52 protein-coding genes, 1 tRNA gene and 2 pseudogenes are annotated in these 52,640 nt (G+C 40.6%); 33 read left to right on the top strand and 22 right to left on the bottom strand.

Annotated elements, in window-relative coordinates:
• Both Q8865_02010 and Q8865_02015 read left to right on the top strand, forming a co-directional pair.
• On the top strand, positions 1-440 hold a 440-nt coding region (locus tag Q8865_02010), incomplete at its 5' end, for a hypothetical protein (protein ID MDP4152204.1).
• A gap of 160 nt (positions 441-600) precedes the next feature.
• Positions 601-684, top strand: a tRNA-Leu gene (locus tag Q8865_02015).
• Between the two features lie 70 nt (positions 685-754).
• Here Q8865_02015 and Q8865_02020 read toward each other — a convergent pair.
• Positions 755-1,216 (bottom strand): DUF4368 domain-containing protein, encoded by a 462-nt coding sequence (locus Q8865_02020; GenBank protein ID MDP4152205.1) that lies wholly within the window; start codon positions 1,214-1,216, stop codon positions 755-757.
• Positions 1,217-1,610: 394 nt separating this feature from the next.
• Between Q8865_02020 and Q8865_02025 the strand changes: the two genes are divergently transcribed.
• Entirely contained in the window at positions 1,611-1,802 is a 192-nt protein-coding gene (locus Q8865_02025; protein ID MDP4152206.1) for a helix-turn-helix transcriptional regulator, read from the top strand.
• The gene (locus Q8865_02030; protein ID MDP4152207.1) at positions 1,711-3,015 is read left to right on the top strand and encodes a phospholipase D family protein; all 1,305 of its coding nucleotides are present in this window, start codon (positions 1,711-1,713) and stop codon (positions 3,013-3,015) included. Before Q8865_02025 ends, Q8865_02030 begins: the two co-directional genes overlap by 92 nt.
• 37 nt (positions 3,016-3,052) lie before the next feature.
• On the opposite strand, the gene Q8865_02035 is transcribed toward Q8865_02030, so the two are convergent.
• Entirely contained in the window at positions 3,053-5,875 is a 2,823-nt protein-coding gene (locus Q8865_02035; GenBank protein MDP4152208.1) for a DNA methyltransferase, read from the bottom strand.
• 490 nt (positions 5,876-6,365) lie between these two features.
• On the opposite strand from Q8865_02035, the gene Q8865_02040 reads away from it, so the two are divergent.
• Both Q8865_02040 and Q8865_02045 read left to right on the top strand, forming a co-directional pair.
• Positions 6,366-6,695, top strand: a complete 330-nt coding sequence (locus Q8865_02040; protein MDP4152209.1) for a hypothetical protein — start codon at positions 6,366-6,368, stop codon at positions 6,693-6,695.
• A gap of 382 nt (positions 6,696-7,077) precedes the next feature.
• Positions 7,078-7,743 carry a CPBP family intramembrane metalloprotease gene (locus Q8865_02045; GenBank protein MDP4152210.1) on the top strand — a complete coding sequence of 222 codons (666 nt, stop codon included), beginning with the start codon at positions 7,078-7,080 and terminating at the stop codon, positions 7,741-7,743.
• Between the two features lie 382 nt (positions 7,744-8,125).
• On the opposite strand, the gene Q8865_02050 is transcribed toward Q8865_02045, so the two are convergent.
• Positions 8,126-8,470: a YsnF/AvaK domain-containing protein gene (locus Q8865_02050; protein MDP4152211.1), complete on the bottom strand. Its 345-nt coding sequence runs from the start codon at positions 8,468-8,470 to the stop codon at positions 8,126-8,128.
• A 51-nt stretch (positions 8,471-8,521) separates the two neighbouring features.
• Positions 8,522-8,986 (bottom strand): YsnF/AvaK domain-containing protein, encoded by a 465-nt coding sequence (locus Q8865_02055; protein MDP4152212.1) that lies wholly within the window; start codon positions 8,984-8,986, stop codon positions 8,522-8,524.
• Positions 8,987-9,730: 744 nt separating this feature from the next.
• Between Q8865_02055 and Q8865_02060 the strand changes: the two genes are divergently transcribed.
• On the top strand, positions 9,731-10,546 hold the full coding sequence (locus Q8865_02060; protein ID MDP4152213.1) for an MBL fold metallo-hydrolase: 816 nt from the start codon (positions 9,731-9,733) through the stop codon (positions 10,544-10,546).
• A 334-nt stretch (positions 10,547-10,880) separates the two neighbouring features.
• On the opposite strand, the gene Q8865_02065 is transcribed toward Q8865_02060, so the two are convergent.
• Positions 10,881-11,339, bottom strand: coding sequence for a MarR family transcriptional regulator (locus tag Q8865_02065; protein MDP4152214.1), 459 nt, complete (start codon positions 11,337-11,339; stop codon positions 10,881-10,883).
• Between the two features lie 209 nt (positions 11,340-11,548).
• Here Q8865_02065 and Q8865_02070 point away from each other — a divergent pair, with 209 nt between their 5' ends.
• The 3 genes from Q8865_02070 to Q8865_02080 are packed head-to-tail and all read left to right on the top strand — an operon-like array spanning position 11,549 to position 14,203.
• Entirely contained in the window at positions 11,549-12,055 is a 507-nt protein-coding gene (locus Q8865_02070) for an L-2-amino-thiazoline-4-carboxylic acid hydrolase (protein MDP4152215.1), read from the top strand.
• Complete coding sequence (locus Q8865_02075) at positions 12,042-13,868, top strand: FAD-binding protein (protein MDP4152216.1); 1,827 nt, start codon at positions 12,042-12,044, stop codon at positions 13,866-13,868. Before Q8865_02070 ends, Q8865_02075 begins: the two co-directional genes overlap by 14 nt.
• 20 nt (positions 13,869-13,888) lie before the next feature.
• Positions 13,889-14,203, top strand: a complete 315-nt coding sequence (locus Q8865_02080; protein ID MDP4152217.1) for a 2Fe-2S iron-sulfur cluster-binding protein — start codon at positions 13,889-13,891, stop codon at positions 14,201-14,203.
• 175 nt (positions 14,204-14,378) lie between these two features.
• On the opposite strand, the gene Q8865_02085 is transcribed toward Q8865_02080, so the two are convergent.
• Positions 14,379-15,953, bottom strand: a complete 1,575-nt coding sequence (locus Q8865_02085; protein ID MDP4152218.1) for an MDR family MFS transporter — start codon at positions 15,951-15,953, stop codon at positions 14,379-14,381.
• Between the two features lie 121 nt (positions 15,954-16,074).
• Positions 16,075-16,611: a PadR family transcriptional regulator gene (locus tag Q8865_02090; protein ID MDP4152219.1), complete on the bottom strand. Its 537-nt coding sequence runs from the start codon at positions 16,609-16,611 to the stop codon at positions 16,075-16,077.
• 354 nt (positions 16,612-16,965) lie between these two features.
• Between Q8865_02090 and Q8865_02095 the strand changes: the two are divergent.
• The 7 genes and pseudogenes from Q8865_02095 to Q8865_02125 all read left to right on the top strand — a co-directional run bounded on the left by Q8865_02095 (position 16,966) and on the right by Q8865_02125 (position 22,151).
• A pseudogene (locus Q8865_02095) lies at positions 16,966-17,798 on the top strand (restriction endonuclease).
• Between the two features lie 202 nt (positions 17,799-18,000).
• Positions 18,001-18,354, top strand: a complete 354-nt coding sequence (locus tag Q8865_02100) for a VOC family protein (GenBank protein ID MDP4152220.1) — start codon at positions 18,001-18,003, stop codon at positions 18,352-18,354.
• Positions 18,355-18,421: 67 nt separating this feature from the next.
• On the top strand, positions 18,422-19,153 hold the full coding sequence (locus Q8865_02105) for a GNAT family N-acetyltransferase (protein ID MDP4152221.1): 732 nt from the start codon (positions 18,422-18,424) through the stop codon (positions 19,151-19,153).
• 100 nt (positions 19,154-19,253) lie between these two features.
• Positions 19,254-20,060, top strand: a complete 807-nt coding sequence (locus Q8865_02110; protein MDP4152222.1) for an amidohydrolase family protein — start codon at positions 19,254-19,256, stop codon at positions 20,058-20,060.
• 22 nt (positions 20,061-20,082) lie between these two features.
• Positions 20,083-20,535, top strand: a complete 453-nt coding sequence (locus Q8865_02115) for an 8-oxo-dGTP diphosphatase (GenBank protein ID MDP4152223.1) — start codon at positions 20,083-20,085, stop codon at positions 20,533-20,535.
• Between the two features lie 224 nt (positions 20,536-20,759).
• A complete protein-coding gene (locus Q8865_02120; protein MDP4152224.1) occupies positions 20,760-21,734 on the top strand; it encodes a serine hydrolase in 975 nt (324 codons plus the stop codon).
• A gap of 39 nt (positions 21,735-21,773) precedes the next feature.
• The gene (locus Q8865_02125) at positions 21,774-22,151 is read left to right on the top strand and encodes a hypothetical protein (GenBank protein MDP4152225.1); all 378 of its coding nucleotides are present in this window, start codon (positions 21,774-21,776) and stop codon (positions 22,149-22,151) included.
• A 207-nt stretch (positions 22,152-22,358) separates the two neighbouring features.
• Here Q8865_02125 and Q8865_02130 read toward each other — a convergent pair whose 3' ends face one another.
• From Q8865_02130 to Q8865_02140, 3 genes are read right to left on the bottom strand one after another with little or no spacing between them, the layout of a single operon-like run.
• A complete protein-coding gene (locus tag Q8865_02130; GenBank protein ID MDP4152226.1) occupies positions 22,359-22,568 on the bottom strand; it encodes a hypothetical protein in 210 nt (69 codons plus the stop codon).
• 57 nt (positions 22,569-22,625) lie between these two features.
• The gene (locus Q8865_02135; protein MDP4152227.1) at positions 22,626-23,186 is read right to left on the bottom strand and encodes a hypothetical protein; all 561 of its coding nucleotides are present in this window, start codon (positions 23,184-23,186) and stop codon (positions 22,626-22,628) included.
• A complete protein-coding gene (locus Q8865_02140) occupies positions 23,183-23,383 on the bottom strand; it encodes a helix-turn-helix transcriptional regulator (protein ID MDP4152228.1) in 201 nt (66 codons plus the stop codon). Before Q8865_02140 ends, Q8865_02135 begins: the two co-directional genes overlap by 4 nt.
• A 125-nt stretch (positions 23,384-23,508) precedes the next feature.
• Between Q8865_02140 and Q8865_02145 the strand changes: the two genes are divergently transcribed.
• Complete coding sequence (locus tag Q8865_02145) at positions 23,509-23,733, top strand: TetR family transcriptional regulator (protein ID MDP4152229.1); 225 nt, start codon at positions 23,509-23,511, stop codon at positions 23,731-23,733.
• A gap of 41 nt (positions 23,734-23,774) precedes the next feature.
• On the opposite strand, the gene Q8865_02150 is transcribed toward Q8865_02145, so the two are convergent.
• Both Q8865_02150 and Q8865_02155 read right to left on the bottom strand, forming a co-directional pair.
• Positions 23,775-26,819 (bottom strand): FtsX-like permease family protein, encoded by a 3,045-nt coding sequence (locus Q8865_02150; GenBank protein ID MDP4152230.1) that lies wholly within the window; start codon positions 26,817-26,819, stop codon positions 23,775-23,777.
• 5 nt (positions 26,820-26,824) lie between these two features.
• Positions 26,825-27,526 (bottom strand): annotated as a pseudogene (locus Q8865_02155) (ABC transporter ATP-binding protein).
• Between the two features lie 169 nt (positions 27,527-27,695).
• Here Q8865_02155 and Q8865_02160 point away from each other — a divergent pair.
• The gene (locus tag Q8865_02160) at positions 27,696-28,256 is read left to right on the top strand and encodes a TetR-like C-terminal domain-containing protein (GenBank protein ID MDP4152231.1); all 561 of its coding nucleotides are present in this window, start codon (positions 27,696-27,698) and stop codon (positions 28,254-28,256) included.
• Positions 28,257-28,407: 151 nt separating this feature from the next.
• Here Q8865_02160 and Q8865_02165 read toward each other — a convergent pair whose 3' ends face one another.
• The 3 genes from Q8865_02165 to Q8865_02175 all read right to left on the bottom strand — a co-directional run bounded on the left by Q8865_02165 (position 28,408) and on the right by Q8865_02175 (position 30,349).
• The gene (locus Q8865_02165; GenBank protein MDP4152232.1) at positions 28,408-28,893 is read right to left on the bottom strand and encodes a hypothetical protein; all 486 of its coding nucleotides are present in this window, start codon (positions 28,891-28,893) and stop codon (positions 28,408-28,410) included.
• A 98-nt stretch (positions 28,894-28,991) separates the two neighbouring features.
• Positions 28,992-29,699 (bottom strand): flavodoxin family protein, encoded by a 708-nt coding sequence (locus tag Q8865_02170; protein MDP4152233.1) that lies wholly within the window; start codon positions 29,697-29,699, stop codon positions 28,992-28,994.
• Positions 29,696-30,349, bottom strand: a complete 654-nt coding sequence (locus Q8865_02175; protein ID MDP4152234.1) for a TetR/AcrR family transcriptional regulator — start codon at positions 30,347-30,349, stop codon at positions 29,696-29,698. Before Q8865_02175 ends, Q8865_02170 begins: the two co-directional genes overlap by 4 nt.
• Positions 30,350-30,505: 156 nt before the next feature.
• Here Q8865_02175 and Q8865_02180 point away from each other — a divergent pair, with 156 nt between their 5' ends.
• The 9 genes from Q8865_02180 (at position 30,506) to Q8865_02220 (ending at position 35,999) form a co-directional block, all read left to right on the top strand.
• The gene (locus Q8865_02180) at positions 30,506-31,087 is read left to right on the top strand and encodes a TetR/AcrR family transcriptional regulator (GenBank protein MDP4152235.1); all 582 of its coding nucleotides are present in this window, start codon (positions 30,506-30,508) and stop codon (positions 31,085-31,087) included.
• The gene (locus Q8865_02185) at positions 31,084-31,587 is read left to right on the top strand and encodes a flavodoxin family protein (GenBank protein MDP4152236.1); all 504 of its coding nucleotides are present in this window, start codon (positions 31,084-31,086) and stop codon (positions 31,585-31,587) included. The genes Q8865_02180 and Q8865_02185 overlap by 4 nt, the downstream gene beginning before the upstream one ends.
• Positions 31,584-32,222 (top strand): hypothetical protein, encoded by a 639-nt coding sequence (locus tag Q8865_02190; protein ID MDP4152237.1) that lies wholly within the window; start codon positions 31,584-31,586, stop codon positions 32,220-32,222. Before Q8865_02185 ends, Q8865_02190 begins: the two co-directional genes overlap by 4 nt.
• Before the next feature lie 18 nt (positions 32,223-32,240).
• A complete protein-coding gene (locus Q8865_02195; protein ID MDP4152238.1) occupies positions 32,241-32,690 on the top strand; it encodes a GNAT family N-acetyltransferase in 450 nt (149 codons plus the stop codon).
• An 85-nt stretch (positions 32,691-32,775) separates the two neighbouring features.
• Positions 32,776-33,630, top strand: coding sequence for a type II CAAX endopeptidase family protein (locus Q8865_02200; GenBank protein MDP4152239.1), 855 nt, complete (start codon positions 32,776-32,778; stop codon positions 33,628-33,630).
• 94 nt (positions 33,631-33,724) lie between these two features.
• A complete protein-coding gene (locus Q8865_02205; GenBank protein ID MDP4152240.1) occupies positions 33,725-33,889 on the top strand; it encodes a hypothetical protein in 165 nt (54 codons plus the stop codon).
• A gap of 82 nt (positions 33,890-33,971) precedes the next feature.
• Positions 33,972-34,766, top strand: coding sequence for a nitroreductase family protein (locus tag Q8865_02210; GenBank protein ID MDP4152241.1), 795 nt, complete (start codon positions 33,972-33,974; stop codon positions 34,764-34,766).
• Between the two features lie 76 nt (positions 34,767-34,842).
• Positions 34,843-35,322, top strand: a complete 480-nt coding sequence (locus Q8865_02215; GenBank protein ID MDP4152242.1) for an NUDIX domain-containing protein — start codon at positions 34,843-34,845, stop codon at positions 35,320-35,322.
• A gap of 26 nt (positions 35,323-35,348) precedes the next feature.
• Entirely contained in the window at positions 35,349-35,999 is a 651-nt protein-coding gene (locus Q8865_02220; GenBank protein ID MDP4152243.1) for a class I SAM-dependent methyltransferase, read from the top strand.
• Between the two features lie 31 nt (positions 36,000-36,030).
• On the opposite strand, the gene Q8865_02225 is transcribed toward Q8865_02220, so the two are convergent.
• A complete protein-coding gene (locus tag Q8865_02225) occupies positions 36,031-36,879 on the bottom strand; it encodes a serine hydrolase (protein ID MDP4152244.1) in 849 nt (282 codons plus the stop codon).
• A 126-nt stretch (positions 36,880-37,005) separates the two neighbouring features.
• Here Q8865_02225 and Q8865_02230 point away from each other — a divergent pair, with 126 nt between their 5' ends.
• Complete coding sequence (locus tag Q8865_02230) at positions 37,006-37,893, top strand: DMT family transporter (GenBank protein ID MDP4152245.1); 888 nt, start codon at positions 37,006-37,008, stop codon at positions 37,891-37,893.
• A gap of 186 nt (positions 37,894-38,079) precedes the next feature.
• Complete coding sequence (locus Q8865_02235; protein MDP4152246.1) at positions 38,080-40,101, top strand: GH25 family lysozyme; 2,022 nt, start codon at positions 38,080-38,082, stop codon at positions 40,099-40,101.
• A 46-nt stretch (positions 40,102-40,147) separates the two neighbouring features.
• Here the strand turns inward: Q8865_02235 and Q8865_02240 are convergent, their stop codons facing one another.
• From Q8865_02240 to Q8865_02260, 5 genes are all read right to left on the bottom strand, one after another.
• Entirely contained in the window at positions 40,148-40,726 is a 579-nt protein-coding gene (locus tag Q8865_02240) for a C39 family peptidase (GenBank protein ID MDP4152247.1), read from the bottom strand.
• 90 nt (positions 40,727-40,816) lie between these two features.
• On the bottom strand, positions 40,817-42,673 hold the full coding sequence (locus Q8865_02245; protein ID MDP4152248.1) for an EAL domain-containing protein: 1,857 nt from the start codon (positions 42,671-42,673) through the stop codon (positions 40,817-40,819).
• A gap of 122 nt (positions 42,674-42,795) precedes the next feature.
• Complete coding sequence (locus tag Q8865_02250; protein MDP4152249.1) at positions 42,796-43,428, bottom strand: L-2-amino-thiazoline-4-carboxylic acid hydrolase; 633 nt, start codon at positions 43,426-43,428, stop codon at positions 42,796-42,798.
• A gap of 27 nt (positions 43,429-43,455) precedes the next feature.
• Positions 43,456-43,938, bottom strand: coding sequence for a pyridoxamine 5'-phosphate oxidase family protein (locus tag Q8865_02255; protein MDP4152250.1), 483 nt, complete (start codon positions 43,936-43,938; stop codon positions 43,456-43,458).
• A 117-nt stretch (positions 43,939-44,055) separates the two neighbouring features.
• Positions 44,056-44,994 (bottom strand): type II CAAX endopeptidase family protein, encoded by a 939-nt coding sequence (locus tag Q8865_02260; protein ID MDP4152251.1) that lies wholly within the window; start codon positions 44,992-44,994, stop codon positions 44,056-44,058.
• Between the two features lie 268 nt (positions 44,995-45,262).
• On the opposite strand from Q8865_02260, the gene Q8865_02265 reads away from it, so the two are divergent.
• Positions 45,263-49,714, top strand: a complete 4,452-nt coding sequence (locus Q8865_02265; GenBank protein ID MDP4152252.1) for an S-layer homology domain-containing protein — start codon at positions 45,263-45,265, stop codon at positions 49,712-49,714.
• Positions 49,715-49,881: 167 nt separating this feature from the next.
• On the opposite strand, the gene Q8865_02270 is transcribed toward Q8865_02265, so the two are convergent.
• A complete protein-coding gene (locus Q8865_02270; protein MDP4152253.1) occupies positions 49,882-50,061 on the bottom strand; it encodes a hypothetical protein in 180 nt (59 codons plus the stop codon).
• 233 nt (positions 50,062-50,294) lie between these two features.
• On the opposite strand from Q8865_02270, the gene Q8865_02275 reads away from it, so the two are divergent.
• Together Q8865_02275 and Q8865_02280 are read left to right on the top strand one after the other, a co-directional pair.
• Positions 50,295-51,743, top strand: coding sequence for a GGDEF domain-containing protein (locus Q8865_02275; protein ID MDP4152254.1), 1,449 nt, complete (start codon positions 50,295-50,297; stop codon positions 51,741-51,743).
• Between the two features lie 175 nt (positions 51,744-51,918).
• The gene (locus tag Q8865_02280; GenBank protein ID MDP4152255.1) at positions 51,919-52,413 is read left to right on the top strand and encodes a hypothetical protein; all 495 of its coding nucleotides are present in this window, start codon (positions 51,919-51,921) and stop codon (positions 52,411-52,413) included.
• Positions 52,414-52,640 lie beyond the last annotated feature (227 nt).

Consider the following 52,640-nt stretch of genomic DNA (forward strand, 5'->3'; position numbering starts at 1 on the left):
CGAGCCTTTTTGTCAGAGAAGGCGTCAATCTTCCCTCTGTTTCAAACGCAAAGTTTGACAAAGCCGAATTGTATATTGCAAAAAGCAAAAATGATATAAAGAAATATTTCAACAGCGACCCTGCCGTGATCAGTGATTTTGTAAAGCTTAATCAAGAGGCTCACGCTAAAAAGGATGATTCCGGCACTTTATCTGCGAGCTTCAGCAGGTCAGGGACAGACTATGTTGTTCATCTTTACAGCAGTGAATTCCCCGAAATATATGTTTACGCCGGAACCATGTTCTACGCTGAAAACGGAGCAATGGGTATGCTCTGCCCCGACCTTTCAATCACCAAATTCGTTTTGATCCCTGTTCCGGACAATGTTACAAGTGATTTGACTTCTCTGCAAAACGGCACTCTTGTCGGGAAATGGACAAATTCAAGTTCTCAGCAATAAAATGCTTGCAATAATGAAAACATTTGTGTATAATATTAAAGCACGCTGCCGAGAAGACAGAAGTTCTGACCGACATATTCTTAAAATATGGCAGCATTGGTCAGACTAAAGACAATTTACAATCCACGCAAACTGTAATAAAATGCGGTTTGCGACATATGCGGGTGTGGCGGAATTGGCAGACGCGCTAGACTTAGGATCTAGTGGGCTCCCCGTGCAGGTTCAAGTCCTGTCACCCGCACCATGTCGAGTGTTCATAACGACACTGAACATTCCGTGAATAGGAGTAACCGAAAGGTTGCTCCTATTTTCGTCTATCCAGCTTTCCGTGTGATGTACTCAACCGCCACGCCCTGTCGAGTGTCCATGGTCACACTCTGCGGCAGCGCCATAACTTGCGGCATATCCAGAACGCCCACGAAGTTGTAGTAGATTTCAAGCTGTTGCGTCTTGTTTCTGCCGATGCCTTGCGCCTGATGAACGACAATCTTTTCAATCAACTCGTTCACAATGGTAGGGGTAAGTTCCTTAATTTCCGTGTATTTGCGCACTGTCCGCAAAAAGTTGGCCGCGCTACTCTTGTGCCGCTTTTCCGCGTCAATCTCCGCTTGCAGAGCGGAGATTTTCTTTTTGAGCGCAATCTGCTCGTCATCGTAGCGTTTGGTAATCATCATGAACCGCTCGTCCGAGAGCTTGCCGCTGGCGTTGTCCTCATATGTTTTGGTGAAAAGCGCGTCAAGCTCATGACAACGGCCATTTGCGTTTTCGCTTTTCATCCCCCTTCCCGCGCCTGTTTTCGTTGATTTTTTCAGTTGTCATGCGGTTTCCTCCTTTGTTCAGACATGAAAAAAGGGCCTGATTTTTCAATCAGACCCCCACAGGGAAATGTTTTCCCTCCCTTCGACTTCGGGCCAACTTGGCCCGAAGTGACCGTTACCATACAAAAACACCGCCTATAGTCTCACTAAGGCGGTGCTTTTGTCGTGCATAATTTAATATTGAAAATGTTCGCTATATCTAATGTAGTAGTCTACATGTTTACATTAGATATTGATTATACTTTAGCTATAGCATATCAAAGTGGAGGACAGTAGTGTGATTAAACTGAACGTACTAGAACTCTTAGCACAACAAGGAAACACAAAATATTGGCTTTATAAGCAGATGAATATGAGTTATCAAAATTTCGATCGAATGATCAATAATCAGACACGATCTATTCGTTATGAAAACATCGAGATTTTATGTCAACTATTGAAATGTACACCGAATGAATTATTTACTATTCAAACAGAACAAGGCACTATTAAAAACAATAGAGGTGAAAATACACATGGACATCAGAATACTGAATCCTGCTAGCCAACCTTCAGGTGAATTCCGGATACTTCAGTGGCTTGAGGACTGTTTTGCAAGTCAAAAGTATTCCCATTGTAAATTTGCTGTTGCTTTTGCCCATGCAATACCATTTTACAAACTTGGAATACAGATTTCAAATTGGAAATTGGCAGGTAAAACAATAGAAGCAATTTTTGGAATAGACTTGCATGGTACAAGTCGTCAAGCACTGGATTATGCACTTAGTACTTTTGACAGAACGTTTGTCGTTAACACCAGGGCTTCAACATTTCACCCCAAATTATACATATTTTACGGGGAATCCGAAGCCACGGTTTACTATGGTTCTAGTAATTTTACCGTTGGTGGATTAGAAACAAATTTTGAAGGCGGCATCATACTGCGCCTTGATTTGCCAGAAGATAAGTCGGTACTTGAACAAGCAGAAAATACATTCGCTGCCTTGTTGCCAGAAAAATTGTCATGCTCTGTTAAGTTAACACCCGAAATTCTTATTAAGTTGCAAAACAGCAAGGTATTATTAGATGAATCCTTACCTAAACGAGGAAAAGCGAATGAAGAAACAGTATGCAGAGCTCTAAAAAACGCGGGAGATAATGTTTTAGCAGATGTATTTGGAAGTTATAAGGTAAAGCCTGCTAAAACCATTCCCAAGGCTATGATGAATGCAAAAGATGAAACAAAAAAGGGTACAAAGGCACCCAACAAATCTCTAATTGCAAGAGCCCCAATTGTAAGTGGGCTTATCATGCAAATTGCACCACATAAAAACGGAGAAATACATTTAAGTAAAATTGCAGTTGACCAAAATCCGAACTTCTTTGGATTTCCTTTTTCCGGGAAAACCACGCCCAAAAAAGCATCAAATGCTGCATATCCTCAGAGAGTGCCTGATCCAGTTGTAAACATTGAAGTATATGATGATTCCGGAAAACTGGTTCATAGCGAATCGTTGTATAATCTTAATACTATTTACTACACGGCAAAATCAGAAATACGAATTACCATCACTCCAAGTATCTTATCAGGCCTTTCAATAGAATCAAGCGATGAATACCCGATTCTCGTGATGTCAGAATCCTTGGAAACCTCTTGCGATTATGATTTGACATTCTATGCACCTGGTAGCAAAGAATATATAACTTATGTAAGCATGTGTAATCAACAACTCCCATCTGGTGGTAAGTCTACACCAAGAAAGATGGGCTGGTTTTAATGGATGAAAGCCATTATTAATTACAGCAGTACTTCAATTATACTATTTTTTTAAAAATCAAAATATTGTTTTCTATAATAGAATTTCCAATGTGCTTGTAGTTCTCTCGTGTCACTGTAATTGGTATATCATAGACTAACTCCCATCCTAACGCTCTACCTGTTTCCCTTAGAATTTTAGTTGTAGAGATTATTACCAATCCTTCTCCTGTTGTTGTCTTAGTATCACCGATTACTATACAGATATAACCGTTTCGTTTTACTACCATATTTAGATTTGTAAAAACGCATGTCATGTCATTAAAGTACATGTATAGCAGTGCGGCCATATTTTTCCTTCTAAATCCAACTTCATTATTGCTATTTTCATTATGGACTTTTTGAATCAAAAGCCACGCACTTTCAGAAATAATGAAATTAAAATTTTGCTCTTCAATGAGTCTCTCATAATAGTCACGCGTACCTTTTTTAATCTCTCGCGTACCAGTCATTTCGGCCTCGATCGGAGTACGAAGAGAAGCCGTTAAGCCATCTAAAACCAATAAATTGAGACGATTGGTATCAATATAAGGAAGAGCTGTAGCATATGGGGGACTAGTAATTACAAGATCTACACTATTCGGTTTAATGGAATTAAACAAATCTTGGTTTTTAGAATTACCTTGCCAAGCTCGTGCTTCATAAAGTGTGCAAGGAGCCAAGTTGCGTATCCTTGCAAATTGCAAAACCCGCTCTTTCTGTGTTGCAATCCCTTGTAGCAACATGTCAAATACAGGCGCATCTTGGAGTGGAGTGGAACGCCGCCTAATACGAAGGTCGCTTGGCTCTTGTTGGGAAATATCTCTAATAATTGAGCTTAATATCACTCTAACGAATCGTTTAATTCTATCATCAGGAATATTCTCAACTTGCCGAACTATATAGCCCATTTTACTTACAACCGGAGCGGGAAACCAACTTTGAATTTCCGGGAGAGCCACAGACGAAAAAGCATTACTATAATCAATTGTTGCATTATATGTAGATAAACTTCCAACAAATGAAGATATCTGTCGTTCAAACTCATATGGTTCGGTAAAAATAATCTCGTTTTTTGTACGAGCGATTTCTACTGCAATAGGATTTATATCACAACCGTATGCTCTGTAACCATTTAATGCAGCCTCAAGGAGTATCGTACCACTACCGCAAAATGGATCAAACACCACACCTTCCAGGGGCGTACCTAATATACTCAATAGAGGTTTGACTAACTGTGGATAAAATTTTCCCTTGTATGGATGAATACCATGTGTTACATATTTGGGATCTTTATGTGTGACCTCGTCAATCTGATTACCGTTTTCTAAAATCGCCTGCCACGTTTTAAAATCACAAGTTTCAATTTGATAACCTCTATAGAAAGTTAGATTTCTTAAACAGCTAATTCTGTTTGAAGGCATTGATAATTTATTAGAATCAGGGGTACCACATACAGCATCTTTTTCCATGTCACTAATAACTTTTTCATAAGGCCACATTTTATAGGCAACTGGAATTAAAGTAACGTCTATATTAGTATCTGGTTTTTTCAATACTAATATCTGTTCATTTTTTGCCCTCCGTGCAGCACTTTGAACAGAGCGCTTCGTATCATGAATTGGTCTGTCGACGATAGTAATTGTTTTAAAGCCTATAGATTCCGCTAATTTACTAATGTGATCTGCTGTCTTGTATAGAATACCATTAAAAATAGCGTCACCTAATATAAAAACAGCATATTTTCCGGCTTTAAGCGCTTTATAACAATTTTCTAGGACAGGAAGCATTTCATGCTCAAATTCTTCAAAACCTTTATGCTTCTTTTGATATTTTAGATGCGAACCTATTTCGGCCTTTTCCATGGTTCTAGGATCACCATCTAGCCAGAAAATGCGAAAGCGATGGTACAAATGATAATCAAAAGCATTCGGGTATGGTGGTGAAGTAATAACAAAATCTATTTCGGAATTTTTGATAGGTTTCTGTAGACCTACAATATTTTCTGTAACACTAGTTGTGATAAATTTAGATTGCTTAAATCCCAATAGTTTACTCAGAGCTTTTATTTTTGATAAGTTTTCTTCCAAGTCCTTTATGAACAACTTAAGCGTAAATAGTGCAGGAACATTTTTTTCTTTTGCACTATATCGAGTTTCACTTTCTTGGTTAGATACTCTCGTAATTAGCTTGGACAAGGAAGCTTTAGCAATAGTTTGCGTAATATTCTGAGTCAAATGTGTGCAAATTTGATGCTTAATAAAGCTAAGTTCACATATTACAGTTTCTGAAAACCATTTGTTAATATTGGGGATATCGGGTATCTGAATACTGATTTCCTTTTGATGCGTTAAAACATAATTTTTCAAATACTGTTCATTAGAAGAATATTGTGATATTGAAGCAATAAATTTCTTAATTTCTATTTCATCTTGCTGTGTAAGTGTAGCAGTTTTAGCTTTTCCTATAATCTCCCCTATAGGATTAATATCAGTGCTTATACACTGTCGATTAGAAAGTAATGCCTCTAAGGCCGTCGTTCCACTTCCACCAAAAGGATCCCATATCATTTCTCCACATTGACTAAACAGCTTGATTAGAGTTTCTGGTAGCTGGGGAATGAACTTTGCCGGATATGGATGAATATCATGCGACAGATATGTAGTATCATTATTAGTAAAGCTCCAGTCAATGGAATGAATTGTGTCGCATATTTGTTCATCCGTTGAATCACCAATATACTTAAAACTCGGATCGCTTCGACTACTTTTACTAGCGGGTTGGTTTATCTCTGACAAGTAGTTCTTTAATATATCATTAGCTTTGATATTCGCTTTTCTCATATCGTTACCCCCAAAATTCTGGGATAATTATATCATGTCCCAGAATTATTGGCAAGCGTTATTGCATACTAAAACAGATCGCGCCTATATTCTGCGTGATTTTATGCACAATACGCAGAGTCGGATAATTGTTTATACTTCTGGCATTGCACAAAGCTATGGGTATAATGATATTAAAAAGGGCCTGATTTTTCAATCAGACCCGGCTGAAAATCGGCATCCTCCCTTCAACTTCGGGCCAACTTAACCCGAAGTGATTGCTGCCTACTCAAAAGCGTCGTCCATAGTCTTATTTGGACGGCGCTTTGTTTGCTAATTATAATGCTTATTGTAATATTCATTTGCCTGATGCCGAAAACCTTTATTTTATGCGGGTTCCCGAGTTTGTCGTTATGAACACTCGTACCATAAGAAATTCATGTAACAGGATTCAAACTGTTACATGAATTTTTTTTGATATATTATTGATAACGAAACATTAACACTTTATTTGCACAGTGCAAAAGAAGGGCGTAAATATAACATCTTACAAGAAAACAATACGGTTTGTTTTGAAATGGCTTGTGAAGGGAAACTGGGCCACATCTCCAATCCTTGCAATTCGGGTTATTACTTTGAAAGTGTGCTTGGATTTGATGAGGTTGAGTTTATTGAAGATGTTGATGAAAAATGCAAGGTACTTAATCTTTTTGTAAAGTATCAATCTGGTCAGAATTTTGTTTTTACTGAAAAACAAGCAAACAGTGTGTGCGTCTATAAAATAATTTCGAGAGACTTTACAGGAAAGAGAAAGCTCGACCCAAATGAGCACATAATGTAGATGGACTTTGGATCTACCAATTGCTGCAAGGCTTTCTTTATCCATTGGTTTTCGGGGTTCAGTTTCAACCCTACTGCCGCTCCAAAATCTGTAAGGCTCTGCTATTCATCCCGTTCATCGAGCCTCACTCCAAATACATGCTTTTATGCGCTATTTCGGCGTTTTCCATGCATTTATTATTTTTGAGGCTCATTGTCTTGCTATTACTTTACTTATTGATTGTTCAGCAGAGATTAAATTCATTGTTTGTTAAATAAGAGTTCGAATCTTCTGTCAAAATTCAAAGATATTGATTTGGTAAACACATGAATTTTTTCTTTTTATATGGTAGGTTTTCTAATGTAATGCTTCAGATTATTTATAATCTGCCGAAAGGATACATATGACGGAAAAAAAGTACCCATTTAAGACAATTAGCGTTTACTGTTTGATTTTCTATATTTCCTGGACTCTATATGAGTTGTATGGAAGCTCGGCAATTGGAAATATGCTGGGGAATGAATGGATATCGCAAATTGTAAAGAGCGGTTTAATCAAAAATTTAGTTTGGACGCTTCCGGCATGGCTGCTAGCAAGACATTATCAACCGGTAATGTACGTGAAGGCAAAAGAAATGTTTCGCTCGAAACTCCATTGGCAAAAGTACCTGCCGATTTACGCCGCTTTTGTTGTTTACCTTGGCGTGGGAGATTTTATTATAAATGGCTCCGTTGCTATAAGTCCGGAGTTTAATGCAACTCAGCTTATCACTGTCCTTTTTGTCGGAATTACAGAAGAAATGGTATTTCGAGGATGGCTGTTAAACGCAACAATAACCGAAAAACGAAAATGGAGCGCTATACTAATAAATGCTGCCATGTTTTTGCTGATTCACTTTCCACGATGGTTTTACGATGGTATTTTCATTACATCCTTTACAAGTTTGGGGTTCATATCAATCCTTGCATTGAGTGTTATATTCAGTTGGACATTTATTAAAAGCAAAAATTTGCTTTTGCCTATTACTTTGCATATGTTATGGGATTTATTAATGTTTCTATTATATTAATACAGATTATGAGCATAATGTACCAACAAAAACATTGACTGGTCTTTTACAGGGTTCCATCTCGAAGTCTATTCTTATATTGTAGTGAGGGTTCAAATCCAACTTAAATACTCGAAGATATCGATTTTGGTAATAAAACACAAAAATCGGGTACTTCGCATGAAAAATGCGGAGTGTCCGATTTTTTTGTAACACTCCGGATTTGAACCGGGAAAGTCACGGCCAGCGGCACCAACCGTTGCACTGGAGGCAATTTGCACCCTTCACATTTGTGGAGGGTGTTTTGCTTTGTGCCCGCGGCTTGCTCCCCGCAGGGGCCGAACAAAGTGAGGTGTACTCATTTTTGAAATGTGCCAGGTTTGAACCTGGGTTCAAGAGCCTTTTACGTAAAGGATATTTTGTCGGTATTGTACTCGACCCGCATCTCTTCCTTTTTCAAATCGATGGGGATATGCTGCGTTTCGGTCAGAATGCTCTTATAGACGTCGACGTCATAAAGGATTTTCTTTTTTTTCATATGGTCATAGACCTCGGTGCTGATAGGAAGCCGGAGCGTTTCCATTTTGCCATTCGTTTCCCGCTCAATCACAAGGTCTTCATACTGAACAGGCAGCGTAAACATCTCGTCTTTCAGATAAGTATCCCTGTGAATAACTACTTTGCCGTGGCTGATAAAATTATTTATGATGTCGAGCTGCTCTTTTTTGAGTTCAAATCCGTTTTCCATACATTATCTCCTGTTAATAAAAGCACCTCCAGGACCGGAGGTGCTTTACGTTTAAAAGAATCCTTTGTCCTTGTCCGGTTCATCCTTGTCAAGCTCATCCCGTACGATGTTAGGGTCGCCGTCCGTGTGAACCCTGGCTTCTTCGCGCCTGATTGATTCATCTATATGGCGATCTTCCTCGACGGCTTGCTTGCGCGCATTTACCTCACCGACAATGACGGTGTGTTTACCTACGTCGACGCGCTCTTCTGACACGGGAATATGAATCTTTTCCTCGTGTCCAATGGGTTCGTCGCTGAGCTTGTGATCAACTGCTTTCCTGTCTATTACAACTTCTTCATGCGTAACGGGAACGTCGACAATCTGGCGCTCTGTCACAATATCCTTACTCAACTCCACATCTCCAACCTTGTCGAGATGCTTGGCAATGTCGAGTTCTTCCTTTTTGAGCTGAATTTTATTTTCGTCTGTGACCTTCTTTTTTGATTTTTTAACATCATCAAAAAATAAACCCATTTATAACCCCTCCTTAAAAAAGTGGTCATTTATAAATTTCCCTTTTGAGAATCGTTTATCCTTATAAATGACTGTCAAAACCATCATGATTTTCAAAAAATAAAAAAGAACGAAAAAGATTATTCCATAGGAAACGCTGAATAAAGCAGTTCTAAGAAAATATGATTCAATGGCAAAAGGACGTCTTGTGGTCACGAAACGCCCTCAGAATATCGCTTGTTTCTTCACTTTTTAACGTAAATACTGCTGTTCGGCTGCCCGGAATGCCTTGATTTTACTGGATTTGTGCTGTAAATCCAGTAAGAACACACGCACCAACAGTAAAAAGCACTTATCTTAGCCATTTATGGCAAATATGCAAATAGATGAGCTTATTTTTTTGTATCCTGAAATGAAAAGTATGTTCAAGAAATCTTCAAAAAAGATATAAATTTTGGAGTTTACATGATAATTTCTACGTCAACATCGTAATATCTTTTTTGACCAGACTTGCCAATAAAAAATCCATGTAACAGGATTTGAACTGTCACATGGATTTTTTGTTATTGATACGGTTAGATTTGTGCTATAATCTTGTCAGATTATTAAACTAAATTAGTATTTAAGAACACAAGTGATATCCGCCTGATGCTATAAGAATAAGGAACAGCATTTTTTAAAAGGAAGTGGTGAAATTGCCTGCAAAGAATCGTTTTGCCTCTGTACAAAGCAAAAATATAAATTGTATAGAGGAGTGCATGGTAAATGAATAAATTAAATAAACCAGTCATAACAAATGAGACCATTAAAGCAATGGAGGACATGTCCTTTTTTACCCATTCGCTAATTTTTGATGACATACTTATTGTTGCCCAAAAAGAAACAAACTGCTTTGTATTGAAAACGAATGATGGGTTGATTATCATTGATGCCATTTGGCCTGCAAAAGAAGCATTTGATGCAATAGTAGCCGCCATAGAGGATGTAGGATGGAATCCCAATGCGATCAAAAAACTGGTTTTGACGCATGGTCACGTTGATCATACAGGATGCGGAAAGTGGTTTGTTGAACAATACAATGCTGACACGTACCTCTCAAAAGTAGATGATATTTTCTGGCAGGAACGTCCAGCAAAACCAGAACGGTCAGAAACATGGAAAGACTACAATATTGACCATTATCTTCTGGATGGAGATACAATAACATTAGGTGAAAAGACGTTATACGTCTACAGCACACCCGGTCATACGCCGGGATGCATGAGTTATATATTCCCCGTAAAAGAAAACGGAGATAATCATATGGCAGCCTTGTGGGGAGGAACTACACCTCCGAGGACAAAGGCCGAAGTGAGACAATACATGAAATCATTGGATTACTTCGTTGACGCGGCAATGTTGAAAAATGTAGATGTGGCTTTAAGTAATCACACGGCAATAGACAATGGCCTGGAACGTATTGAATACTCCAGAAAACGCTATTCCTATATGCCTAATATCTATATAATCGGATCGGATGGATTTCAAAAATACTGTCAGGTCTTTCGGACATTGAGCAAAGAAATGTTGGAAAGATTATGAGCTTTATACCAATTCATCGAACTTTGATTTGTTCCTAAAGGTATGTATATTAATGCATTAATTTGTATTACAAGAGTTCGAATCCACTGTAAAATTCAATGAGGGAATGAACCAGCACATGGAGTTTTTATGATGTCACGTATGACCCCAACCATGTAGCTTTAAGGTATTCCGGTAGACCCCCATAGAGAGAAAAACCGTTGCGCATTTTCGCGGGCAAAGTGATCATGGGCATCAAAGAAGCGCTGCTCAGCTTTCTAAATATTGCATCATTGCATTACCGATAAAAAAAGGACTTTTCGGATTTATTTCCGAAAAGTCCTTTTTTTATTTTCTAAACTGAGTGGCTTTCAAAATATTCAAGGATTTTTTCGGTTTGATCAAGGTAGTTGTCTGGCACATCGCATGCACGCATAGCTTCAATTATATGAAGATAAGCTTCCCTTTCAGATTTCAAATGTTCCTCCTGCGCGAGCTTTCCTTCTTCCGTAACCTCAAGTGCATAGGATCGGCGGTCATTTTTGTTGATGACACGCTGTAAAAACCCCAGTTCTTCCAGCTTATCGACAACGCCAGTCATGGTGCTTTTTGATACCTGAAGTTGTTCACTGATATCGCGCATAATCATCTGCGGATTATTGCAAAGCAGGCTCAAAGCAGATATTTCAATTTTGGAAAGTCTCTTGATTCTATGAAAGAATTTTTCATCGTATTTCTCATTCAATCTTACTATCCGGTGTGAAATTTGGTATACCCGCTCCAAAAGGGGCTCAGTGAGGATGTCTTTTCGCATATTATGATCCTCCTTTTCGCTTATTACAAAAAATTATAACACAAGACGGACTGTAATGGAATGGCTTTGTTTTTATAAAAAATAATTTACAAATTAAACTATTTATTAATAAGACTATTGACTATTCGTACTAAATAAAGTACGATAAAGCCATGACGCGTACCGTCATAAATATCGCCGAATATCTGCAAAACAGAATCACGCGAATGATGAAAGGAAACTTTGACATGACATCCATTAAAAGTTCAGAAGATCCGGCCTCTCGTTTCGCAAAGCTGACAGCGGAACTATATTATTTTCTTGCGGAGGTACTTATAGAAGATCTTGGTGAAGAAAAAGGAAAGGCGGCCATACGGCAGGCTCTGAAAAAATTCGGTGAAAAAAGAGTTTCCGACATGAAAAAAGAGGCAAAAGAGCGGGCACTGCCGCTCGAAAGCCCGCAGACCTATTTCGCGGTGCGGGATATGCCGTCAAACGGATGGGAAAACGCCCCTGGGAATCCAATGACGATCACAGAATGCCCGATGTTTGATATCTGGGAGAACTTTGGTGAAAAAGGTATGGATCTTGGCGCACTGTACTGTGAGATCGACCATATCCTGTTTGGCGGCTTTGGTTTGGCGCTCAGCCGCCCACAATGCAAAACAAATGGCGACCGCGTTTGTGATTTTCAGCTGCAAATGAAAGAAGGGCAAAACAGCGATGGAGATAAATAATTCTAATAGTATACATACCGATGTGCTTTGCATCGGCGGAGGCGGCGCAGGAATCACGGCGGCAATCTCAGCCAGAAAGCAGGGCGCCCACGTAACGCTTGTTTCAAAAGGAAAGATCGGTAACAGCGGCAACACCATCATGATTGGCGGTTCCTATTCGATGGACGGTGAAAGCGCCAAAAATTACGGCTTTCAAAAAGCGAATGCTTCCTTTAATAAAGACTATTTGTTTGAGCAGATTGTAAAGCAAAGCTTTTTCCTCTCAGAACAAAACCTTGTTCAGCAATATGTGGACGAAAGCCCGGACGTTGTTTATCAGTGCTATCAGTGGGGAGAGCAGGCAAAAATAAAGCAGAATTTTTTTGCACCGGGCGGCTGGATGCTTTCCGGTCATGCTCTGGGCAAAGCCCTTTTACAAGGTTTGCATGAAACCTCCGGCATCGAAACGGTGGAAGATACGGTTATCGTTGATTTGTTAAAAAGTGACGATAAAATTTCGGGCGCGGTCGGATTCGATGTTTATACAGGTGAACCGGTGCACATTCATGCTAAATCCGTCGTAATGGGAACCGGCGGGTTTCAGCCGTTTTCTGTGACAAGCACCAACAGCGACATGATCGCCGGGGATGGTATCGCCATGGCTTACCGTGCGGGCGCGCAGCTTGCCGATATGGAATTCATGATCTTTATCCCCACGGCGCTGGAACCGCAAAGCAGCAAAGGCTCCATTCTGCCGTTTCTTCTTTATTCCTCCGGTATTCCGATTGGCACGCTTGACGGTGAAGGGAACGCAATTAAAATTCCAAAACCTATGCGTAAAATGGCAAAAGGAAGCGAACTGGACAAAGTTATTTTCAACTATTATTGGTCGGCCCGCCTTGCACAAGGGAAAGGGACTGAAAACAGCGGGCTTTACATGGATTTCTCAAAGCTTGCGAAACTTCCCGGATTCATTTTCAATTTTGGTTTTAAAGAGCTGCTCAAGTATTTTAAGGATTTTTATAAATATGGCTACTATCACAGCGATGATTTATTTTATTTCAAGAAGCTGATGCTTGAAAAGAAGAAGATGGAGTTTGCGTTATGCTCGGAATATTCGATGGGCGGCATTGTCATTGACGAGAAAATGGCAACGAGAGTGCGCGGCCTTTTCGCGGCAGGGGAAGCCGGAAGCGGTGTTTTCGGCGCGTGCCGTGTGGCGGACGCAACAACAGAGATGATGGTGCAGGGCACAAGAGCAGGTATTTCAGCGGCAGAATATGCACAAAAGGCTGAACAGCCGAAAACTGACGAGCAGCAGGTAAATGCAATTTTGAATAAAATACAAGCGCCGATTTTCCGCGCCGAGGGTGTGAACCCTGTCGCGACTATTCAAAAAATCCACCGGGCGGCCGATCAGGGCTTCGGTTCCATCCGCAATGAGGAAGAGCTGACCGCAGCCTTAGCAGAGATTGAACACATCAAGGAAGTAGATTTGCCCCACCTCTGTGCACAATGCAAATCACCCAGTTATAACTATGAGCGCCTTTGCGCCTTGCAGGCTGAAAATATGCTGACTTGCACGGAGGCAGGTATCCGTGCCGCACTGATGCGGCGTGAAAGCCGGGGCTTCCATCTTCGTTCAGATTATCCGCAGGTAGATAACGACCGGTTTGCAGTGCGTATTTTGGAGGAACAAGGCCCGGATCATATGCTGATGAGTGAGCGCAAACCAAGCGTTACAAGAATTCCGACCCCTAGCGGAAATGAAGAAAATGTTCCGGAATTCATGCTTCGTCAGAAATTGAAATTTAAAAATGCCAGTATTAGATAATCATGGATTGGAGAGAAAAAATGCAGGTAAAAATATATCGTTATGATCCGTCTGCGGATACCGCCGGCCATTTTGATACGTTTGATGTGCCGGCAATGCCGCATTGGACAGTCATGGATGTTTTGGACTATATCAGTGAAAATGTGGACAGCACAATTGCGTATTTTAAGCATGGTGCTTGTGACCATGGTATCTGCGGCAGATGCGCTTTGCATGTTAACGGCAAAGTGAAGCTCGCCTGTTCCACAGAAATTTCAGAGGAACAGGTCCTTGAAATCAGACCAGTCAATGACAATGTTTTAAGAGATTTGGTCGTGATTCCGAAAATTCAGTAATAACAAGTATACTATACTTTTTTGTAAGCAGCAGCACATAATCCACTTTTACGGAGAATCAACTCAGATAAATTGCTTGATCGTAAAAATAAAACAGTGCACTGACTCTGTTGAATTAATCATAATCAGTGCACTGTTTTTTAGTGTCTAGCTATCATCGTCCATGCAAAACTCCTTAAGTCCCCTGCTCGTCAATATCATTATGGTTCTTTACGCGAAGTGGGGCATTTTTAAAGAAGATTGTGAGAACAATTCCTGCGGCAGCCGCAAACATACAAAATAAGAAAATATCATGCATGGAATCTGAAAGTACTCTTTTCGCCTGTTCCAGTACTGTACTGAAATAGTTTGAATATTCCTCTGGGACATGCTGCATGATCTGCTTGACAGAACTTACATTTGTGATAATTTGAGGATTTTTAAGCGAATTCTGAATACCAACCGGAATATTCCTTAAATCCAGCTTTGAAAACCCGTCATTCATTGATGTTGTCATGATTGTGCCATATATTGCCGAGCCAATGGTGCTGCCGATATTCCGGAAAAACTGAACCGTTGATGTGGCAGCGCCTATCTGCTGCGGAGGTACGGAATTCTGCGTATTTGTGTTGGCAATAGGCATATTGATTCCAACGCCCAGACCCAGAATGATCATATAGAGAATAACTTGGGAATACGGTGTACGAACGCTCATCGTCGAAAGCAGCCACGTTCCGATAGCCATCAGAATAAACGCGGTGAAAACAAAAGCTTTGTTCTTGCCGCTCTTTGATGTTAAAAACCCAGTTACGAAACTTGCGAATAAAAGACCAAGCATCATTGGCGCTGTGATTGTGCCAGAAGTCGTTGCGGTCGTACCAATTATTCCCTGTGCAAAATACGGAATGTACATAATGGCCGCATACATGATTCCATTTGTAAGAAATGCCACAAACAGGGTCACTGTGATACTTCTATTCATAAAAAAAGAAAGCGGAATAATGGGATTTTTTGATTTGGATTCGAAAAAAACAAAAAGAACCAACATCGCAAGTGAGAAAATAAGCATACCGAAGATCTGTACCGACAGCCAGGGGTAAACATTTCCGGCCAGGCTGAAGGCGAGTAGTATTGGAACGAGAGCCAGTATAATTGCAGATGTTCCAGAATAATCAACCGATTTTTTTTGTCCCTCTGTTTTAAAATTCGGCATTATAAAGACTATAATCGCTAAAGCAAAGATTCCAACGGGTACGTTTATGTAAAAAATCCAACGCCAGCTAAGATGATCGATGATTAATCCGCCAAGGAAAGGGCCAATTATACTCGCCAGCCCGTATATGGATGTAACAATTCCCGTATACTTTCCTCTCTTTTCAGGTGAAAACAAATCTGCTATGACTATAAATACGCTGGTGACAATAATACCTCCGCCTATTCCCTGTATGCCACGGAAAATGATGAGCTGCATCATGCTCTGCGACATTCCACACAATGCTGACCCAATCAGGAATGTCAGAATACCGATTATGAATACCGGCTTCCGCCCGAAAGTGTCAGCAATTCCGCCCGATATTGGGGTAATAACGGTTGAACAAAGCATATAGATCGTAAACGGCCACGCATAGTATTCCATCCCTTGCAAGTCGTTTACTATTTTTTTCATTGCGGTGCCGACAATGGTTGAGTCCAAAGCTGAAAGTAGAAGGCTTGCCATTAGTCCCGCAAGAATCAGTATAATTCCAGTTTTGCTTAAACTTTTTGTTTTCATGAAAACATCTCCTCTTAAAAGTAGTTTATATTGTACTAGTATAATTTATACCATTTGGCTGATAAAAAATCATGCTCATTTTCGAACATGATTTTTAGAACATGATTCTTATAACATACTATCAGAGGCCGCCTTTTTCAGCAAATTCCTTGTAGATTTTTTCAGAAAAGTCGAAAAACAGTGAATACATATTGTCGTAAAGCTCAATAATAGAAATTGCGCGAAAGGGGGCAAATTCTTTTTTTGCCTCAATATTGGACTGAATGCATTTTTTTTCTTCCGACAACCTGCTCTGGAGGTTTTTTATCATCACCAAACCCCTATCCGGCTCGACATTGTGCAGGTTTGCAATAAATGCTATAAAATCGATATAGACCATTCCCGGCTCTTCCGAATACTTTTCCATCAAATGCATGAAATAGCTCTGGCCTTTTTCATTGATCGAATAGATCGTCTTCTCCGGCATTTCCCCTTCCTTTACAATTTCGCCGTCAAGATACCCTTTTTTATTCAGTGCAATGAGATTTTTATAAATCGAAGGGGAACTGATTTTCACCCACGACTTTATGTTGCGACTCTCCATATTCTTTTTCATTTCATATGCATTCATCGGTTTTGCCATTAAAGCCCCAAGTAACATCAAATCGACAGTTGACATGTACGCCTCCAAGTGGTATATATTATACTACTTTATAGTATATTTATTTTTTGAATTTGTCAATAGTTTTTGTTACAGGAAATCAACACTTTGAAAAAATCAAAATTGAGACACCCGTTTTACGGGAGGAAAATCGAGCCCGTTACTTTTGTAGGGAGCCGTTTTGTTTTGTACCCGCTGTTTTATTCTGCATCTAAATTGTACTAATGAGACACAAATCGGGTAGTCAAATCTGACTACCCGATTTTTTTATATACCTTGACATCCGATTTCTAATATGACAAAATATTCATAAATAACATTGATTTGAGGGCTAAAACAGTGGAGAAATATGACGGACCAGCGTATAACGAAATGATGCCTCAACTTTTTCAAGCTATAAAGGAATTGGGCGGTTCTGGAACCGTCGATGAAATAGACCAAAAAACGATTAAATTACTTAATCTTCCTGAAGAAACGGCAAGTTTTCCACATAATGATAGTAATAAAACTGAAGTGGAATATCGTTTAGCTTGGACACGTACATATATGAAAAAAGTTGGGATATTAGAAAACTCATCCCGTGGAGTATGGGCGCTTACAACTAAAGGTCGTGAATTACAGACTATTAATCCTAATGAAATTGTCTTACAGGTTCGTACAATGTCATTTCTTAAGTTAAATAAAACCGAAATGATAAAAGCTAATGATGACAGTCCTGAAAATGATGGTGTAGATACGCCTGATGAAATACAAAGTTGGAGAGATAAACTCAGAAATGTACTTCAAAACTATCTCCTGATGCTTTTGAACGTTTAACTCAGCGCATGTTGCGTGAATCAGGATTTGTTCAGGTTCAAGTAACCGGTAGAACTGGTGACGGTGGAATCGATGGAACCGGCATAATAAAATTAAACGGTATTATTAGCTTTCATATGCTCTTTCAGTGCAAACGATATCAGGGATCTGTTTCCGCAGGTGAAATGCGGGATTTTAGAGGAGCTATGCAAGGTAGAGCTGATAAGGGTCTTTTTATTACTACAGGGAAATTTACTTCCGCTTCAATACAAGAAGCTAATAGAGCTGGAACTGCCCCTATTGACTTAATTGATGGTGATGAATTAATTGACAAATTAAGAGAACTTCAATTAGGTGTAATGCCTGTTACAGATTATTCGATAGATGAGACTTGGTTTTCATCGCTATAATTAGGAGTAACAATAAAATACTGCTTTTCAACTGCCTGCAAATCAATTGGTATCACTGGATTTCTCCAAGTTTTTAAACTTCACTCCGACAATAAAGCTCCATGCGTCGAAATGAATCGGCACATGGATTTTTTATGTCGCCTAATAATTTTTATGCTATACTTGATTTTGACAATATAATGACGAATAGAAGGAATAAAAAATGATAATTAAACAGGTATTAACCAGAATTTATGTTCATGATATAAACCGCGCAATAGAATTCTATGAAGGGCTTTTTCATAAAAAGTGCAATTCGAGGTTTAACTATCAAGAAGTAAATCTGGAATTAGCCCAAGTCGAAAATATCTTAATTTTATGTGGTTGCGAAAAATCCTTAGAGCCTTTTCGTAATACTAAGGCAACATTCTTAGTTGATTCAGTTGCCGAGTTCAGAGATTATTTATTAAAGCATGACGCTATTATAATAAGGGATTTAAAAAGGGTGCCTACCGGAGCCAATATGACAGTGAAACACGCAGATGGAACGATTGTTGAGTATGTTGAACATGATTGAATTATAAGTTTTAGATAATTTATGATATACTTAATTTTAAATAAGATTTTGAAAAGGATCATCGTGAATGGCAGATCTTCTTAAGATAGCTCCCCTATTCTCGGGATGGGAAGAAACAATGATATGGTCTTGTTTACAGGGCTGCATGGGGTATGCGACTGCGGACGATGAAGAAAATCCATCTGCGGCTTTGATTACGGTGGGCGATTTTTGCTTTTTGGCGGGTGCGCCAAATTTTGCGCTTGTGGCGGGGACAACAGCGCCCATAATTGTTCCTCAAAATGACCAATGGGGCAACGTTATTGAATGTGTTTGGGGAAATCGAGTCGAAAAAGCAATGCGCTATGCTATAAAAAAAGAACCTGATATTTTCGATGTTAACAAACTCACTGAATATTCAAACTACTTGCCAAAGACATGCGCACTTAAACTGTTTGATAGAGAAATTTATGAATATTCGCTTACAGAACAATGGTCAAAAGATTTTTGCTCACAATTTTTAAATTATGACGATTTTAGCAGAAGAGGTCTGGGCGTCGCCGTAATCTACGGGGGCAAACCAGTTTCAGGCGCCTCTTCTTATACCGTATATAACGGTGGAATAGAGATCGAAGTGGATACTTCCCCCGAATTTCGGCAAAAGGGGTTTGCTTCCGCCTGCTGCGCGGGGTTGATTTTAGAATGTTTAAAGCGTGGACTATATCCAAGCTGGGATGCACATGATTTGCGTTCTGCCTCGTTGGCGCAAAAACTGGGGTATCACTTGGATCATCCATATACAGTTTACATTCAAAAGTAGTTATTTTGTTTTTGTTTTGTCGAGTATGGAAATATTCGGTCGTTTTGTACTATAATATCCTTTACAAAAAATAAGGTAATCAAAAAAGGAACTTTAGATTATGATTATTGACATTCACGCCCATGCCGCTGGCAACTACGGTTCAGCTGAATCCATAAAAAATACGGCTGCAAATTATAATTTGGAGAAAGTCGTATTATGTACAAGTCCCAAAAACATTCATGATCTGCCGAAGCCGCCGAGTCTTCCTATTAAACAGACGCCCGACAGCATCTATATTATGAACCGCATGAACCGGATGGCTTACAACCATTTTTTCAAAGATAACGGCGACGGGAATAAATTTGTCTATGAATTAAAAAATCAGCTTCCCGAACTTATCACCCAGTTTCTATGGGTAAACCCGCTTGACGTCGGGCATATCAATAACCTGGAAAATAATATTCGTGCATATCAGCCGAAGGGCATCAAACTTCAACAATCATGGAATAAATTTAAAATCGACGGCGTTGAATTTAAAAAACTTGTCGATATTGCGTCGTCGCACAAACTGCCTGTCTTTATTCATATTTATTCAAAAAAGGAAGTTCTGAAGCTGACGAGATTTATCAAGGAAAACCCGGATGCAACATTCATAATAGGTCATTTGATCGGAACCAATCTTTTTAAAGAAAGCCGCGTAAATTTAAAAAACGTCTACTTTGATACTTCAAGCTCAGATAGGATTCAGGGCAGTGACATTATGCAGGCGATCGACGATTTCGGCTATGACCATATAGTTTTCGGCACAGACACCCCCTATGCAAGCATTGACGACCAGATTGAAAAAATAGTGCGTCTGAATCTATCGGACAACATTAAGGAGCATATTTTCAGCCTGAACGCGAAAAAAATCCTATCTATATGATTTACCTGCAAGGGAGAATTTAATGGACAGATATATACCTGCGACTTTTACGAACATGTGCATGATATATGACGAAGGAAAGATTTTAGTGCAGGACAGAGTTGACGAAAAGTGGCCTGGGATCACATTCCCCGGCGGTCATGTGGAAAATGGCGAGTCATTCACTGAATCGGTTATTCGTGAAGTATGCGAAGAAACGGGATTAACTATTGAAAACCCCGTTTTATGCGGCATAAAGGAATGGCAAAACGAAAATTTGAGCAGATATGTGGTTTTGCTTTATAAAGCTAATAAATTTTCCGGAAAACTGACTTCTTCAGACGAAGGAAAGGTTTTCTGGGTTGACAGAGCTGATTTAAAGAATTATAGACTTGCTAAAGATTTTGAAGATATGCTTAAAGTTTTCGAAGAAGATAATTTAAGTGAATTCTATTACTGTAAAAAACAAAGCGGATGGGGAAAAAGGATATACTGAGATAAAGCTAGTGGGCGAATTTACAAGATATTTTAAGAATTATTATGATTTTCCGCTTTACAACACGATTTATTTCCAAAATCGATATTTGTTTTAAAAAAAGTCTTGCAAAAAATTTTATATCATAATATGCTCTTCTCAGACATCGATGTACTAAGAATTATAAGGAGAAAAACCTGCGCAGAAAATGCAAAATTATGATATTTGGCGAAAAGAGTCATAGCATGTTTGAAATCAGTGATTCAGACAAATCAAAACTTTACGATGTTATTGTTAAGGAATACGATAATATATGCGGGATTGTAATCGTGAAGGATGGAAACGTTGTATATCGTCAATCCTTTAACGGTTATGATATGTGCACTCCCATCCATGTGGCGTCTCTCACCAAAAGCATCCTGTCGGCACTGACCGGGATAGCTGTTGAGCAGGGATATATGAAGTCAGTAAATCAAAAAGTAATTTCATTTTTCCCCGATTATAAGTTCAAAGATCAATGCGATAATCGTGACTCGGCAACTATTGAAAACCTTTTGAATATGACCGTCCCCTATTCCTTTGCGGATTTTGAAGAGCCACTCGAGGCTTTTTCAATGTCACAAGACTGGGTTCGATTTGCTTTAGAAATGATTGATAAAAACGGAACGATCGGCAATTTCAAATATTCTACAGAGGGCGCTCATTTACTGTCAGCCATTCTTACACGTGCAACCGGAAAAAGCACACGTGAATTTGCAAATGAAGTCCTGTTCAAGCCGGTTGGAATGGCAGAAATAGAACTGCACCTGCTGACTGCCGCTGATATGAGTTTTGACACACTTTTCGGAAAGGATCTGAAAGGATGGGCAAATGACCCACAGGGAATTACAACAGGCGGCTGGGGAATTACACTGACGCCGGACGATATGGCACGGTTCGGCTCGCTTTATCTTAATCATGGTTTCTGGAACGGGAAGCAAGTTATTCCTAAAGCATGGGTGTCCGCATGCAGCACCGCAAACCAAAATCACTATGCCTACATGTGGTGGCAGCTTGCTTTCGGAAACCTCCCTGCCTTCGCCGCGATGGGTGACGGCGGCAATATCATCTGCTGCATTCCTGAAAAACAACTGGTGATTGCAGTTGCATCTGCATTTATGATGAATCCTAAGGACAGATGTATCCTAATAGGCGAGCATATTCTTCCGCTTCTTGATTAGCTATTTTCAAGCAGCAGTAATCAGAATCGAGGTAAAGCTATGGGCGAATATACAAGAGAAGAATTAGAAGAAGCTCTGAAAATTGTTTCTTCAACCATCAGCAACTGTGAAAAAGCACAGCCAAAATTTGCGGAAGGCACCTCGCAGTATACACTCCTTAAAAACAGGATAAAGGCACTGTATATTTCAAAATCATTATTAACAGATGAAAATGCGGACAAATATACGAATGAAGAATTGACAGATGCCCTGCGCCCCGTGTCTTCTATTATTAGTAAATGCGAAAAAGCGCAGCTGAAATTTGCGAAAGGCACCTCTTTTCACACCCGCTTTGGGAACATGATAATGGCAATGCATACTGCAAAATCTCTGATAACAGATGAAATCAGTAATCGAAATAATTTACACCATGAGTAAACAGCATGTGAATCTTTTTTACAGTTTATTATTATTTCACAATTCTTGTTTTGGACATCTAGCTTTTACTTCAATCCGAACAAAATATGAATTGCAAAATTTGTCATTAAATAAGCTATGTACAGGAGTTTGACCTGCACATAGCTTTTGATTTTTTATCCGGAAACAGCCTCTCTCGTAAATGGTTATTCATAAAGTTTAGAGGCTTTAATTATGTTTTTTGATTTTCAATCTGATTAAATCAAAAATCAATCCGGTAATAGCACACAGTAAAAGACCTGCAATACTAATTCTAAAGGAAGACTCAGTAAATGTCATAATCTTTAGAATATCAATATTAAATATTAACCCTATGCCCTCATATATTGCAACTATTATCAACGCAATTATGCCATTAACGAGTATTCTTTTTTTCAAGCTTAATTCCTGCTTTCCCTATTCGATTATTCTTGCCTTAGATAGTGCCGCTTTTGCTTAATCATCACTTTCTTTTTCGGATTCTTCCTCAAGTTTGCTGCAAATTTTATTATATCGTTTAACGAAGTGTTCACCCAATAAAAAGTTTCCTGTCATAATAATTACAAAAAAGAAAATGCAATTCACAATGATTCCAAGCGAATGATTTATATAGTAATCGAATTTTAATCCATAATTAAGAGATGCTTCGAGCAGCGAAAAAAGCGCCGCCCAAACGCCGGATTTAATTGCATACTGTTTGTATCTTACATGCTTTTCTTTTGCAGATGTTCCCGTCGGAAGGCGCTTGTGGGTTATTGTCCAGGGCAGCATAGCCTCCGCTCTGTCCTTTCTCGCAAATATCAACACGGCAGTGATAAGCATTATCAGTCCAAAATCCCACCCCATGTTTTGAAGTTTTCCTATACTAGCCTTGACAATTATCTCAATCAAAATGTATGCATACGTCGCCAACACGGCCCATGCGCATGCCATGCGGGCGTTATTGGCCGAGCGCTCGTCTTGTTTTAATTGATTTACTGAATGTTGCTTTAATAAACTATTATCGATTTTTTTCATTTTTCGTCCTCCCAAAACAGATCATTTAATGTTTTCCCGGTTGCACGGCAAATAGCAATGCACAGATTAAGTGTAGGATTGTAACGGCCGCTCTCAATCAGACCAATCGTCTGCCTGGTAACGCCAACCGCATCAGCCAAATCTTCCTGTGACATGTCACATTCCACCCTCGCTATCCTTATTTTTTTATTTTTCAATCCATATCACTTCCCTTATTGCATATTATATGCTATATATTTCAAAATGCAATATATAAATTGCATTTTGTTGTAATTTAATTCGATTTGCTTGACAATCTAACAAGTGTTAGGTGGAGGCATACATGGAAGAAAGCAGCACAAAAGAACTTATTACACAGTCGGCACTTGCGATGTTTGAAAAATCCGGTTATAAGTCTGTATCTATACGGGATATTGCAAAGGATGTCGGCATCAAGACGGTGTCGGTCACGGAATCAATCATGAAATTGCGGATGTTATCAACGACGAGATCACTAAATGGCTGCTGCCTAGTCAACCTTTATGTGAATCAAAGATATCTTAAATAACAACAGGAATTGAAACCCTCATAGGTTCAATTCCTGTTGTTTTATTCCACCGATTTCAATGATTCTATCATATCAACCTTCTGCAGTTTAAAATAGGTTACGACCTGCATAATTATCGAGACAGCCATTGTTATCAGTATAGTCCAGACAAAACTCAGACCTTTTATTTTTATAAAAAACAGAATAGGCGCATTTTCATTGATAATTTCCATCACAAAGCGATGCAGGCCGAGACCCAAAAGCAAACCGAGTCCAATGCTGATAAATGTAAGTATCAAAGCTTCACGGTAGATATATTCATTAGTTTCACTGTCACTGAATCCAAGCACCTTCAGTGAGGCGATTTCACGTTTTCGTTCGCTGATATTGATAGATGTCAGATTGTAAAGCACGATTACCATCAGGATTGAAGCAATGCAGACGATCAAAATAACCGCACTGCTCAAGCTTTTATTCGCTTCCTCAGCCTGAAGCAGCATATTGTCTTTGAAATTTACATTGATGACCGTATCGCTGCTTATCATATGCTCAGCCAAAGTTTTTTTGTTTCCGGAATAATCTGATACGATTATATTATAAGATACTGATTTACCGAATATTTTGCTGTACAGACTTTTATTCATATATATATAATCAAGAAAGTGGTTTTCGGTGACGTCGGATACAGGTAACGTATATTCTTTATTATCGGCATCCTTTACAGTTATCTTATCACCTTTCCCTATCTTAAAAGTCTTGGAAAGCTTATTCGAGATGACAACACCATTGTCGTCGGGCGCCGTGCCGGTTCCGGTTACTGTGCTTGTAAGGTTGAAGTATTTAGAAAACGTTTCCTCATTCTCCGGGACGATCAGATATGCATCCAGCGATTTGCCTTCCGACTCACATGTAAAGGCAGTTTGTCTGATTAAAACCGGATTTTGGATCTGTTCTTTCGCTAGGAGCTTTGCAAACTCCCCGCTTATATCCTGTCTCTCATTTTTAAGCACCATTAAATCACCGTATCTAAAGATCCCGCCATATTGCCTTTGTGCTATGCCGTTAATGCTGTCTTTCAGACCGAACCCTGTGAGCAGCATGGCGGTGCAGCCCGCTATCCCAATAATCGTCATAGCGACCCTTTGCTTATAACGGAACAGATTGCGCATGGTGACTTTCCACGTAAAAGATAATCGTTTCCATATAAAACCGAACCTTTCAAGCAGGATGGTCTGCCCGTTTTTTGGCGGAACCGGCCGCATTAAAGAAGCCGGGCTCCCCTTTAGCTCCTGATTGCAGAAAACAACCGTCACCAGCGTCATGACCCCAGCGGCAACCACCAAAATCAGCAGAAGAGTTATGATGTTATACCTGATGATAAGCGGCGGCAGGATGTATGGAAAACAGGCATAGATAATTTTCGGGATGCCAGTGCATCCGGCGAAGTAACCGATCACAGTCGCCGAAACAGTAGCCGACAGAACATAAAACAAATAGGTTGAAATAATGCTAATATCTTTATAGCCAAGCGACGTTAGAGTGCCAAGCTCTCCGCGTTCTTCCGCTATCATCCGGGTCATGGTGTTGGAGGTCATAAGCAGCACGATCAAGATGAAAAATATGGGGAAAAACTTAGCGACCAAAGAGATCACATTAGCTCCTGAATTCAGATTATCGTAGCCTGCGACGGCCATATCCCTGTCAAGGATTGTCCACTGGGGTTTTTCGGCACCGGCAAGCTTATCTCTGGCATCTTGAACCTTTATCTTTGCATCAGCCATTTTGGAGTTGAAGGAAGCTAAATTTTCATTGTATTGCTTATACCCGTCATCGAGCTTCTTTTGGTTTGCAGCAAGCTGGGTCTTCCCGCTTGCTATCTGCTGCTGTACACTCCTGATTTGCGAGTTGAAAAGCTTGATCCCCTGATTTAGCTGATCTTCTTTCGCATTCAGCGTATCGATTGATGCACGAAGCTCGACTAATTGCCGGGACAGTGCAGTATACTGACTGATCTGTGCGTTAAGCTGAACGTATTGCGGATTATCAGCAGGAATCTTTCCCTGCTGTTCTTTCATGGATTGGATAGCTAAGCTGAGCTCATTGATCTTGCGTCCCAATTCATCCTGAGTTATACCGCTCTGCTGCAATGAAATGGTGATTTGATCGCGACCGCTTGCGATCTGAGCTTTTGCTGACCGAAAAGACTCATTCTGTTTTTTAATTTTTTCTTGCAGGTCGGCCTCATTTTTAGCAAGCTCTTTCTTGGCATCGTCGAGTTTCACTGAATTTGCATCCAGCTGTGCTTTTGCGTCGTTCAACTGCTTTTCGCCTTTTGCCATTTCATCATTCAGAGTTGCCTCATTGCTGTTGATTTCACCTGCAGCCTTGTTGTAAACCTCTTTATACCGTGCATCCTCCCTTATCGGTTTCAGATTCACGAGTTCGTTATCAAGCTGTGACGCAAGGGCGTCATATTCTTTAGAATATGTGGCAACGTTGCTGGTTCCAGCGGCATTCAGATAGATTTCAGTATAGGCTTCAAGCGTAAAATTTTCTCTGTTTACAAAAATGAAGGAGGACAGTTTTCCGTCGCCGATTGTGGTATTTCCATAATCGTACGACAGATACAGCGGCGACTGCACAGTACCCACGACAGAAAATTCCGTGTTTTTAAGTCCGCTCACGTCACTGGTAATGACGATCTTATCGCCTACCTTATAGCTTTGATTATCCGCGACACATTCCGTGTCAGTATTCGGCATCCGGCCTTTTATTAGTTCAACGGTATCTACCGATTTTTCAATCGCATGAACCCGGATCGCTTTACTCTGATCCAAAACATCCAGAGAATAGCTTGGAGTCACGCCGCTTACATTTTTCAAAGCCTTCAGCGCGTTTACATCGTCATTAGTAAGCCCCATTGTACTGACGATCTTGAAATCCATAAGCTTGTGGCTGTTGTTATACTGACTGATCGACGTGATCATATCTGGAAAGCTTGCCTGTATGCCTGCGAAAAATCCAGCGCCCACCAGCACGATACCAAAAAGTGATAGAAACCTTCCTAAAGATTTTTTGATTTTGACTAGAGTATTTTTATAGAGCACTAGAATCACCACGCGATTTCTTCGGCTTTTTTAGGATTTTCATTAATGATAATGTCATTAACTGTTCCGTTTTTTATACGGATAACTTTGTCCGCAATATCTGCCAGGGCGGCATTATGGGTGATCAAAACCGTTGTTGTGCCCATTTCTCTGCATGTCTTTTGCAGCAGCTCGATGATCCGCTGACCTGTCACGCTGTCAAGAGCGCCGGTAGGCTCGTCGCATAAAAGCAGCTTTGGATTTTTGGCGATCGCCCTGGCTATGGCGACGCGCTGCTGCTCTCCCCCGGACAGCTGGGCAGGAAAATTCGTAAGTCTTTCAGATAATCCGACCTGATCCAAAATCGTTTTAGGTTCGAGTGAATCGGAGCAAATCTGGCAGGCAAGCTCTACATTTTCTAGGGCTGTCAAATTTCCCACAAGATTCTAAAACTGAAAGACGAAACCAATATCATTACGCCTATAACTCACCAGCTTATTTTTCCCATAATCATGAAGCCCTTGATTGTCAACGATGATCTGGCCGCCGCTGGGTGTATCCATCCCGCCAAGCAGATTTAATACCGTGGTTTTTCCGGCGCCGGACGGGCCGAGTATTACGACCATCTCGCCTTTATCGATTGAAAAAGAACAATCATTGACGGCTGTGATCGTCACATCCCCGGTAATATATTCTTTCTTAACATTTTCAAACTCGATAAACGCCATAAACACCCTCCAGTTTACTAAACATTATGTTGTTTATTCAACTAAGATATATTATAATAACTTTATGGCATAATCACAACGAACAGATAGTTAGCAAATGATATTTAGACAACGGATTTACAGAAAATGTATAATAATCAGCAAAAATATTTTTAGTTGGGTGACTTATATGAAAGATCAAAAAATAGACAGACGGGTCAAATACTCTTTAATGGTCATCAAGGAGAGTTTTATTAAACTATTGAAGCAAAGGCCAATTGCGAAAATCACGATAAAAGAAATCTGCGATGACGCTGACGTCAACCGCGCAACTTTTTATGCCCATTATTCAGACCAATACGATCTGCTTCATCGGATCGAGCAAGAGCTTATCGACGGCATCAATCAGTATCTGACTGGGCATGACTTTAATGTTATCTCGGAAGAGCCTGTCGAAATGCTCAAAAAGATTATGGAATATGTAAAAGAAAATTCAGAGCTGTTTGGTTTGCTGCTTAATTCGAATGGGGATATTCAGTTTCAGCAGGAAGTTATAAAAATCATCGGAAAGCAGCATTTTTCATCGATGACAGCAGATCAAGAGGTTTCGGAATATATGTTTCTGTTTTTTGCAAGCGGCACTATCGGAATTATTCAGAAGTGGCTCAAAGACGGTATGAAAAAGCCTGAACGGGAGATGGCAGAGCTTATATTGAAATTATCGATAAACGGAAGAATGTCGTTTGAATAAAATCAAGCTATTACGAGTTAGGAAAAAGCCACAAAAAAGCAAGAAAGAAGTTTAAATTCTTTCTTGCTTTTACTAAGGAGATTTTACTGCTTTTGAAAGCAAAATCCCAATTTGAAATTTTTTCATGGTACAATCAAAACAAGCATGGTTTTTATACTGGGTATTGAGCATCAATCTTTTTTACGGATTTTTTATAAATCAGGATAGCAGTAAGTGCGAGTGTCACAGCGAGTGCAATACCATAGATCGACCATTTCACCGAGGTAAATATTGTTGAAATAATCGAAATTGCCGTCAACTTTCTGGGGTATAGAAAAATCATTATAAATAGAAAACAGTTTTCGAAAATATCAAATATACTTCTAAGCACAGGCAATATATTAAGTAAAAGAAATCGGCTGTCTGCTTTGATGTGTCTTAAAAGCAAAGTGATAAGTGTAGAGTTTGCAAACATGAAGAACACTGAAAAGACAAAATCTAGGCATAAAAGTTTAGCATAAAAAGCCCTTCCCGGAGCCCCCATGTTGGTTAACATTGTATATGCCGTTTTCGGACTATAACAAAACCGCATATCTATCATGCCTGTTCCGCCGCTGAGTTCTCTTAATTTCGCCGAACCCATAAAACTGCTTTCCATTAAACTGCCGACAGCAAAAAACAGCAGTACAAAAACTATAACATATTTTCCCGAAGAGATTTTTTTAAAACAGTTTGATATTTTTTTCAGAACACGCATTATGCCAGTCCTCTATCGCAAAGGTTCTCATAAACCGCCTTCGTGGTATTTTCTCTGTTGTCAACAATATAGGAATACATAATAGGCCGCACTATTTTATGCATGATCACCCTGCCCGCTATATTTTGAGTGTGATATTTTTTACCCGTAATGATGTCATCAACAAGTTTTTCACCCATTTTAAATGCATCCGCCAGACAAACGCTGTTTTTTGCAATTCCGTCAGGCAGAATGCTTGCTCCGATTATTCCTGATGTCATGCTTCGCTTAAATGTGCCGAGGCTGATGCCTTTTGCTAATTCTTTTGCGGTTTTCTTTGCTGCGCTTTCATTACTTGCAGTGGAAAGACCAATCACATACTTGCCTCCGAGCATCGATGTGCACCGTTCAAACATTCCAAGTCGGTCAAACAGGTTTTTCATGGCGGCATTGATCGTGCCCCCGAACGTGGGCGAGCATAAAACAATGCCGTCTGCGGCATAAAGCAATTTTCTGATTTCCTCAAAATCGTCCTGTATTGGACAATGTCCGCCTGAAATACACTTAAGGCATCCTGTACAATATTTTAGTTCTCTCCTCTGAAGAAATATTTCTTCCGTATCCGCTCCCCTCGACTTAGCCCCTTTAAGAACCTCTCTCGCAAGTTCTGCTCCGTTTCCACTAAAATGCGCACTGCTTATAACCGCAGCGACCTTGATTTCTTTCATAGCTGTGCCTCCCGCTCGTTTCTTATTGAGTTGAGTAATAAATTTAAGGAATAAGGGACAAATTTATCAAATTCGATATTAAAATGACCTGTAAAAGTTTTTCCTGAAATCGAGAGCTGGTTAAAAAAGCCTGTAACCGTGTAAACAAGACTGTATGCTGCCATATTTGCGTCCAGATCAGGCTTAATACTGCCGTCGCCCTTGCCTTCTTCGATAACTTTGGCGATCGCCTTAAATACTTCATTGTCGAGATTACTTAGCTTCTCGCGTCTCGGACTGTCGCCGCTGGCATCCTTTTTGGCATAGCCCGCATAATTCATCAACCGGATTACTTCCGGATGAGAAGTATAAAAATCGTAATAAGCTATGCATGAGTGATATATTTTCATAAAACCGTTATCGTCTTTTTTCAACGCTTCACTAATTTTTGTGTAGAGCTGTTCATATCCTTTAATAACAACGCTGAAATACAATTCTTCCTTATTCGCAAAATATTGATACAGCGTTCGTTTGGTAAACTGAGCGTTTCGGGCTATCTCATCCATAGATGCGTCATTATATCCATGATCGCAAAACACTTTTTGCGCGGCTTTTATTATTTCATTCTCTCTTGTCAGCCTTTCACGTTCTTTTCTTGATAAAGTATCCATATAGCCTCCTGTATATCGATGGTATATCTAATATACTGTCAGTATACCACGTAAACTCAAGATGTCAACAGTTACTGCAAATTTAATCTTGACACCGTAAAGATCGTGTGCGATAATCTTTACAATGTCAAGATCGTTAGTGGAGGTATCTATTTAATGGCAGACAAGCCTTATCATCATGGCAATTTAAGAAACCAACTGATAGAATCCGGTATCGAGCTGATCAACGAGGAAGGTCTGAAAGGCTTTTCACTGCGCAAAGTCGCCGCCAAATGCGGCGTCAGCAACGCTGCCCCTTACAGCCATTTTACTAGCATAGATGACTTGATCGGCGCAATGGGCGAACATGTGACAGAGCATTTTATGGAAAAATTGCATACGGCTATTGACGGCTGTGAAAACAACCCTGCCGCAATCGTGCTTCTTGGCAACGCTTATATCGACTTTTTCATCGAAAATCCGCAATATTTTCAGTTTCTCTTTCACCATTCCGGTTTGACTATCGATTTAGATCGTGAAAGCCCAAATGACTACCCGCCCTTTTCCCTGTTCCGCACTACTGCCTATAGGCTTTTCAGCAGTAAAAAACTGCCGGAAAAGGAATATCCGGAAAGGCTTGCGGCACTTTGGTCTATAGTTCACGGAATCGCCTCGCTGCTTTCCGTCCCCGGAATCAAATATTCCGGCGACTGGCATGAAGTATTTACACGAATCGCCTTTAAGGAGGAAAACCAATGAAAATGATAGTGCATGACTTAAGTGAAGAAGAATTCCTGTCTCTCGGACACAATCCGAGTAAAGAGATTATGATTATTTCCGACAACGGTAAAATACACAATTGCATCGGATGCTACGGATGCTGGATAAAGACGCCTGGAATATGCGTTATGAAGGACGGCTATCAGAACATGGGAGCACTGCTGTCAAAATGCGACGAGCTTACCATCATAAGCAAGTGCATTTACGGCAGTTATAGCCCTTTTATCCGAAACATTTGGGACAGAAGCATGTCATACCTGCTTCCCTATTTTGTCACCAAAAAAGGAGAAACACATCATCGCAACCGTTATGCGCATCAGTTTTCACTATCGGTGCACTTCTACGGCGACGATATAACAGAAGCGGAAATGGCAACCGCAAGAAAACTTGTGGTGGCAAACAGTAAAAATTTCTATTCTATTGGAAACATGGTATATTTTCATAAAGATCTGCAAGCAGTCGGGGAGGCATTAAATTGAAAATTGCATTGATTAACGGAAGCCCTAAGCCCAGCAAAAGCAATTCGGAGTTTATGCTTCAAAAACTTGAGCCGCTTATCCTAACCGGAAACGAGATATTCCACTATCAATTAAACAGAAAACCGCTTTCCGAAGTGCAATACTGCGAGCTTTGCCGTATGGATGCGCTCGTTTTCGCCTTTCCGTTATATATTGACGCTATCCCCTCTCATTTGTTCAGGATGCTCGTTGAGCTGGAGAAACGCATGAAAGCTGAACGGAAGAAGGACATTTTTGTCTATGCGTTGATAAATAACGGCTTTTTTGAAGGAAAGCAGAACTGCGTCGCCCTTGAAATACTTCAAAACTGGTGTCTGCGTTCTGATCTTCGTTTCGGGCAGGGGGTTTGCCACGGTGCCGGCGAAATGATAGGCTCTTTACAGCAGGTTCCCCTCGGTCACGGCCCGCTCAAAAATCTTGGCGCCGCAATGAACAGTCTGGCTGATAATATTCAGTCTAGAAGCTGTGGCGAATCGTTGTTTATAAGTCCGAATTTTCCGCGTTTTGTGTGGAGGTTTACAGCCACTCACACATTTTGGAATGCAACAGCTAAAAAGAACGGACTTAAAACATATGAAATTTTAAGACGACTTTAGATCAAATGAGGTGCTTTAATGCTTATTCGAGAACTCAGCGGCAATGAAATAGAAAATGCGGCAGAACTCGCATGGACAGTATTTAAAACATTTGAAGCCCCCGATTACGGCGAGCAGGGCATAACGGAATTCTTCAAATGCATTCACGACTCACAATTCTTGAGCCAATTAAAATTTTATGGAGCTTTCGATGGGGATGATATTGTCGGAACTATTGCAACTCGCAGCAGTGGAAATCATATCTCCTTATTTTTTGTAAATGAGCAATATCAGCGGCAGGGCATTGGAAAAGCTCTTTTTTCACGCATATGTAAAGATAATTTCAGCGGGAAAATAACGGTTCACTCGTCACCGTTTGCCATACCTGTCTACCATCAGCTTGGATTCACAGATATTGATACTGAGCAAGTCACAAATGGCCTTCGTTATACACCTATGGAGTGTGTTATCCATAATGGGAAGGGGTAGCTTTACCGCACCCTTTTTTTCATTTATTTTTTATGATATACTTGACTTTAGTAATTTATAATATCTGAAAGTTGAGAAGACGTAAATGTGGAAAGATAATGAAAAGGCTCCCGTGTGGGAATATCTCGGCTGGGTACTTCTAATCTCGGCGGTCAGTGAGATAATAATCCTTCTCCTTGAGCCTTATTCCATAGCATTTGCTAAAAACGGCACGCTAACGGCAGGCTACGTGTTTTACGCGATAACAGGCATATTATTCACCACACCCAATCCTATGATCGCAATTTATATAGTCTTGAAGCGGCACAAAAAAATCAGGTCTGTGAAAGACTTTTTCAAGTTGATTTTACATACTGCTGATATAATAAAAACGTTTCTTATAACTGCGGCTTTTTGCGCCGCGGTTTTATGCGCCGCAATCATTTACGGCACAAGAACTAGTTCTCCCTGGTATGTTATGATTATTGCCTTTCCTGTGATGATAATCGGCGGAGGCGTTGAAGAAATCGGTTGGCGTGGTTTTCTTCAGCCTGCGCTTGAAAAAAAGTTTCCTTTTCCAATAGCGACATTTATGGTCAGCGCAATTTGGTTTTCATGGCATCTTCCGCTATGGATAGAGCCCTCTTCAAATCACTACGGTGACAGTCTTGCTGGATTTGCAATAACTATAACCGTTTGGGCTTTTGTAGGGGCGTCGATCTACAAGGCAACAAAAAGCGTGATCGCTTGCGTGACGTATCACACTTTTATGAATTCAATAGGCGCCATTTATAACTGGAACGCTTTATTTGACACGTTTCCAAACAAAAGTGGAATGATCGTATACTATTGCATCGCGCTCATTGCCGCAGTAATTATATGGCTGCTCGCCGACAGAAAAGAAAAGCGAGCTCTAAGAAAAGAATATATAAATGAAGAAATCCATGTGTCAGAGGTCTAATCTGCCATGGATTTTCTTTTTTATTTAATGAATGAATAATATTCATTGACTTTGATTCATTACCACCCATGGCGCTGAATATGGCGCCGTTCGTATGCCGCTTGCGAAACTGCTCTCTCTGACGTCGCTTGGACTAAACGGCATTTGGACGGCTGTTTTGATCAGCCATGTCTTAGCCGCCGCCGCTTCCCTGCTGTATTACGAGCTCATTTTAAAGCGAAAGCCTGTAAAGGCTGCGCGTGAGCTGAATTTCGAATAAAAATAAATGTTTATAAGTTGAACTTGCTCATCGTTTTTTGTATGGTATAATGATAGCAAAATTAATATTGTGGGTGATTATTATGGATTTGTATGAAGCGATCCTAAAAAGAAAATCCGTGCGAAAATATGAGGATAAAGAGATTGATTCAAATATATTGGATGAAATTAATGGATTCATTAGTTCTCTACAGCCAATATACAGCGATATAAATGTAAAATTCACTCTAGTAGAGAGTAAAAATATGCCGAAATATTTTGAAAACTCTCCTGCAATCCTATCTCCTTACTATGTAGTTATCACTTCTCAGAGTAAGCCATGGTTTGGGGAAAACGCAGGATATATGGGCGAAAAACTGATTGCCTTTTTAACTGCCAAAGAAATCGGAACGTGCTGGATAGGCACTCTTAAACCGAAAAAGTCAGCGTTTGAACTGCCATATGTAATTTCTATTGCTTTCGGCTATGCGAAAGATCAGTTATTTCGTGAAAACTTAGAAGAAATAAATCGAAAGCCGATTAATGAGATATGCCTGAAAAACCCTGAGAGTGATTTTTTAAAACAAGCAGTACAGGCGATAAGAATCGCTCCTTCCGGCATCAACAGACAACCTTGGCGTATTGAGCCAGATACCGGCGCTATACACTTTTACTGTGAACAGCCATCCTTTCTCACCCCTGTAAATAGTGACAATTTAAAAGGTTTGATGCCAGGCGCTATTTTGAAAAGGATGCAGGGAGTTTCTTGCGGTATTGCAATATCTCATGCCGAAATCTGCGCTTCTCATTACGGAAATAAAGTGATTTTATCCAGGTTGTCAAACCATAATAACACATATAAAAAATTGACATATTTAATTTCTGCGGTTATTAAATGATTTGCAAGATGAAAATATTTTTCCGCCAGATATTATGATATAATTATAGTTCAAATAAATTTTTGAGGAGAAAATGATGAGTATCAGAAGCACTGCAAAAGCGATCATCGTTAATGACGGAAAAGTTCTTATAAACAAATGCTTTGATAAATATAACGGCGAATATTTTTCGCTGCCCGGCGGTGGTCAAAATACATATGAAACGCTTTATGACGCTGTCATCAGGGAATGTCTTGAGGAAACCGGATACACCGTCTCGCCTGCCAGATTTGCCGCTTTATGCGAAGAAATTTGTGATTCTGAAGAATTTCGGGAAAAACGTCCTGATTATGCGCACAAGATGTATCATATTTTTGTATGCAGTCTAACTGATGAAGAAAGAACAGAACCCACGGAAAAGGATGAACTGCAGATAGGAAGCGAGTGGGTCGACATAGACCGACTAAATGGAATCCGGCTGCTGCCGAAAGCCGTCGGGGATAATATTCTCAAAATAATTAACAGTGACAGTCCGCTGTTTTTGGACTCGACGCATATCCCGTATAATCACGGTTAATGGATTTTTGACCTTATGGAGGAAACATGGTTTTAGAAAAAATGAGTGATTTTTTCGCAGATCGTGCCGATACATATGATGAACACATGCTTAAAAATGTGGAAGGCTGTAAAAACGGATATTTGGAAATGGCTAAGCTTCTCCCAAGTGCTACTTCAAAACTTTTAGATCTTGGCTGTGGAACAGGGCTTGAACTTGGCAAGATATTTGAGCTGTACCCTTCGATTTCCGTAACAGGTATCGATCTGTCCGAGACGATGACTCGAAAATTGAAAGAAAAATATTCCGGAAGAGATATAACTATCATCAACGGCAGTTATCTCGGCTATGATTTTGGTTTTGATCTATATGATGCGGCAATCTCGTTTCAGACGATGCACCATCTTTCGCATTCTGAAAAAATTTCTGTTTACTCTGAGGTCTGCAAGTCACTTAAAAGCGGCGGAACATACATAGAATGCGATTATATGGTTACAGATAAGGCGGAAGAGGATTTCTTATATGCCGAAAACAGCAGGGTACGCAAAGAGCAAAACATTCCTGACGGTGAGTTCTATCATTTTGATACGCCCTGTACTATAGAAAATCAGGTGAGTATGCTTTTGCAGGCTGGGTTTGCATCAGCAGAGTTTGTCTGGCGTGAGGGAAACACGACTATCATCATTTCAAAAAAATAAGTTTTATATAAAAAAAGATTGACTGCAAACGTCAATCTTTTTTTAACAGTTCAAGCATTGAATCCACCCCATCCCTGTTATACCCGTGCCATGCGACCGCTGTTTTTGAATCGAATGAAATATACAGCATCTGCCCGTTCATTCCCCGTTTGCCATACGAGTTGCCGTTTCCGAAATGTCTTAATTCATACCCGCATCTGAGCACCTGATCGACCCACGCTTCAGATACGATCCGTTTCCCGCGGTACATCCCGCCGCTGAGATATACAAAGCCCAGTTTTACCATATCCTCTGTCCGTATATATAATCCGGTCGCACCCATCGGATAACCTTTTGGGCATTTGCTCCAGGCTATTTCCTGAAATTCAAGCGGGTTAAATAGTCTCTCCAGCAAAAAGTCGTCAAGCTTTCTTCCGGTTTTTGCGGTTACTATGCGGGAAAGCAGATAATATGCCGCATCGCTGTATACCCGTTGGGTTCCCGGCTCAAAACTGAGGCTGTGCGAAAGGACAATTTGCAAAAAATCATCGGCGCCGTATTCATAAATATTTTCTGCATCAATATCAAGAAACCCTTTATCAAAACCCACCCGATGCTTTATCGCATCTTCAATTGTTACCTTTTCCCATTTTTTATCGTAAACGGGCGGAAATGCATCTTTGAATATAGGGAACAAATGGTCTTTAACGTTTAAAATGCCGTCATCCTGAAGCATTCCTATTGCGGTCACTGTAAACACCTTAGCCACGGAATAGCTGTTGTTGCAGGAGTTGGCAGGCTGTAAATGTATAGCCCTTGTCACCTCTTTAGTCATTTCCGCAATATTATATATATTAAGTTTGTCCTTCTTTGCCTGCTCAGTAAGCCTTTCAAGCAACATTAACATCCCCTTTCGAAAAAACACTCTACCATAACAGTCACAGTCTGTCAACAAAGTTGACTTTTTATGTGGTGTTAATATATGATAGTATAGCGTGTAAAAAGCTGCAGTGAAGGGATCTTAGTTATGAAATTAAAAGGTATGGTCTATACGATAGTTTCCGCGGTGCTGTTTGGCATAACCCCTGTGTTTGCCTCATTCACCTACAATATGGGCAGCACGCCCGAAACAGTAACGTTTTATCGTAATCTGCTTGCCATTCCGATTTTACTTATTGTGATTCTGATGAAAAGAATGACTCTTAAAATACCGCTTAAAGCAGTCGGAAATATCGCTGTTATCGGGATCATCGGCTGTGGCTTAACAACTCTTTTGCTTTATAAATCCTATCAATATGTCGGCATCGGCACAGCGACGACACTGCACTTTCTATATCCGGTATTTGTTGCGCTTATCTGCCGCTTTTTTTATAAAGACCGCTTAAGTCTGCGCAAGATCATTGCTTTAGTGATAGCTGGCGCCGGCATTATATGTTTTATCGATCCAAGTCAGATTTCTGGTTTTTCGGGCATTTTGCTGGCGGTATCGTCCGGACTTACATATTCTTTTTACATGGTCGGGTCAGAAAAGCGCGGACTTAACGATATTGACCCCTATAAAGTTTCATTTTACATAGCGGTCTTCGTTATGATTGCAATGATAATTTACAACGTCCCAACGCGGAAAATTGTATTCATACTGCCTCCTAAAGCATTCTTATATTTATTTGTGATTTCCATCTGCACCTCATTTTTGGCGGTTGCCCTGCTTCAATCAGGGATAAAACATCTCGGCGCCTCAACTGCCGCAATTTTTTGCCTGTTCGAGCCGGTGACAAGCCTTATTTCAGGGCGATTGTTCCTAGGCGAACACATCTCGGTTCAAAAAGCGGCAGGCTGTATACTTATTATCGCCGCAGTCTCCATTTTAGTAATCAAAAAATCAAATAGCGAAATATCTGAGGCAAAATCATAGTTTTTTTATACTTTGTTCCTTGTGTGTGAAGCTTACTTTTGGTAAAATATATATTTATAAAGAACTTTTTCTGTTTTTTTACGTCAAAACAATGTGGACTGGCAATAATGCTCTGAGCTCTGAGCGGCATTATATCATAGACAATAAAAAAAAGGCAGTTTTAATAATCAGGAGGTTTGAAACCAGTTGAAAAAAAGGATTCTCAGCATGTTTTTCGCATTTTGTTTCGTGATTTCGGCGGTCATCCCCGCAGGCGCAGCCGAAACGGGAAGCAGCATGACCGTCAGCGACGCAGGTATCAATCTTATCGAAGGGTTCGAGGGATATTCACAGTACGCACAGTCCGGCGGATCGAAATGGTATATAGGCTATGGCACGGCCTGCGGCGAAAATGATTACCCAAACGGCATTTCAAAAGAGGACGCCGAAAAGCTGCTTAAAGATGCGCTTTCCGCAAATGAAACTTCTATAAACAGCTTTCTGACAAAATATAATATCGAGCTTACGCAGAATCAATATGATGCATTAGTCAGTTTTACATATAATCTCGGCAGCAGCTGGATGGACCCTTCCAACCGTATCAGCGGCTATCTGATTGGCGGCATCAAGAATTATAAGGACATCGAAGTCGTTAATGCGATCGGTGCATGGTGTCACACTGGGACTACCGTGAACGATAATTTGGTCGTGCGTCGTTTGGCTGAGGCAAAGCTCTATCTCTACGGCGACTATGGAAACAGCGACTCTCATGACTTCACCTACATAATTTATGATGCCGGCGGCGGCAATGTCGACCATGACATCGTCTTTTATGAAAAAGGAAAGCCTTACGGAACGCTTCAAGCGCCACAGCGTTCAGGATACATATTCAAGGGATGGCGCACAGACACCGGAAAGCAGATAAGCGCCGATGATATAGCCTCGGATAACCTGAAGGTGTCTGCAAACTGGGCGGCTGAAACAGCGGTGAGCAATCCTTATTCCGACGTTTCAAGTGGCGACTGGTTTTACAGCTATGTAAGCGACTTAAGCTGCAGCGGGGTAATCGGCGGTTATCCTGACGGCACCTTTAAGGCAAATAATACGGTGACCTGCGGAGAAGCCCTGAAGCTCATCCTCAGAGCCGCCGGATATGGTGCGCAGGCTGCCACCGGCAGCCACTGGGCAAGCGGTTATCTCAAACTTGCCGTTTCTGACGGATTGGCTGATGAAAAAGCTGTTTCTGATCTGGATTCACCAATAAGCCGGCTGCTGATCGCGCAGATCGCGGCAAAAGCCCTTAACCTGCCCGTTTCCCAAATCCAATCACCGTTTTCCGATACCTCGGACGGGTATGTCCTTGCCCTTTATAATGCGGGTATAATCGAAGGCAGCAGCGATAACGGAGTTCGCTTATTCAAGCCTGACAGCAGTCTTACCCGTGCGGAGATCAGCGCAATAGTATGGCGGATAAACAATACCGAAAAAGCGCCTAAGCAGCAGCAGACGATACAGTACGGCTCTTATACCGTTGACGTTCTGCCGGACGTGCCCGTTGCAAGCTATGACCCGGACAGCTTTCGGCTTGACAACAGTATCATGCACTATGATAAGTCAGGAGTTGAAACGAAAATCGGCATAGACGTTTCCGAATATCAGGGAACGATCGACTGGCAAAAGGTCAAGGCGTCAGGCGTTGACTATGCAATAATTCGTTTGGGATACCGCGGCTATACCTCCGGAGGCATTTATCTGGACAAAAATTTTGATTCCAACATTAAAGGGGCGCTGGATGCCGGCGTCGAGGTGGGCGTCTATTTCTTCTCACAGGCGATCACGCCGGACGAAGCCAAAGATGAAGCAAATTTCGTCCTTTCCCATATCAAGGGATATAACGTTACATATCCGGTCACTTTTGACTGGGAAGTTATCGGAAAAAACACTGCCCGGACATACGGGCTTGATACAGACACCCTGTGCAAATCTGCCGCTTCATACTGCGACACTATCGCCAATGCGGGTTATAAGCCTATGATTTACTTCAATTCATATGAAGGATATGTCAAATACGACTTAAGCCGCGTACTAAAATATGATTTCTGGTTTGCCCAGTATTCGCAAAAACCGTCCTTTTATTACAACTATCAAATGTGGCAGTATGCGTCAAGCGGCAAGGTCGACGGTATATCAGGTCTTGTCGATATGAATATTTGTTTTAAAAATTATTGATCTAAATTATAAAAGGGGCTGTTTTACAGTCTCTTTTTGCTTTATATTAACCAAGGTGCTTAATCGCTTTTGGATTATACTTTATGGGGCAATTTTCATATTCTATGATCAAACCGCTTTTAATATGACGCACGCCGTCTTTATCGACCGCATGCCAGCGTCTGAGCAGCTCTGAAAAGCTAAGATAAGTGTAATTTCCAAGCGTATACGGGTCCATGGCAAATATGCCATTGTCATAATACCCGCACGCTAAGATATAATGTGCGTCTTTCCAGTCATAATGATATTCGATTTCATCTTCCGGCCAAGCCTGTATTGTAAGCATGGGGGTTATGCCTCTGCTGATATATTTTTTAAGATCGTCGATCTCCATATTTTCAGCCATAGCTGCCTTAAGCCCGAGCAGCTGCATAAAGTAAAGTATGGTTTGATAGTCTGTGCCCAAAATCGGCTGTGAGCGCAAAATGCCTGCAAGCGCGCTCTGACGGTAATAAATGCCGTAGCGAGCTAGAATAGACTGGGTGCACGCAACTCCGCAGGTATATTCGGTTTCCTGATAGCATAGCGGGACATGGATGAAATTTCTGCAGTTTTGTATATCTTCATTATAATAATTATCTGTCATAACGACCACTTCACCCTTGAAAGTTGATAGGGAGCGATCCCCTCAGTCTACTTATATGTTATTATGTCGAATTATGTGTATAAGTAAATATCAGGTAATCAGAAATGACTCCGATCGGCCACCTGCGTTTATTGATTTGTTCCTTCCGGAATTTTTGGCAGCATACAGATTTTTATCCGCAAGTCCTATTATCTTTTCAAGCGTTGTGCTGGGAGAATGCGATGTATAGGTTCCCAAGCTCACAGTAAAATGAATTTCCGCATCTTCATAAATGACGGGCGTCTTCTCGCACCTGCATCTTATCTTTTCCATGACCCTTTCTGCAACTGTTTCATTCGCATTGACAAGTGCTATCAAAAATTCGTCACCGCCATAACGAGCGATCCAGTCATTGTCTTTTCTGATGCACTGTTTTGTTATACTTACGAACTCCTTAAGAACATCATCTCCCGCCAGATGCCCAAACCTATCATTTACCTCTTTAAAAAGATCTATGTCGCCCAGTATGATGGAGAGCGGCTGACCGGTTTTTAAATCTTCGGCAAGTTTGTCTTTCATATAGCGTCTGTTGTAAGCGCCTGTTAAGCAGTCGGTGAACATTTCATCATTGATTTTGAAGATAATCCCCGCAATATCGGATTTTACTCTGACGGGCGCATGCACGTTGGGACTTCTTACTTCGATATTATAAGCATCTTCGTCTGTTATAAAATCCGCACAAAAGATGCAGGGCTTATTATCATTGCTTTCAAAAACTGCTGAAATCGTAACACACAGATTGCCGGTAGCCAGGGAGATGTATGGCTCAGTCGTATATCTTTTCCGTTTTGTACTGGTGAGCGGATAATAATACTTCTCAATGGAATGATCGGTTCCTTTTTTGGCTGAATAAAAAAACCGATTATCGCGCTTGGATTTTTCATCATTTGAACAGATGGTCTGGCTTATTTGGATACCACTACCATCAAGTATATAAGCGCATTCCATTTTTTCGCAGTCCGATACGATTTCTTTAAGTGAGCTGTCAAATTCTTCGCAGTTTTTTTCGGTCAGCGTTCCTATCGATTCTTTAACGATTTTATTGAGTTCTTTATACTTGTTCCTTTTTTGCGCATATTGCAAATTAATATATTTTTTAAATTTGTTGCTCAGTAAATCTATTTTATCATTTGAATAAAAAGAGCTTTCTTCTTCGATTTCTGCCGGTATTGACAGATAGAAGCCCTGTATCATATGTCCCCCGAGCCGCAAGACCTGTATTGCTTCGTCCTCGCTCTCTACTCCTTCTGCAATGACAAGCGCACCTATCTTATTTGCGAGAATGACCAATGACTTGAATATGCCCTGTTTATAAAAGTCGGTATGTATGTTTCTTATGAGTGAATAATCGATTTTTATTATATCGGGCTTTACGAGCAAGATCCTGTCCATATTAGAAAAGCCGGTTCCAACGTCATCAAGCGCGACCATAAAGCCGTATTGCTTGTAGGCATCGACAAATCTTTTTAGCGTAACGTCGTTTTGAACATTTTTTTCACTTATTTCAATTACAATATTAGACGGGTCGATTTTGTTTTTTTTGACTTGATTAAGAAGATACCCTGATCCTACTGAATGTTCGAGTATAGTTGAATCGAGATTTATAAAAAGCAGTTTTTCCCGGTCATAATCATAGACTCTGTTAAACTCGCCAAGGATCTTTTCCCTGCAAGCCCTGTCCAGTTCAAGTGATACTTTTTCTTCCTTTGCTAAACGGAAAAGCGTGTCGGCATTTATCGATTCGCCGGAATCTGGAAAGGTGCCCCTTATCAGCCCTTCTACCCCGATGACCATTTTTCTACTTACCGAAATGATCTGCTGAAATTTGACTGTAAGTTTTCCGCTTTCGATGATATGTTTGACAGAACAGGTATCCTGCTCTGCTGTTTTTATGTTGATACATTCCATAAAATCACCTCAGAAATAAAGAAAAGCCTTTGAAAAACGCAAGTTTTTCAAAGGCCTCATTGCCTGTTAAATTTTCAGATATATTATACTATTTTTATATATCGAATAAAACAGTTATTTATTTAGCTTTTTTCTAAAGTTTTTTTGCTGTATCGCAAATCGCAGAAGTCTCCCCCGGTTGCCAGCGACTTTGTGCGTTTAAAATCAGCATTCATATATTTTGCCATGACATAATCGAATTTACACATCTGCGGGGCAAGCTCTGGACAGCCTTCACGTTTTAAAAGCTTAAAGAGAGCGCACTCATAATAATTGATTCCGTACTCATCAAAAGTTTCGCCGTAAATAAATTCACAGACAAAATCGTCGGGATATTCTCTTTTTTGCGTCTGTAATGTCTGCCTATGCCGCTTATCCTGCCAGCTTTTACTGAAATAATCGTTGATGCCAATGAATTTTTTGAACAATGATACCTGCTCCACACCGTCAGACATTATCACACCCATCTTTGCGGGGGATATTTTTCCATTCCCAGCCTTATAGACCGACGCCACAAAAGCGGCGAAAAGAATGTTGATCAACATGGGATTATGCTTTCCGATTACGGGAGGATTGCTTATTATTTTAAAATAATTCTTTTTTGCGAGCCTCATGACTTCTTTTGAAAAGTTTTTATCATAGCTGTTTTCGATTTGGCTTCCGAAGCTTTTATGAAATAGCAGCCATAATGCCCTTGATAATATTGCAAAGTCCATATTTTTATCCCTTTTAATATGTAATATTTACATTTGTTTTGGATTTGGCTTTATTTTACCGACGAAATCGTTCGTTGTAACTTTATATATAGCTATGCTGTCCGTATGTTTTTGAGTAAAAGAAAAATCCTGATTTGACTGATGCTTTACTATATTCGAAAGAATTTTGCATTTTTCATCAACGTCCGTTATAAATTCAACTTTGCCGAAGCCGATCACGCTTTCGAAATAATATCCCGAATTGCATGGATTTTCGATATGCCCCAGCATTCCTTCGACCATCATCGAAAAGCAAACAGAATTATTTTCCTTCAATATATCGATTTTGCGTCCTTCTTTAGCGCTGTGGAAATAAAGCGTCAGCATGTCCCCTTCAATGGTATAGCCAAAATTGAGCGGTATCACATACGGGGTGCCCTTATCTACCATTGCAAGATTACATACCTTACATTTGTCGATGATTTTTCTGATTTCTTCAATATTGGTTACTTCTCTGTCTCTTCTTCTCATAATTCACCTTTTTAGTAAAATATTATAAACTATTTTAAGTATATCATGCTAAATAACAAAAGTAAAGACTCCTAGGCTTTTAACCAGCGCAGGAGCCTTTCAAATAGTTGTTATTAATTAGCGATTTGCGTCCAAACTTAATTCTTGGGCAATCCCCTGCACGTCAATTTTGCTCGTTTTATTTCCGGCTTTAATGAACAGGATTACAGCCAACATAATAAGGGGCAGTCCACCAACTAATCCTGTAATAGCAGGACCCAGCAGTGTATTATATCCGCCTTTTATCATATATATAGGAAAGCCTGCGCCGGCATTTACAGCCGAATGTATCATGGCGGCAGGGATAGCGCTGCCAACTTTGATAGTTATGTAGCCTTCAACGATTCCAAGCGCAACGCAGAACACGATCATCGCAAAGATGCCAAGCCAAGGATAGCCCAGATACTTAGTTCCGTAATTGTGCCCCATTGCGATTATCGGCGCATGCCAAACGCCCCATATTGCTCCCGTTATTACGAGTGCCGCCCGGTCAGAGAAAAACATACGAAGTTTCGGAAGCAGGTATCCTCTCCAACCAAGCTCTTCTCCCAATGTCGGAATTATATTAACGATAGGCCCGATGATTAAGATCTCAAGTGACTGAGCGAAAATCACAAGCTCTGCGTTAGCAGCCGTTTTCCCACTTGCCTCTGCCGCCTGTTTTATAGTTGAAAACTGTGGATCGAATAACCCGGGAAATATCAAAAAGTATACTGCCGCGCTTAAAATGATTAGAAGCGTAGGCGCAAAATATGAAAACAGATAATATTTTGCATGTCCCTTAAAGCGGGGGCGCAGATACATGTTATGAAAGCCTTCCTTAGTTATGAGCCTTGTAAGTATACTGGAAAGCGCCGGGACAAACATTGCCCCCGCAAGGATCAAAATAGGCACTGTCCCCTTTCCGTAGGTCAGACCGCAGATAGGTATCAGCATAAAAACAAACCATGCAATCACAATCGTGAGCGAAGTGAATATAATAAGACGCTTTTTTGCCGCTGATTTCTCTTTTTCCATAATAGTCCCTCCAAGATTATTAAATCAATTATATTATCAAATTTATAAAAGTCAATTAATAAATAATATCAATTACGATTAATAAAAATTCCCAATATGCAGGGGGCATCGACTGCCTTTTTTGTGAAATTAGTAACATTATTTTTAAAACAAAAATGAACTGTTGACATATGGAGTTTTAGGAGTATATTGTTATAAAAGGATTAAAATTGTCGACTAAATGCGTGAGGATTTTCATTTAAATATACATTAAAAAGGAGACCTGCAAATGAAGTTAAAAAAAGCAATCAGCATTATACTGACAATAGCAATGGTCATATCCCTAGTGCCAGGCATGGCGCCAAGCGCAAATGCCGTAGTAGCGACTATTTTGCTTTCTAACGCGACCGCTGTAAGGGATGGAAACACCGGCAAAATCAATTTCACTTCTAATTCAGATGCCACTATATATTACACCGTTGTTGACAGCGGCTCACCCAGACCGAATATCGACACAATAGGAAACGGAACTGAAATAATAAGCGGGCAAAACGAAATAGATATTCCAAACCTGACCGGCAGTAAGGATGTCTATCTTATCGCCATAAACGACGGGCCGTCAAATACCCTCAAGGTCTCTTTTAACGATGGCTGGAACTATCTCGGTGCAAAGGGTTTCTCTTCCTTTTATTACGATGCTCACATGGCGACCGACAGCAAAGGCAACACTTATGCAGCTGTCAGCGATACATCAAAAAACGATAAAACAACCGTTTATAAGTTTGACGGTAAAACCTGGAACACGTTAGGCACGCCCGGATTCACTGACGGTGCTCCTACCTCCATTATGATAACATGCGATAAAAACGATGTTCCGTATATCGCATTCTCTGACTATGACGAAAGCCCTGTAAATTCGGGTAAAGTCAGCGTTATGAAATATTCAGACGGAAGCTGGTCATATGTTGGCAGCAGGCAGTTTTCATCGACCGCTGCAGAAGGCGTTTTTCTAAAATTCGACTCTAATAACAATCCCTATGTAATGTATCAGAACTTAGAGTATAACAGCTCGATCTCTGATTTTCAATATAAGCTGTCTGTGGCTGAATACACAAACGGAGCATGGAATGTTCTGGGCGGCACATATGCCGCAGGCGAGGCAGGCTGGGCAGATTCAATAAGCTTCAATTTTTCACTGGCACTTGACAGTTCCGATGTGCCGTATATCGCCTATCCCGATCAGACCAGTGGCAGCAAGCTCACGGTCAAGAAATTCGCAGACGGAAGCTGGAGCGTTGTCGGAACAGCAGGTTTTTCAGCGAGCGAGGCAGGATTTGCGCAGATTTTCGCCAACGGGTCTGACTTATATGTCGGCTATAACAACATAAATGCAACCGCTTCAACCCCCGTTGTGCAGAAATGGGACGGATCAGCCTGGAGCGTTCTGGGAGACACATCCTCTTACACCGGCAGTGATTACATGATTATGGCTATGAACGGTTCAGATATCTACATCGCTTACTGTGACACTGCAAACGGCAATAAAATCAAAGTGATTACATATAACGGCACATCATGGTCGACGCTTGGGCCGGACTTTGCGACCAGTGAAAAGGGTTATGCGATGAGCATGGCAGTCGGTTCTGACGGGAAACCGCATATCCTTTACTGCGATGGAACCGAAGATTTTAATATATCGGTGATAAGTTACAACAAAAACATATCTGTAAAATCCCTTCCGACGATAATAGCTTTAGTAACATACCGCAGTGAAACCGACTCACGTTTATATATTTACTCAGGAGAAAGCGGTTCATATTATTATAAAGCCGTTGAGCACGGAGCGCCTGCCCCCGAAATCGACACAAGCGGAACGGGAACCGCCTGCACTTCAGACATTGACATGTTAAACATTTCAAACCTTACGGCAAACGAACAGGATCTGTATGTAGTCGTAAAAAACGCAACCGGTGAGATTAGTGAACCCGTCAAGATAGATATTCCGAAATACAGTGATCTTTTCGTAAACCCAAGTTATACATCTTCAACGCCTGGATGGGGCGTAACGGATTTTGCCACCATTCAAAGCGCTGTTGACGCGGCTTTCCCGGGAGCTACCATAAACGTTTATGCCGGAACGTATAACGAGACTCCCGAGATTAATAAGGAACTGACACTTAAAGGCGATAACCGCAATTCTATCATATGCTCTGAAGGCAGCAACGATTCAATAGTGACCATTTCCTACGCCAATGTCACTTTTACCGGTTTTACTATTAAAGCTCCTGATGATACTTCGTATTTCTCATCCGGCATAACGCTAGGCGCCGTAACGGGATGCAACATTACAAACAACAAGATCTCATCAGGCGACATGGGAATAGGCGTATTGCTTTCCAGCAGCAACAACATAAGCGGGAATGACATAGAGCATTGCCAGGCATACGGCATCCTGCTGATCGATCCTTACGAAATGGGATCTTCACTTGAAAACGGTCAAAGCGAAATCGCTGACGACTCTGTATTAAGCAATTTTGAAAACTCGGCCGAAAACATCATTCAAAGCAGGGACACGAGTAAATCTGTTTTCGGAAAATCCGAATATTCTGATAATGATATTTCACACAGCATGGTTGTAGACGATCCTGAGATTCCAGGCTTGCCTGTTATCCCGGAAAGCACAAATAACAACATAGTTCGCGGCAACACTGTTTCTGACACATTGGGTGGGATATTGTTAGGGCCGAATTGCAACAGCAATGTGATCGATCATAACGTTATAGCCGGGATCACTGAAGATTCAGCGCCTGTGGATAAAGACTCCGACAGCGCTTTAGGTGACCCGTCATATTTAGCGAGCGGCATCCTTTTCCTTATATCAAACAGCAATAAGGTTTACGGCAACACCGTCACAAATTCCATATTCGGAATAAGCTGCCTTGGCTCCGGCATGAACAAGGTCTGCGGAAACAATTTATCGGGCAATGCATCAGGACTGTTCCTTGCGTATGACGCTGATTATACTGATGCCGCTTACTCGTCTATTTCAACGGATACGATAAGCAAGAACAACATATACGGCAACCTTGAATATAACGTATACGCAGATGTGGGAACAGATCCGGCAGACAAGACGGTCACACTCAACAACAACTACTGGGGAGAGACATACGGCGAGGATTTGTTCAACAAAGCCGATGGCAGCAAACTTGTGATCGATAATCACAGCAGCACAAAGTTTTACGAGGTGTCATTCGACACAAACAGCGACGCTGCAGCCCCCGACAGTGACTGGTTCGCCTCCGGCTCGAAGCTCGGAACGCTTCCGACAGCAACGCGTGACGGTTATCCGTTTAATGGATGGTATACCGGCAAAAACGGTTCCGGTACGCATTACACCTCCGATTCAATAATGCCTGAAAATGCCTTATACCTGTATGCAAACTGGAATTCAACCAGTCCGGTTTACGGCGGCGGATCGTCAGCATCTTCTTCAGCTTCAAACTATAACGCATCGGTGAAAGTTGACGGCAAGACATTTCCTGCCGGAACGCTGAAAAATGACATTCAGAACGGCAAATCAGAAGAAATAGTAACAATAGACAGCCAAAAGCTTTCCGAGGCATTATCCGGATTTGACAGCGGTGTAACTGTTACGGTGCCGTTTACAGGTGATTCATCAGCCTCTAAAGGAAAGCTCAGCGGGCAGGCAATTAAAGAGCTTAACGATAAAAACGCCGCTGTGACATTCGACAAAGGCTCGGCATCATGCACCCTTCCCCCCAGCCTTATCGATATTGACGCCGCCGCAAAGGATCTAGGCGCAAATATCAGTGATATTACTTTCGAAGTTTCTATCTCAGCTCCGTCTGACAACGTGACGAAAACAATCAGTGATGCGTCATCATCGCAAGGCGTCACTACGGCAGCATCACCTGTCGAGTTTTCTGTCACATATGAAGGCGGCGGCAAGACAAAACAAATCACAGCATTTGATTCATATGTCGAAAAAACTATCGCTATCCCGGACGGGACAGACGCAAGCAAGATCACAACAGCAGCCGCAGTCGACGCTGACGGAAGTCTTCGCCATGTTCCGACAGAGATTGAACAGAAAGGCGGCAAATATTACGCAAAGATAAAGAGTATGACAAATGATACATATACCCTTATCTGTAACCATGTGGCTTATGCCGATGTCGAAAATCACTGGTCAAAGGATATTGTCGACAACATGGGCTCAAGAATGGTAATTACCGGCGTTGGAGATAATAAATTCGAGCCTGACAGAGACATCACCCGCGGTGAATTTACGGCAATAATCGTGAGAGCTCTCGGACTTGTGCCCGTGACCGGCTCAAACGATTTCAGCGATGTTTCCTCTTCAGACTGGGACAGCAAGTTTATCGGCACTGCGTTTGAGAGCGGAATCATAAACGGTTATGGTGACGGCACGTTCCATGCTGGCGATAAGATCACGCGCGAACAGGCGATGGCAATGATCTCAAGAGCCATGAAAATAACAGGACTTAACGTCAAAGATGATGCCAGCGTGCTTTCAGGCTTTGCCGACAGTGCAAGTATTGCTGACTTTGCCAAAGCGGGCGCCGAGGCCTGTGTCGAAACAGGCGTCGTCTCAGGCAGAGCCGCCGATACCCTCGCTCCAAAAGACAATATAACAAGAGCCGAAGTCGCAGTTATCACACACAATCTGCTTGAAAAATCAAACCTTATCGATTAGACGTAACATATTTTAAGCGGAGCATAAATGCTCCGCTTAAGCCTGTTAAAAAAGTACACGCACCGCAAAAGCGATTACATATAGTTGATAAGACAAAATGGAAGTATGTAGCCTTAAACGCGCTCTTCAGGTTACGGTTTGAAAACGCAAAATGCGCAAGCGTCCTCTTACAGGGGCACTTTTGCAAACTTTACGAACAGGCGCTCTGTTGTATCCGCATACAGCGACGAGCTCCTGTTCTTCGTCTGCCTGTCCTTTTTATACGTCTGCCAGCATATCGAAAACATAGTTTTTCGATATGCTGAGTGGAGCGTAAATGCTCCGCTTTTTTCGCTATTACCTGACATAAGCTGTGCAAAAATCCTACACAGAAACAGTAAATAATTTAGCAGAATAGTACAATACTATAAAATTTTTCTTTTTCTTTTATATTTAGATTAGATTTATAAATTTTTACTGGTAAATTACAGTAATAAATGTTATAATTATCTAAACAGCATAAATATACAAATTTAAGGTATTTTTAATAAAAATATATAAAATATAAAAGATGTGATTCATGGTGACTGGAGAGGCAACTATGGAACTTTTCTTTCTCAAAATGCCTATATTTAAAGATCTTTCGCTCTATATTTGTGTTATTACGCTCATAATTCTTTTGTGGCACTTTAATCGATCAAAAGATTATGATATGAAATACTTTATTTTTGCCGACATTTCTTTCATTATAGGCGAGATCACTTATGATGTGATAAGCATACCGTTCAACGTGCCGGCAGATACAGTGTTTTTTATCCTCTTTTATCTCTGCCTGTTTCTGTTTCTTAAAAACCGGAATAAGAGCCTGTTCAAGAACCCTGCGTTTAAGTCTTCACCCGTCAATAAGATGACCCTCTTACTTGTTATTGATTTCCTTATAACCGGAATTATCGCATATATAATATATTATTACTTTGACCGGATGTCTTTCTCAACGCAGATAAATTTGTCTGATCTAAACTATCCCATGCTTATTAACCTTATCTACCCTGTTTTGGATTTCCTGCTTCTGGCGTATTATCTTTATATAAATAAAATATATGTCGTAGACGACAATAAATTATATATACCGATTACCCTAGGCGTTTTGATTTGGACGATCGGCGACTTTATTTATTCGTTCGAAGTTATTTTTAATATAAATACATATAAACTAACAGATTATATGCAGGCGTTTGAACTTGTGGTGCTGGCGATCGTGATATTGCTTATCAAACGATATTCAGCGTCAAATTATTCCACGCTCGACCTGCCATTTGAAAATACCGGCTTTGGCAATTTTACGACTATTGTAAACTGGCTGGATATTGTCTATATGGCGATCTGCATTTATTATTTTATCCGCTATGCTAATTCCGCTAGGTATGCGGCGACGATCATAGATTTTGGCTTTTTACTGCTTGCTCTGACCATCATAAGGCTTACAGCACTTAACCATTTTATCCAGACAAGCCTGAGCAAGCTTGAAAAGGATGTGAGCGCTGACCCTCTTACAGGGCTGTATTCAAGAAAATATGCTTTTTCACTCATGCAAAGCCTGTTTAAATCCTCACTTTATTTTAATATCAGTATCTCTGCGCTCATGCTCGATATTGACCATTTCAAAAAATTCAACGATACATGGGGGCATGTTATCGGGGACAGAGTTTTAAGGGAAATCGCACAGCTCATATGTAACAGTATTGAAACTTCAAAAATTGTTTGTCGATATGGCGGCGAAGAATTTTTAATAATCCTTCCAGGTATCGATGAAAAAATGGGCTCTGTTATTGCAGAGAATATCCGACAAAATATTGAAAATTATAAGTTCTATGATGGCAAAAAACGGATAAAAACCAACGTGACTGTATCTATCGGTGGTTCGACTGCCGATAGAAAAACCCGCAATGAGATCGATCTGATCGAACAGGCTGACATGGCGCTTTATTTGGCAAAGGAAGAACGGAACAAGAGCGCATGGTTTTCTAAACTTTCCAAGGTGCGCAAATAAACTTTATAATTTTAAAAAGCTGCTGCATGTTCGGCGGCTTTTTATTTTTAAAGCAGAATTTTTCTAGCGACATAATGCGACTGATTTTAAATTTTAGGCATTTAACAAATTTTCCGTAAGCTCATAAAATATAACGATAATCCGATCTTAATAAATACTTACGGAGGAATTCTCAATGAACAAACAGGAAAACCCAATGAACATACAAGGAGCGCCTCAGAATCAGCCGCCTATGCAGATGAATCAGCCACCCATGCAGATGAATCAGCCGCCCATGCAGATGAATCAGCCGCCCATGCAGATGAATCAGCCGCAAAACGTCATGCCTTTAGATATGGCGCAATATCCGGATACATATTACAGGATACAGCCATTTGTTCTTTCAGGATGCGATGAAATGGATATGTACCCTGGAATGCCCTCTCCAGATATGATGGATAATATGACAGACCGCATCTATGACGACGTGCGCCGCATGTACCCTGATATGGACCAAGGCATGGAAAACGAAGCTCAGGAAACAATCGTTTATCCTGATTACGACAATCGCTATGACCGCTATGACCGTTATGACCGCTATGGTCGCCGTGGAAACAGAAATCCTCTGCGCGATCTTATTTACATCCTGCTCCTCTCCGAAATGCGCCGCAGAAGAAGAAGATATTATTGATAAGCTAAAGCGATTTAATAAAAAAAGCTTCTATCATGAATTTAAGATAGAAGCCTTTTATTGTAATACGAAAACTCCCGGCTATTCCGGGAGTTCAGAAAAAGCTTTAGCGATGAGTATAGTAAAAAAACTCCTTTTGATATAATAAAGCTGCGGTCTGCCAACTGCAACAAGACATATCAAAAGGAGGACATTCGACATGAAGACAAATGACATAGATAGTTTAA

This window comes from Bacillota bacterium (assembly GCA_030705925.1).
GTDB lineage: Bacteria > Bacillota > Clostridia > Oscillospirales > Feifaniaceae > JAUZPM01.

Coding starts and splice junctions, on each gene's coding strand:
- Q8865_02025 (MDP4152206.1), top strand. CDS start 1,611: ATGAGTTATCAAAATTTCGATCGAATGATCAATAATCAGACACGATCT.
- Q8865_02230 (MDP4152245.1), top strand. CDS start 37,006: ATGAAATTAAAAGGTATGGTCTATACGATAGTTTCCGCGGTGCTGTTT.
- Q8865_02055 (MDP4152212.1), bottom strand. CDS start 8,986: ATGGGTTTATTTTTTGATGATGTTAAAAAATCAAAAAAGAAGGTCACA.
- Q8865_02200 (MDP4152239.1), top strand. CDS start 32,776: ATGTGGAAAGATAATGAAAAGGCTCCCGTGTGGGAATATCTCGGCTGG.
- Q8865_02060 (MDP4152213.1), top strand. CDS start 9,731: ATGAATAAATTAAATAAACCAGTCATAACAAATGAGACCATTAAAGCA.
- Q8865_02185 (MDP4152236.1), top strand. CDS start 31,084: ATGAAAATGATAGTGCATGACTTAAGTGAAGAAGAATTCCTGTCTCTC.
- Q8865_02125 (MDP4152225.1), top strand. CDS start 21,774: ATGGGCGAATATACAAGAGAAGAATTAGAAGAAGCTCTGAAAATTGTT.
- Q8865_02075 (MDP4152216.1), top strand. CDS start 12,042: ATGGAGATAAATAATTCTAATAGTATACATACCGATGTGCTTTGCATC.
- Q8865_02175 (MDP4152234.1), bottom strand. CDS start 30,349: ATGGATACTTTATCAAGAAAAGAACGTGAAAGGCTGACAAGAGAGAAT.
- Q8865_02195 (MDP4152238.1), top strand. CDS start 32,241: ATGCTTATTCGAGAACTCAGCGGCAATGAAATAGAAAATGCGGCAGAA.
- Q8865_02110 (MDP4152222.1), top strand. CDS start 19,254: ATGATTATTGACATTCACGCCCATGCCGCTGGCAACTACGGTTCAGCT.
- Q8865_02020 (MDP4152205.1), bottom strand. CDS start 1,216: ATGAAAAGCGAAAACGCAAATGGCCGTTGTCATGAGCTTGACGCGCTT.
- Q8865_02085 (MDP4152218.1), bottom strand. CDS start 15,953: ATGAAAACAAAAAGTTTAAGCAAAACTGGAATTATACTGATTCTTGCG.
- Q8865_02205 (MDP4152240.1), top strand. CDS start 33,725: ATGCCGCTTGCGAAACTGCTCTCTCTGACGTCGCTTGGACTAAACGGC.
- Q8865_02270 (MDP4152253.1), bottom strand. CDS start 50,061: ATGTCAGGTAATAGCGAAAAAAGCGGAGCATTTACGCTCCACTCAGCA.
- Q8865_02030 (MDP4152207.1), top strand. CDS start 1,711: ATGAATTATTTACTATTCAAACAGAACAAGGCACTATTAAAAACAATA.
- Q8865_02160 (MDP4152231.1), top strand. CDS start 27,696: ATGAAAGATCAAAAAATAGACAGACGGGTCAAATACTCTTTAATGGTC.
- Q8865_02250 (MDP4152249.1), bottom strand. CDS start 43,428: ATGGACTTTGCAATATTATCAAGGGCATTATGGCTGCTATTTCATAAA.
- Q8865_02260 (MDP4152251.1), bottom strand. CDS start 44,994: ATGGAAAAAGAGAAATCAGCGGCAAAAAAGCGTCTTATTATATTCACT.
- Q8865_02280 (MDP4152255.1), top strand. CDS start 51,919: ATGAACAAACAGGAAAACCCAATGAACATACAAGGAGCGCCTCAGAAT.
- Q8865_02255 (MDP4152250.1), bottom strand. CDS start 43,938: ATGAGAAGAAGAGACAGAGAAGTAACCAATATTGAAGAAATCAGAAAA.
- Q8865_02120 (MDP4152224.1), top strand. CDS start 20,760: ATGTTTGAAATCAGTGATTCAGACAAATCAAAACTTTACGATGTTATT.
- Q8865_02080 (MDP4152217.1), top strand. CDS start 13,889: ATGCAGGTAAAAATATATCGTTATGATCCGTCTGCGGATACCGCCGGC.
- Q8865_02170 (MDP4152233.1), bottom strand. CDS start 29,699: ATGAAAGAAATCAAGGTCGCTGCGGTTATAAGCAGTGCGCATTTTAGT.
- Q8865_02145 (MDP4152229.1), top strand. CDS start 23,509: ATGGAAGAAAGCAGCACAAAAGAACTTATTACACAGTCGGCACTTGCG.
- Q8865_02090 (MDP4152219.1), bottom strand. CDS start 16,611: ATGTCAACTGTCGATTTGATGTTACTTGGGGCTTTAATGGCAAAACCG.
- Q8865_02240 (MDP4152247.1), bottom strand. CDS start 40,726: ATGACAGATAATTATTATAATGAAGATATACAAAACTGCAGAAATTTC.
- Q8865_02225 (MDP4152244.1), bottom strand. CDS start 36,879: ATGTTGCTTGAAAGGCTTACTGAGCAGGCAAAGAAGGACAAACTTAAT.
- Q8865_02035 (MDP4152208.1), bottom strand. CDS start 5,875: ATGAGAAAAGCGAATATCAAAGCTAATGATATATTAAAGAACTACTTG.
- Q8865_02135 (MDP4152227.1), bottom strand. CDS start 23,186: ATGAAAAAAATCGATAATAGTTTATTAAAGCAACATTCAGTAAATCAA.
- Q8865_02245 (MDP4152248.1), bottom strand. CDS start 42,673: ATGGAATGTATCAACATAAAAACAGCAGAGCAGGATACCTGTTCTGTC.
- Q8865_02215 (MDP4152242.1), top strand. CDS start 34,843: ATGAGTATCAGAAGCACTGCAAAAGCGATCATCGTTAATGACGGAAAA.
- Q8865_02180 (MDP4152235.1), top strand. CDS start 30,506: ATGGCAGACAAGCCTTATCATCATGGCAATTTAAGAAACCAACTGATA.
- Q8865_02220 (MDP4152243.1), top strand. CDS start 35,349: ATGGTTTTAGAAAAAATGAGTGATTTTTTCGCAGATCGTGCCGATACA.
- Q8865_02065 (MDP4152214.1), bottom strand. CDS start 11,339: ATGCGAAAAGACATCCTCACTGAGCCCCTTTTGGAGCGGGTATACCAA.
- Q8865_02265 (MDP4152252.1), top strand. CDS start 45,263: ATGAAGTTAAAAAAAGCAATCAGCATTATACTGACAATAGCAATGGTC.
- Q8865_02210 (MDP4152241.1), top strand. CDS start 33,972: ATGGATTTGTATGAAGCGATCCTAAAAAGAAAATCCGTGCGAAAATAT.
- Q8865_02115 (MDP4152223.1), top strand. CDS start 20,083: ATGGACAGATATATACCTGCGACTTTTACGAACATGTGCATGATATAT.
- Q8865_02100 (MDP4152220.1), top strand. CDS start 18,001: ATGATAATTAAACAGGTATTAACCAGAATTTATGTTCATGATATAAAC.
- Q8865_02105 (MDP4152221.1), top strand. CDS start 18,422: ATGGCAGATCTTCTTAAGATAGCTCCCCTATTCTCGGGATGGGAAGAA.
- Q8865_02275 (MDP4152254.1), top strand. CDS start 50,295: ATGGAACTTTTCTTTCTCAAAATGCCTATATTTAAAGATCTTTCGCTC.
- Q8865_02045 (MDP4152210.1), top strand. CDS start 7,078: ATGACGGAAAAAAAGTACCCATTTAAGACAATTAGCGTTTACTGTTTG.
- Q8865_02165 (MDP4152232.1), bottom strand. CDS start 28,893: ATGGAAAGCAGTTTTATGGGTTCGGCGAAATTAAGAGAACTCAGCGGC.
- Q8865_02050 (MDP4152211.1), bottom strand. CDS start 8,470: ATGGAAAACGGATTTGAACTCAAAAAAGAGCAGCTCGACATCATAAAT.
- Q8865_02070 (MDP4152215.1), top strand. CDS start 11,549: ATGAAAGGAAACTTTGACATGACATCCATTAAAAGTTCAGAAGATCCG.